Here is a 56,184-nt window from a genome sequence, read left to right as displayed (position 1 = left end):
CCTCGCGCACGCCGGCGAGTTCGGCGGGATCGAGCGCACGCTCGAGGCCAAGACCGAGATGGTCGCCGACCTCACCGCCGACGACGTCGCCGTGCTGAACGCCGACGACGGCCGGGTCGCCACGATGGCGGGCCGCACCGCCGCCCGGGTCCTCTGGTTCGGCCGCGGCGAGAGCGCGGACGTCCGCGCCGTCGACATCGACGCGACCGCCGACGGCACCCGCTTCGCGATCGAGGTCTCGGCGGGGGAGGGCCGCGAGGCCGCTCGCGCCGAGCTCCTGCTGCGCGTCCTCGGCGAGCACCACGTGATGAACGCCCTCGCGGCGACCGCCGCCGCGCTCTCGGTCGGAGTGGCGCTGCCCGCGATCGTCGCGGCGCTCGCGACCGTCACCCTCGCCGAGCGCGGCCGCATGGAGGTCCTGGGCGGCGAGGACGTCCGCGTCATCAACGACGCGTACAACGCGAGCCCCGACTCCACCGCGGCCGCCCTGCGCACCCTCGCCCAGATCGCGAAGCCCGGGGGGCGCACCGTCGCCGTCCTGGGCGAGATGAGCGAGCTCGGAGAGTGGGCCGACGAGGAGCACGAGCGCGTGGGCCTGCTGGCGGTCCGTCTCAACATCTCCCAGATCGTGGTGGTGGGCCGAGGCGCCCGCCGGATCCACGTCGCGGCCGAGCGCGAGGGGTCCTGGAGCGGCGAGTCCGTCTTCGCGGAGACCTCCGACGAGGCGTTCGACCTCCTCGAGGACTACGTCCGACCCGGCGACACCGTGCTGGTCAAGTCGTCCAACTCCGCGGGGCTGCGCTTCCTCGCCGACCGTCTCGGGGAGCGTCACCGATGAGGGCACTCCTCCTGTCCGGCGCGTTCTCCGGAGCCTTCACGCTCCTGATGACGCCCCTGTTCATCCGCCTCTTCCACCGCCTGCAGTGGGGCCAGTTCATCCGCGAGGACGGACCGAAGTCGCACCACGTCAAACACGGCACGGCGACGATGGGCGGCATCGTCATCATCATCGGCACCGTGGTCGGCTACTTCCTCGGGATGCTGTTCGGCAACCGGGCGATCGCGCCCTCGGCCCTGCTGGTGCTCTTCATGATGGTCGGGCTCGGACTCGTCGGCTTCGTCGACGACTTCCTGAAGACCCGCAACCAGCGCAGCCTCGGCCTCGGCGGCTGGGCGAAGATCGCCGGGCAGGTCATCGTCGCCGCGGCCTTCGCCGTGATCGCGATCATGGTCCGCGACTCCAACGGGCTCACCCCCGCCTCGACCTCGATCTCGTTCATCCGCGACCTGCCGTTCGACTTCGCCTCCCTCGGCTGGATCGGCATCGGCCTGTTCGTGCTGTGGATCTGCGTCATCGTCACCAGCACGTCGAACGGCGTGAACGTCGCGGACGGGCTCGACGGGCTCGCGACCGGGTCCTCGATCCTCGCGATCGGCTCCTACGTCATCATCGGGTTCTGGCAGTCGAACCAGTGGTGCTTCGACCAGCACCTCAACCCCGAGGTCGTCGACAAGTGCTACCAGGTGAGCGACCCGTTCGACCTGGCGATCATCGCGGCCGCCGTCTCCGGCGCCCTCGTGGGCTTCCTCTGGTGGAACACCTCGCCGGCGCAGATCTTCATGGGCGACACCGGTTCGCTCGGCCTCGGCGGCGCGCTCGCGGCCCTGGCGATCCTCACCCGCACCGAGCTGCTCGTCATCCTCATCGGCGGCCTGTTCGTCATCGTGACCGGCTCGGTCATCCTCCAGCGGATCTACTTCAAGCTGACCCGGGGCAAGCGCATCTTCCTGATGAGCCCGCTCCACCACCACTTCGAGCTCAAGGGCTGGGCCGAGATCACCGTCGTGGTCAGGTTCTGGATCATCGCCGGCATCTTCGTCGCCGCCGGCGTCGGGCTCTTCTACCTGGAATGGCTGTCGCTGGCATGACCGATCCCGCCCGTCCCGACTCCCTCCGCAGCTGGCACTCGGACTGGCGGGGCCTGCGCGTCGCCGTGCTGGGCCTGGGCGTCACCGGGTTCTCGGTGGCCGACACGCTGACCGAGCTCGGCTCCGAGGTGCTGGTCCTCGCCGACCGCGCCGACGAGGAGCGCGAGCGCCTGCTCGAGGTGATCGGCGCCCGCCTGCACCGGGCCGACCGCCTCGACTCCGCTCCGGAGGAGCTGCGCGCGTTCGCTCCGGAGCTGGTCGTGGTGTCGCCCGGCTTCCGGCCGACGCACCCGATCCTCGTGTGGGCGGCGGAGTCCGGTATCCCCGTGTGGGGCGACGTCGAGCTCGCCTGGCGTGTCCGCGACAAGGTCGTGCGCGCCGACGGCACTCCGGCCGACTGGGTGGCCGTCACCGGCACCAACGGGAAGACCACGACCGTCCAGCTCACGGCGACGATGCTCGTGGCAGGCGGTCTCCGCGCCGCCCCCTGCGGCAACATCGGCGTTCCCGTGCTCGACGCGGTCCGCGACCCGCAGGGCTTCGACGTCCTGGTCGTGGAGCTCTCGAGCTACCAGCTGCACTACCTGGGCGCGATCGAGCCGATCGCGAGCGCGTGCCTCAACATCGCCGACGACCACCTCGACTGGCACGGCTCGTTCGACGCCTACCGTGCGGCCAAGGGCAAGGTCTACGCCGGCACCCGCGTCGCCTGCGTGTACAACCGCGCCGACGCGGCGACCGAGCAGATGGTGCTCGACGCCGAGGTGGTGGAGGGCGCCCGCGCGATCGGGTTCGGCCTCGGCGTCCCCGGCCCGAGCGACTTCGGGATCGTCGACGGCATCCTCTGCGACCGCGCCTTCCTCGAGGACCGCCGCACCAGCGCCCTCGAGATCACCACCGTGGACGAGCTCGCCGCGCGCCACCTCGCCGCTCCGCACATCGTCCAGAACGTGCTCGCCGCGGCGGCGCTCTCCCGAGCGTGCGGGATCGAGGTCGCGGCCGTCCGCACCGCGCTGGCGGCGTTCGAGCTCGACGCCCACCGCATCCAGGTGGTCGCCGAGCACGACGGGGTGACCTGGGTGAACGACTCCAAGGCCACGAACCCGCACGCCGCCGACGCCTCGCTGCGCGCGTACCCGTCGGTCGTCTGGGTCGTCGGCGGGCTGCTCAAGGGAGTCGACGTGGACGCCCTCGTGGCCGCGCACGTCGGCCGCCTGCGGGGCGCCGTGGTGATCGGCGCCGACCGCTCGGCGCTGCTCGGGGCATTCCGACGACACGCGCCCGCCCTCCCCGTGAGCGAGGTGGTGCCGGACGACACTGGTGCGGTGATGCAGGCGGCCGTCGAGGCCGCCGCGACGCTCGCCCGCTCGGGGGACGTCGTCCTGCTCGCACCCGCCGCGGCCTCGATGGACCAGTTCCTCGACTACGCGGCTCGGGGCCGCTCCTTCGCGGCCGCCGTGGCGACACACCTGGGAGGGGGAGCCGATGACCGCTCCGACGACGAGCCGCCCCGCGGGCCGTTCGCGCACTGAGCCGCGCGGGAAGGACCGGAGCGGGGCCCGCTCCGCGCGGATCGTCCTGTCGAAGGTCTTCGCCTCCCACTCGCCGAACTTCTACCTCCTCTTCGGCACCACGCTCTTCCTGGTGCTGTTCGGGCTGACGATGGTGCTCTCCTCCTCCTCGGTCACCTCCTACGTGTCGAGCGACGACTCCTTCGGCGGCTTCCTGCGCCAGGGCGGGTTCGCCCTCCTCGGGATCCCGATGATGCTGGTGGTCTCGCGGCTGCCCCTCGGCGTGTGGAAGCGCGTGACGCCGATCCTGCTCATCGCCGGCTGCGTCCTCCAGTGCCTCGTGCTCTTCACGCCGCTCGGCGACTCCGTCGGCGGGAACCGCAACTGGATCCGCCTCGGCGCCTTCAGCATGCAGCCCTCCGAGATCATCAAGCTCGCCCTCGCCCTCTGGCTGGGGCTCCTGCTCGCCCGCCGCTACCGGTCGCCGAAGGACTGGAAGGACGCGCTCATTCCCGTCCTGATCGTCGGCGGCGCCGCGATCGGACTGGTCCTCATCGGCGGCGACCTGGGCACGGTCGTGATCATGGCGGGCATCGTCCTCGCCGCCCTCTTCTACGCGAACGTCCAGATGAAGGTCCTCGTGCCGATCGTGGTGGTCGGCGCGATCGGAGCGGTGCTGTTCGCCGTCTCCAGCGACAACCGCCTCACCCGGATCATGTCCTTCCTCGGCGACTGCTCCAACGTCGAGGAGTACCAGAACTCGTGCTGGCAGCCGGTGCACGGCACCTGGGCGATGGCCTCCGGCGGGATCTTCGGCGTGGGTCTCGGCAACTCCAAGGCCAAGTGGTCCTGGCTGCCCGCCGCGGACAACGACTACATCTTCGCCATCATCGGCGAGGAGCTCGGGCTGATCGGAGCGATCGTCGTCCTGGCGCTGTTCGTGGTCCTCGCGGTCGCCTTCTTCCGCGTCATCCACGCGTCCTCCGATCCGTTCGTGCGGATCAGCACCGGCGCGATCATGGTCTGGCTGATCGGCCAGGCGTTCGTCAACATCGGCGTGGTCCTGGGGGTGCTCCCGGTGCTGGGGGTCCCGCTGCCCCTGATCTCCTCCGGAGGCACCGCCCTGCTCAGCTCCCTCCTCGCCATCGGCGTCGTCCTCTCCTTCGCCCGCACCCAGACCGCGCCCCTGCCCGGCGCGGGCGTGCTGCGCCGCCGGAAGGCGGCGGCGGAGTGACCCGCTACCTCCTCGCCGGCGGCGGCACCGCCGGCCACGTCAATCCGCTGCTCGCGACGGCCGACGAGATCCGCAGGCGGAACCCGGACGACGACGTGCTCGTCCTCGGCACCGCGGAGGGGCTCGAGGCCCGCCTCGTCCCCCTCCGCGGCTACGAGCTCTCGGTGATCCCGAAGCTGCCGTTCCCGCGGCGCCCGGACGCGGCGGCGCTGCGGTTCCCCGGAGCCCTCCGCGCGGCCATCGCGGGCATCGTCCGGACGATCCGGGACCGGCGGATCGACGCGGTGGTCGGCTTCGGCGGCTACGCCGCTGCACCCGCCTACCTGGCGGCCCGCCGCGCCGGCGTCCCCTTCACCGTCCACGAGGCCAACGCGCGTCCCGGGCTCGCGAACCGCCTCGGAGCGCGCGCGACCCGCTCCGTCGGCGTGGCCTTCGAGGGCACGCCCCTGCCGCACGCGCGGGTCGTCGGCATGCCGCTGCGCCGCGAGATCGCCGAGCTCGACCGGGCCGCGCGCCGCGACGAGGCGATGGCGGCGCTGGGCCTCGACCCGTCCCGGCAGACCCTCCTGGTCACCGGCGGCTCGCTCGGCGCTCGGCGGATCAACGCGACGGTGCACGCCGCCGCCCGGGATCTCGTCGCCACCGGCTTCCAGGTCCTCCACATCACGGGCGACCGCGCCGAGATCACGGACCCGGGCGTGGCCGGCTACCACCTCCTCGCCTACTGCGACCGGATGGACCTCGCGCTGTCCGCCGCGGACGTGGCCGTCTCCCGCGCGGGGGCGGCGACCGTCAGTGAGCTGACGGCCCTCGGCCTGCCCGCGGTCTACGTCCCGTACCCGGTGGGCAACGGCGAGCAGCGCGTCAACGCGCGCGGCGTCGTCGACGCCGGGGGAGCGGTCCTCGTCGAGGACGCCGCCTTCCTGCCCGGGTGGGTCGAGCGGGAGCTCGTACCGCTCCTGGGCGACACCGCCCGTCGCGACGAGATGGCGTGCCGGGCCGCCCGCGTCGGCGTCCGCGACGGCTCCGGACGGCTCGTCGACCTGATCGAGTCGAGCCTCTCCGCTCCGCACTGAGCCCGCTCCGCGCGGCTCGGGAGAGCACTCCCGCCCACCGTCTACACTGATCCGGCGCACCGCGGGAGGCCCCTCCCGCCCGCCGCGACCCACCCGAAAGCGAGAGCCCCGTGATCAAGCCCGACCTCGGCATCACCGTCCCCGACGAGCTCGGCTCGGTCCACTTCATCGGCATCGGCGGCTCCGGGATGAGCGGGATCGCGCGGCTGTTCCACCACGCCGGGCACCGCGTCACCGGGTCCGACGTCCGCGAGTCCCACCCCGTCGAGCAGCTGCGGGAGCTCGGCGTCCCGGTCGCCATCGGGCACGACGCGGCGAACCTCGGGGACGCCGAGGCGGTCGTCGTCACTTCCGCCCTGTGGCCCGACAACCCGGAGTACCTGCTGGCGAAGGAGCGCGGTCTGCCCGTGCTGCACCGCTCGCAGGCCCTCGCCTGGCTGGTGCGCGGCAAGCGCCTGGTCGCGGTGGCCGGAGCGCACGGCAAGACCACGTCGACCGGCATGATCGTCACCGGCCTGCTCGGCGTCGACGCCGACCCCAGTTTCGTCAACGGCGGCATCATCGAGAGCCTCGGCACCTCGTCCGCCGCCGGCTCCGGCGAGGTCTTCGTCGTCGAGGCCGACGAGTCCGACGGCAGCTTCCTGCTCTACGACACCTCGGTCGCCCTCATCACCAACGTCGACCCGGACCACCTCGACCACTACGGATCGCTGGAGGCGTTCGAGGAGGCCTTCGTCACTTTCGCCTCCTCCGCGAGCGAGCTCGTCGTCATCTCCTCGGACGACCCCGGCGCGGTGCGCGTCACCGAGCGGCTGGACGGCGGCCGGGTGCTGACCTTCGGCGAGGCCGAGGGAGCGGACGTCCGCGTCGTCGACCTCGACCTCGTCGGCCCCGTCGGCTTCTCGGTCGAGTACGAGGGCAGGCGCTACTCGGCCCGCCTCCGCATCCCCGGCCGGCACAACGCGATCAACGCGGCCGGCGCGTTCGCGGTGCTGGTGGGCCTGGGCTTCGATCCGGCCGCCTCGCTCGAGGCCGTGTCGGCGTTCGGAGGCACGGAGCGCCGCTTCGAGCTGCACGGAGCGGTCCGCGGCGTCAGCGTCTACGACGACTACGCCCACCACCCCACCGAGGTGGCCGCCGCCCTCTCCGCTGCGCGCACGGTGGTCGGCGAGGGCCGCATCATCGCCGTGCACCAGCCGCACCTCTACAGCCGCACCCGCCTCTTCGCCCGCGAGTTCGCCGAGACGCTCGAGCGCTACGCCGACGAGACGGTCGTCCTCGACGTCTACGGGGCGCGCGAGGATCCGGAGCCCGGAGTGACCGGAGCGCTGGTCAGCGAGAAGTTCGCCGACCCGTCGCACGTCTCGTTCGTCCCGGACTGGGCGGAGGCGGCCCGCCTCACGGCCAGCATCGCGCGCGAGGGCGACTTCGTCATCACTCTCGGCTGCGGTGACGTGTACCGGATCATCCCGCAGGTGCTCGAGTCGCTCGGTGCGAGCGAGGCCGCGTCGGTCGCACGATGACCGCGGTCCTCGCGCCCGCAGCGGGGGAGCGGCCGTGAAGCGGCCCGACGGCGGACGCCCTCCGGCACCCGGCCGGAGCGTCCCGACGGGCAGCGGCGAGCCGGAGCCGGACACCGAGCCGATCCGGATCGTCTCCGCGATCCGCGTGCAGCCCGAGCCGGCCGAGCGCACTCCGTCGCGCGCGGGCGCCGTCCGCCGCACCCTCTCGGGCCTGCGCCTGCCCGGAGCCGAGAACCGGGCCGTCTCCCGGGCCGCCCGCGAGCGGAGGCGCTACGAGCGGGGGGAGGTCCGCCGCTTCACGAAGCGCGCGCGTCGACGCCGCCAGATCGCACTGGTCGTGGCCGGGTCGCTCGTCGCCCTCGCCCTGCTCGTCGGCGTCGCGGCCTTCTCGCCGCTCATGGCCGTGCGCACGATCGAGATCTCGGGCACTCAGCGCGTCGACGCCGCCGCCCTGCAGAGCGAGCTCGACGACCAGCTCGGCGTCCCGCTCACCCTCGTGGACCGGGACGAGGTCGGCCGCGTGCTGGGCGGGTCCCCGCTCATCCAGAGCTACTCGGTGCAGACCCGCCCGCCGAGCACCCTCGTGGTGTCGATCGTCGAGCGCACGCCCCTCGGCGTGATCTCGACGGGGGGCCGCTTCGAGCTGGTGGACGCGGCCGGAGTCGTCATCGAGACGGCGGACTCGGCGCAGCCCGGCTACCCGGTCCTCACCACGGCGTCCGGCGACGCCTCCGGAGCCGGCTTCCGCGCGACCGCGCGGGTGCTGCGCTCCCTGCCCGCGTCGCTCGCTCCGCAAGTGACGGCCGCCACGGCCACGACCGGCGACGACGTCTCGCTCACCCTGCAGAACGGCACGACCGTCGTCTGGGGCGGGTCGGACGAGTCGGCGCTCAAGGCCGTCGTGCTCGAGAAGCTGATGGCCGCGACCGATCCTGCCGTCGTCGGCACCTACGACGTGTCCTCGCCCCAGGCCGCCGTCGTGGCGCCCCGCCCGTGACCGGCGGCGGATCCGCGCGTTCTTTCGAGCGTTGCGGGCGTGTCTGCTGGGAGCGCGCCCCGACTCCGCCTACCGTCGGAGCCGAACCCCAAATGCATACTCAGCATAACTTTAAGCCTCAACTACAGGTTTAGAGTTCAGCCCGGAGGCCGGAGACGTGACTTCAAACCAGAACTACCTCGCCGTGATCAAGGTCGTCGGCATCGGCGGTGGCGGCGTCAACGCCGTCAACCGCATGATCGAGCTCGGCCTGCGCGGTGTCGAATTCATCGCGATCAACACGGACGCCCAGGCGCTCCTGCTCAGCGACGCCGACGTCAAGCTCGACGTGGGCCGCGAGCTGACCCGCGGACTCGGCGCCGGCGCCGACCCCGAGGTCGGCCGCCGCGCCGCCGAGGACCACGCCGAGGAGATCGAGGAGGTCCTCGCGGGGGCGGACATGGTCTTCGTCACCGCGGGCGAGGGCGGCGGCACCGGCACCGGTGGCGCGCCCGTCGTCGCGCGCATCGCCAAGTCGATCGGCGCCCTCACCATCGGTGTCGTGACCAAGCCCTTCGGATTCGAGGGACGCCGTCGCCAGACGCAGGCCGAGGCCGGCGTCGCGACGCTGAAGAACGAGGTCGACACCCTCATCGTCGTCCCGAACGACCGCCTGCTCGAGATCAGCGACCGCGGCATCTCGATGCTCGAGGCCTTCGCGACCGCCGACCAGGTGCTCCTCGCCGGCGTCCAGGGCATCACCGACCTGATCACCACCCCCGGCCTGATCAACCTCGACTTCGCCGATGTGAAGTCGGTCATGCAGGGCGCGGGCTCGGCGCTGATGGGCATCGGCTCGTCGCGCGGCGCCGACCGCGCGATCAAGGCGGCCGAGCTGGCGGTCGCCTCGCCGCTGCTCGAGGCCAGCATCGACGGCGCGCACGGCGTGCTCCTCTCGATCCAGGGCGGCTCGAACCTGGGCATCTTCGAGATCAACGACGCGGCGCGCCTCGTCCAGGAGGCGGTGCACGCCGAGGCGAACATCATCTTCGGTGCCGTGATCGACGACACGCTCGGCGACGAGGTGCGCGTCACCGTCATCGCCGCGGGCTTCGACGGCGGAGAGCCGGGCGGGACGGCTCAGGCCGCGATCGCCCAGCCGCGCCAGCAGCAGAGCTCGGCGAGCGAGTCGGCCGCCGAGCCCGTCCCGGCTCCCGCCGCCGCCCCCGCGGCCGGCTCGATCTGGTCGAGCACCCCCGTCGCCGCCCCGGCCCCTGTCGCCGACCCGTCGTTCGACGACGACGACAGCGACCTGGATATCCCCGACTTCCTCAAGTAGTTGTGCCGGATCCGGAGCTGGCCGAGCGCTGGGCCGAGGTCTCCGAGCGGGTCGCCGACGCGACCCGCTCGGCCGGTCGCGAGACGTCCTCGGTCACGACGATCGTGGTGACCAAGTTCCACCCCGTGTCACTGCTCCGCGACCTCCTCGAGCTGGGCGTCGTCGACTTCGGCGAGAACCGGCACCAGGAGGCGCAGGAGAAGTCGGCCGAGATGGCCGGGACGGCTGCGCGCTGGCACTTCATCGGGCAGCTCCAGAGCAAGAAGGCGCGCCAGGTGCGCCGCTACGCCGACGCGATCCACTCCGTCGACAGGCTCGCGCTCGTCCCACTGCTGGAGGCGGGGGAGGAGCCGCTCGACGTGTTCCTGCAGGTCAACCTCACGGAGGACCCCGAGCGCGGGGGAGCGTCGCCCGCCGACGTCGAGCGCCTCGCCGAGGCCCTCGCCGGAGCGCCCGGCCTGACGCTGCGCGGCGTGATGGCGGTCGCCCCGCTGGACGAGGAGCCCCGTCCGGCGTTCGCCCGGCTCCGGTCGATCTCCGACCTGGTGCGCGCCGTCGAGCCCTCCGCCACGGCGATCTCGGCGGGCATGTCGAACGACTTCGCCGAGGCGATCGAGGAGGGTGCGACACACCTGCGAATCGGGTCGGCAATCACCGGAGAACGCCCCGCCCGCACCTAACCTCGTGGTGACCCACCTGTGGGAGCACACACGACACGGAGGACACCCCATGGCCAACCCGCTGAAGAAGACGATGGTCTACCTCGGACTCGCCGACGAAGAGGTCGAGTACGAGCGCGCAGAGCCCGTCGAGGCGGCCCCGGCGACGGCCCACCGCGCACCGGTCTCCCCGGTGCAGCCCGTCCCTCCCGTCGAGCCGGTGCAGCAGCCCCGCGCGACGGTCACCCCGCTCCGCAAGCCCACCCCCCAGACCCCGAAGGCGACGGCACCCGCCGAGATGAACGAGATCCTCACCGTCCACCCGAAGCAGTACCGCGACGCGCAGGTCATCGCGGAGAACTTCCGCGACGGCATCCCCGTGATCATCAACCTCTCGCAGATGAGCGATGCGGACGCCCGCCGCCTCATCGACTTCGCGAGCGGACTCTCGCAGGGTCTCTACGGCCGCATCGAGCGCGTGACGAGCAAGGTCTTCCTGCTCTCGCCGTCGCACATCACCGTCGCCGGCGACTCCGCCTCCGCCGAGAGCGACGCCGACGCGTCGTTCTTCGCGAAGTCCTGATCCCGGGGAGCCCTGGCCCCCGGTGACCTCCGTCGTCTCGCTCCTCGGGAGCGTCCTGTACTTCGTGCTGCTGCTCTACTTCTTCGCGATGTGGGCGCGGTTCGTGCTCGACCTCGTCCGCGTGATCCGACGCGACTGGCGCCCCCGCGGCGCCGGCCTCGTCGCCGCGGAGGGCGTCTACACCGTCACGGACCCGCCGATCGGCTTCTTCCGACGGCTGATCAAGCCGGTCTCGATCGGCCCGATCGCGCTCGATTTCGGCTGGAGCCTCACCATGCTCTGCGTCATCGTGGGCATGTACATCGCCACGTGGCTGCAGCGCGCCTGACCGTCCCTGTATCGTTGACACGTCCGGACGTTCCCCGCGGTGTCAGCACTGCGCCGTGCGCCTGAAGTTGCTAGCTTTAGTCGCGCGTTGTTAAACGTGTACCTACTTGAAATCGAAGGTGGAAAGCCATGGCGCTCACTCCCGAAGACGTTGTCAACAAGCGGTTCCAGCCGACCAAGTTCCGCGAGGGATACGACCAGGACGAGGTCGACGACTTCCTCGACGAGGTCGTCGTGGAGCTCCGCCGCCTGAACCAGGAGAACGAGGAGCTGCGTCAGCGCCTCTCCTCCGGCGACAGCCGCCCCTCGGACGCCCGAGTCTCCGACGCTCCCCGCGAGAGCACTCCTGCTCCCGCCCCGGTGGTCGACGAGGCACCCGAGCCGGAGCCCGAGCCCGAGCCCACCCCGGCTCCCGCACCGGTCGTCGCTCCCGTCAGCTCCTCGCAGTCGGCTCCGGTCGACGAGGCCGAGAGCTCCAGCGGACTCCTGCAGCTCGCCCGCCGCCTCCACGAGGAGCACGTGCGCGAGGGTGCCGAGAAGCGCGACGCGCTCGTCGCCGAGGGTCGTGCCACGGCAGCCCGCATCGTCGCCGAGGCCGAGGCCAAGCAGCGCCAGCAGGTCGCGAAGCTCGAGGAGGAGCGCGCGACTGTCGAGCACCGCATCGACGAGCTCCGCACCTTCGAGCGCGAGTACCGCCAGAAGCTGAAGAGCTACATCGAGGGCCAGCTCCGCGACCTCGACACCCAGCCGGCGTCGACGGAGTCCTCGCTGTCGGGCTTTGGGGCGTAGTCCCGCCGCAGCGGACGTCAGGCCGAGGGTGCTCGTCACCCTCGGCCTCGTCGCGCTCGCGGTCTTCGCGATCGATCAGACCGCGAAGCTCCTGGTCACGACGAACCTGACCCTGGGCGAGGACGTCCACGTCCTCGGTGACGTCCTGATCCTGCACTACGTGAAGAACCCGGGCGCCGCCTTCTCCCTCGCGAGCGGGTCGACGTGGATCTTCTCGATCATCGCGGCGTGCGTCGTCGTCGCCGTGATCTGGTTCGCGCGCCGGATCCGCTCCACCGCGTGGGCCGTCTTCTTCGGGCTGCTGCTCGGCGGCACCCTCGGCAACCTCTTCGACCGGCTGTTCCGCGAGCCCTCCTTCGGGCTCGGACACGTCGTCGACTTCCTCTTCACGCCGTGGCTGCTCCCGGCGATCTACAACGTCGCCGACATCGCGATCTGCACGGCGATGGCGATCTTCGTCCTCCTGAGCGTGCGGGGCGTCGGCCTCGACGGCACCCGCGAGCGCGCGGGCCGCGACGAGCCGCTGCACGACTCGTCCGAGGACGACGCGACCGCCGCCACCGCCGCGGACGCCCCCGCCGCGGCCCCCTCCGTCGAGGAGGCGGCCCGCGACGCCGACCGCCCCGGCGGACGCTGATGGCGCAGTCCCGAGAGCTTCCGGTCCCGGACGGGCTCGACGGCCTCCGCGTGGACGCGGCCGTCGCGAAGCTGCTCGGCTTCTCGCGCACCTTCGCAGCCGAGGTCGCCGAGGCGGGCGGAGTGAGCGCCGACGGACGCGTCCTCGATAAGAGCGACCGCGTGCACGCCGGCACCTGGCTGAGCGTGGAGTGGAGCCCGCGCGAGGAGCCGAGGATCGTGCCGATGGCGGTCCCCGGCCTCGGCATCGTGCACGACGACGACGACATCGTGGTGATCGACAAGCCGGTCGGAGTGGCCGCGCACCCCGCCGTGGGCTGGGAGGGACCGACGGTGCTCGGTGCCCTCGCCGCCGCGGGCTTCACCGTGTCGACCTCCGGTGCGGCCGAACGCGCGGGCATCGTGCACCGGCTCGACGCCGGCACGAGCGGTCTCATGGTCGTCGCGAAGTCCGAACGCGCCTACACCCACCTCAAGAGGGCGTTCCACGACCGCACGGTCGAGAAGGTCTACCACGCCGTCGTGCAGGGCCACCCCGACCCGCTCGCCGGCACGATCGACGCCCCGCTCGGCCGCCACCCGTCCTCGGACTGGAAGTTCGCGGTCCGCGCGGACGGCAAGCCCTCCGTGACCCACTACGAGACCATCGAGGCCTTCCCGTTCGCCTCCCTCCTCGAGGTCCACCTCGAGACCGGCCGCACGCACCAGATCCGCGTGCACATGGCCGCGCAGCGCCACCCGTGCGTCGGCGACGCGATGTACGGCGCCGATCCGACCCTCTCGAAGCGGCTCGGCCTCACCCGCCAGTGGCTCGATGCGGTCCGGCTCGGCTTCACCCACCCGGGCTCGGGGGAGTGGGTGCAGTTCGAGGCGTCCTACCCCGACGACCTGGCGCACGCCCTCGAGGTGCTGCGCGGGGAGTGATCCGCGCTCTTCCGGCCGGACCCGCGTCCGGCGCGGTTAGACTTCTTCCCGCCGTGTCCACGGGCCCTCCCGGGCCGCCGGCCATCCCTCCCCTGCCCGCAGTCCGCCGGAGGCGCATCCTTGCCGAGTAACGATTCCTTCGTCCACCTCCACGTGCACAGCGAGTACTCGATGCTCGACGGTGCAGCGCGGGTGAAGCCGCTGATCGACGCGGCGGTCGAGGAGGGCATGCCGGCCATCGCCGTGACCGACCACGGGAACGTGTTCGGCGCCTTCGACTTCTGGCGCACCGCGACGGCGGCGGGGATCAAGCCGATCATCGGCACCGAGGCCTACCTCACTCCGGGGACGCACCGCTCCGACAAGACCCGCATCCGCTGGGGCGACGGCGGAGGGGACGACGTGTCCGGCTCCGGCGCCTACACCCACATGACGCTGCTCAGCTCGACCACGACGGGCATGCACAACCTCTTCCGGCTCTCCTCGCGCGCATCGATCGAGGGGTACTACTTCAAGCCGCGCATGGACCGCGAGATCCTCTCGCAGTACTCCGAGGGCCTGATCGGGACGACGGGCTGCCCGAGCGGCGAGGTCCAGACCCGCCTGCGCCTGGGCCAGTACAAGGAGGCCCGCCAGGCGGCCGCCGACTACCGCGACATCTTCGGCAAGGAGAACTTCTTCGCCGAGATCATGGATCACGGCCTCGACATCGAGCGCCGCGTCATCGGGGACGTCATCCGGCTCGCGAAGGACCTCGACCTGCCGCTGGTCGCCACCAACGACCTCCACTACACGCACGCGCACGACGCGACCTCGCACGCGGCACTGCTCTGCGTGCAGTCCGGCACCACCCTCGACGACCCCAAGCGCTTCAAGTTCGACGCGGACGAGTTCTACCTCAAGTCGCCCCGCGAGATGCGCCAGGTCTTCCGCGACCACCCCGAGGCCTGCGACAACACGCTGCTCATCGCCGAGCGCTGCGACGTTCAGTTCGACACGTCGGCGAACTACATGCCCCGCTTCCCCGTCCCCGAGGGCGAGACCGAGGACACCTGGTTCGTGAAGGAGGTCGAGGCCGGACTGCGCGAGCGCTACCCGGACGGCGTCTCCCCGGAGGTGCGCGATCGGGCGGACTACGAGACCCGCGTCATCCTGCAGATGGGCTTCCCCGGCTACTTCCTCGTCGTCGCCGACTTCATCAACTGGTCCAAGCGCAACGGCATCCGCGTCGGTCCGGGCCGCGGCTCCGGCGCCGGCTCGATGGCGGCCTACGCGATGAAGATCACCGATCTCGATCCTCTGCGCCACGGCCTGATCTTCGAGCGCTTCCTCAACCCCGACCGCGTGTCCATGCCCGACTTCGACGTCGACTTCGACGACCGTCGCCGCGGCGAGGTCATCCGCTACGTGACCGAGAAGTACGGCGACGAGCGCGTCGCGCAGATCGTCACCTACGGCACCATCAAGGCGAAGCAGGCGCTCAAGGACGCCTCGCGCGTCCTCGGCTTCCCGTTCGGGATGGGCGAGAAGCTGACGAAGGCGATGCCGCCCGCGATCATGGGCAAGGACATCCCGCTCAGCGGCATCAACGACCCCGCCCACGCGCGCTACAAGGAAGCGCTCGACGTGCGCAACGTCATCGCCGAGGACCCGCAGGCGAAGCTGGTCTTCGACACCGCGCTCGGTCTCGAGAACCTCAAGCGCCAGTGGGGCGTGCACGCGGCCGGCGTCATCATGTCCAGCGACCCGCTCCTGGACATCATCCCGATCATGAAGCGGGAGCAGGACGGCCAGATCGTCACGCAGTTCGACTATCCCGCGTGCGAGTCGCTCGGGCTGATCAAGATGGACTTCCTGGGGCTCCGGAACCTCACGATCATCGACGACGCCCTCGACAACATCCGCGCCAACCGTGGGCAGGACCTCGTGCTCGAGGACCTCGAGCTCGACGATCAGGCCGCCTACGACCTCCTCGCCCGCGGCGACACGCTCGGCGTCTTCCAGCTCGACGGCGGCCCGATGCGCGGCCTGCTCCGCCTGATGAAGCCCGACAACTTCGAGGACATCTCCGCGGTCCTCGCGCTCTACCGGCCGGGCCCGATGGGCGCCGACTCCCACACCAACTACGCGCTGCGCAAGAACGGCGTGCAGCAGATCACGCCGATCCACCCGGAGCTCGAGGAGCCGCTCTCGGAAGTGCTCGGCGGGACCTACGGCCTGATCGTGTACCAGGAGCAGGTCATGTCGATCGCGCAGAAGCTCGCCGGCTTCACCCTCGCGCAGGCCGACCTGCTGCGGCGCGCGATGGGCAAGAAGAAGAAGTCCGAGCTGGACAAGCAGTTCGAGGGCTTCTCGGGAGGCATGATCGCCAACGGGTACTCGATGGAGGCCGTCAAGACCCTCTGGGACATCCTGCTGCCCTTCTCCGACTACGCCTTCAACAAGGCGCACTCGGCGGCTTACGGCGTCGTCTCCTACTGGACGGCGTACCTCAAGGCGCACTACCCCGCGGAGTACATGGCCGCGCTGCTCACCAGCGTCGGCGACTCCAAGGACAAGATGGCCGCCTACCTCAACGAGTGCCGGCGGATGGGGATCAAGGTGCTCCCGCCGGACGTGAACGAGTCGATCGGATTCTTCACCGCGGTCGGCACCGACATCCGCTTCGGCCTCGGCGCCGTGCGCAACGTCGGCACGAACGTCGTCGAGGGCATCCGCGCGGCCCGTGAGGAGAAGGGGCGCTTCGAGACGTTCCACGACTTCCTCCGCAAGGTGCCGCTGCAGGTGACCAACAAGCGCACCATCGAGTCGCTGATCAAGGCCGGCGCCTTCGACTCGCTCGGCTCGACACGCCGCGCACTGGTCGAGGTGCATGAGGACGCCGTCGAGGCGGCGGTGGGGGAGAAGCGCAACGAGGCGAACGGCCAGGTCGGCTTCGACTTCGACAGCCTCTGGGACGAGCCGCAGGCCGCGATCCAGGTCCCCGAGCGGCCGGAATGGGCCAAGCGCGACAAGCTCGCCTTCGAGCGCGACATGCTCGGGCTCTACGTGTCCGACCACCCGCTCGCCGGGCTCGAGACCGAGCTCGCCAAGCACTACAGCACCACGATCGCCGATCTGCTGATCTCGGAGACGATCGCCGACGGCGAGACCGTGGTCGTCGCGGGCCTCGTGACGAGTGTCCAGCACCGCATGGCCAAGGCCTCCGGCAACCAGTACGGGATGATCCAGGTCGAGGACTTCGGCGGCGAGATCACCTGCATGTTCATGGGGAAGGCGTACCAGGAGTTTGCCCCGGCGCTCACGAACGACTCCATCGTCGTCGTCAGAGGCCGCGTCAGCATGCGCGACGACGGGATGAACCTGCACGCGTTCAGCCTGTTCGCCCCCGAGATGAGCCAGGACGGCGACTCGGGCCCGCTCACCGTCTCGATGCCCGAGTCGCGCGCGACCACCGACACGGTCTCGCAGCTCAGCGACGTTCTCATCCGCCACTCCGGGCAGACCGAGGTGCGGCTGAAGCTGATCAAGGGCGACACGGCCCGCGTGTTCGAGGTGCCGTTCCCCGTGCGCATCACTCCCGACCTCTTCGGCGAGCTGAAGAGCCTGCTGGGGCCCAACTGTCTGTATTGAATTCCGAGCCGGTCTGCGCCCGGATCTTCGCGGTCGGCCGGGAGGGGTGGCGGTGCCCGCTGCTCGATCAGCAAGGATCGGCGCTGCTCGGTGGTCGAGTAGCCGCGCAGCGGCGTATCGAGACCTCGGTGCCCTAGTGGGGCCGGATCGGCGCTCTTGGTGGTCGAGTAGCCGCGGAGCGGCGTATCGAGACCCGTGGTCGGGGATCTCGATACGCGGGCGGTGCCCGCTACTCGATCAGCAAGATGGGGCGCTGCTTGTTGGTCGAGTAGCCGCGGAGCGGCGTATCGAGACCCGTGGGTCGGGGATCTCGATACGCGGGCGGTGCCCGCTACTCGATCAGCAAGGATCGGCGCTCTTGGTGGTCGAGTAGCCGCGGAGCGGCGTATCGAGGCCTCGGTGCCCTGCGGGGCCGGATCGGCGCTGCTTGGTGGTCGAGTGTCCGCGCAGCGGCGTATCGAGACCCGTGGGTCGGGGATCTCGATACGCGGGCGGTGCCCGCTACTCGATCAGCAAGGTGGGGCGCTGCTTGGTGGTCGAGTAGCCGCGCAGCGGCGTATCGAGACCTCGGTGCCCTGCGGGGCCGGGGGCGGCGACGGCTCCGCTCCGTCCTCACGGGGCGAGCAGCCGCCCGGCGCCGCGGTGGGCGGCGAGGGAGCGGGGGAGGGCGGCGCGTAGACTGGGGCGGCCATGATCCAGACTCTCGACCTCCGCGGCCGTCGTCCCTCCTCCGCCGAGCTCCTCGCCCTCGTGCCCCGCAATCCGGGCACGTCGGCCGCCGTCGGGCCCGTCGTCGCCGAGCTGATCGCCGACGTCCGCGAACGCGGCGCGGAGGCGCTCCTCGACCAGGCGGAGCGGCTGGACGGCGTGCGCCCCCCGCACCTCCGAGTGCCCGCCGAGCAGATCGCCGAGGCTCTCGACCGCCTCGACCCGGCCATCCGCGGCGCACTCGAGGAGGCGATCGCGCGCGTCCGCCTCGCCAGCGCCGCGCAGATCCCCCCGCCCCGCACCACCGAACTCGACGACGGCGCCACGGTCACCCAGCGCTGGCAGCCCGTCGCCCGCGCCGGCCTCTACGTCCCGGGCGGCAAGGCGGTCTACCCGTCGAGCGTCGTCATGAACGCCGTGCCCGCGCAGGCCGCCGGCGTCGCCTCCATCGCCCTGGTCTCGCCTCCTCAGAAGGCGTTCGGCGGCTCCGTGCACCCCACGATCCTCGCGGCCGCCGCGCTGCTCGGCATCGACGAGGTCTACGCGGTCGGAGGCGCCGGAGCCGTCGCCGCACTGGCCTACGGCGTCGACTCGATCGGGCTGGACCCCGTCAGCATCATCACCGGACCGGGAAACGTCTGGGTCACCACCGCGAAGCGCCAGGTGCTCGGCCAGGTCGGCATCGACTCGGAGGCGGGCCCGACCGAGATCCTCGTGATCGCCGACGACTCCGCCGACCCGCGCCTGGTCGCCGCAGACCTGGTCAGCCAGGCCGAGCACGACGAGGCCGCCTCCGCGGTCCTGGTCACCGACAGCGCCGAGCTCGCCGCCGCGGTCGAGCGCGAGGTCGCGGTGCAGGCCGCCGCCACCCACCACGCGGAGCGCGTGGCGATCGCGCTCGACGGCCCGCAGTCCGCGCTCGTGATCGTCGACGACCTCGAGCTCGCCTGCGCGTTCAGCGACGCCTACGGCCCCGAGCACCTCGAGCTGCACACGGCCGACCCCGTCGCGACGGCCGAGCGGATCCACGACGCCGGCGCGATCTTCCTCGGCCCGACCACCCCGGTGAGCCTGGGCGACTACCTCGCCGGCTCCAACCACGTGCTCCCGACGCTGGGGCAGGCGCGCTTCTCCTCCGGGCTCGGCGCCTACACCTTCCTCCGGCCGCAGCAGCTGATCTCGTACGACCGCGGTGCGCTCGAGCGCGTCGCCCCGCACATCCGCGCTCTCAGCGACGCCGAGGCGCTGCCCGCCCACGGCGACGCCGTCGACGCCCGCTTCGCCTGAGACCGAGAGGCCCTCGATGTTCTGCCCCTTCTGCCGGCACCCCGACTCCCGAGTGATCGACTCGCGCACGAGCGACGACGGCCTCTCGATCCGCCGCCGCCGACAGTGCCCGTCGTGCGGCCGGCGCTTCTCGACGACCGAGACGGCGAGCCTCGTCGTGATCAAGCGCAGCGGAGTCGTGGAGCCCTTCAGCCGCGAGAAGATCGTCAGCGGCGTCCGGAAGGCCTGCCAGGGCCGGCCCGTCACCGACACCGATCTGGCCGTGCTCGCGCAGCGGGTGGAGGAGAGCATCCGCTCCACGGGCGCCTCGCAGATCGACGCGAACGACATCGGGCTCGCCATCCTGCCGCCGCTGCGCGAGCTCGACGAGGTCGCCTACCTCCGCTTCGCGAGCGTCTACCAGGCGTTCGACTCGCTGGACGACTTCGAGTCGGCGATCACCCTGCTCCGCGCCGAGCGCACCTCCGTGCCCCACAGCGCCGACGAGATCTGAGGCCCGGGTGTACCCGCTCCTGTTCCGCACCGTCCTGCGCCGCCTCGACCCGGAGCGGGCGCACCACCTGAGCTTCCCGGTGATCCGGGCCCTCGGCGCCCTCGCGCCGGTCCTGCGCCGGGCCACCGTTCCGCGCGGAACGCCTGCGGTCGAGACGCTCGGGCTCCGCTTCGAGACCCCGTTCGGCGTCGCGGCCGGCTTCGACAAGGACGCCACCGCGGTCCTGGGCTTCGGCGCGCTCGGCTTCGGACACGTCGAGATCGGGACTCTGACCGCTCGGGCGCAGCCGGGCAACGACCGGCCGCGCCTCTTCCGGCTGATCGCGGACCGCGCCGTCGTCAACAGGATGGGCTTCAACAACCACGGTGCCGAGGCCGCGGCGCAGCGGCTGATCCGGCTGCGCAGCGCGCGCCACCGCCCCGTGATCGGCGTGAACATCGGCAAGAGCCGGGTGGTCGAGGTGGACGACGCGATCGAGGACTACCTGATCAGCACGCGCCTGCTCGCGCCGCTCGCCGACTACCTCGTCGTGAACGTCAGCTCGCCGAACACCCCCGGGCTCCGCGGCCTGCAGGAGATCGACCGCCTCGAGCCGCTCCTCGCGGCCGTCAAGGACGCGGCCGACACGACGCCCCTGCTGGTGAAGATCGCCCCCGACCTCTCCGACGACGAGGTCGGCCGCGTCGCCGAGCTCGCCGTCCGCCTGGGGCTGGACGGGATCATCGCGACCAACACGACGCTCTCGCGGGAGGGCCTCTCGACCGGTCGTGCCGTGGTCGAGGCGGCCGGAGCCGGCGGCCTCTCCGGAGCTCCGCTGGCCGCGCGCTCGCTCGAGGTGCTCCGCGTGATCCGGGGCGTCGTCCCCGCGGCCTTCTGCGTGGTCTCCGTCGGAGGAGTGGAGACGGCGGACGACGTGCGCGAGCGCCTCGACGCGGGTGCCACCCTCGTGCAGGGCTACACCGCCTTCATCTACCGCGGGCCTCTGTGGGCTCGGGCGATCAACCGGGGACTGGCCCGCGCCTCCTGACCGGCCGCGCACGACGAAGGGCCCCCGGAGCCGCGCGAGGCGCGGCCACAGGGGCCCTTCGTGGTCCGCCGTCCGACTACTCGGGGAAGGCGCGGCGCTTGACCTGGGGCTTCGGCAGGCGCATGACGCGCAGCTGGAGGGCGCGCATCGCGGCGTACCAGCGGATGCCCTTCTCGACCTTGTCGGCGCCGTAGCGCTCGGCGAGCTTCCGGCGCATGCGCATGCCGAGGAGGATGCAGTCGATCACCGCGAGGAGGAAGAACACCCAGAGGATGACGAGCGTCGCGTACTGCAGCTCCGGCTGCGGGAAGAAGCTCAGCAGCAGGACGACGACCATCACCGGGATGAGGAACTCGCCGAGGCTGAATCGCGCGTCGACCCAGTCGCGCACGAACTTGCGCTGGGGACCCTTGTCGCGCAGGGGCAGGTAGCGCTGGTCGCCGGCGGCGAGGCCGATGCGGGCCTGCTCGCGCGACACGGCGGCCTTCTCGCGGGCGTCGCGGGCGGCCTGCTTGCGGTCGGTGACGACCAGCGGACGCTTGCGGGCCAGCTCCTGCTCGCGCCGGGTCGGCGTCGGCCGGCCCTTCCCGGAGCCGGGGGAGCCGGCGTCGTCGGGCGTGTCGGTTGCGATCGGGTGCTTGGCCACGGGGAACGTCCTTGGAATCGGGGGTCTCTTAAGATTACCTCCATGGCTCACGACGCTCCGACTCCGCCCGCACTCTCCTCCGACGAGGAGGCCGTCCTCGCCGCCGTCCGCGACGATCTGCCGCGCTCGCTCGCCCAGCTCGGGCAGCTCGTGCGGATCCCGTCCGTCTCGTGGGACGGCTTCGACGCCACCCGCGTGGCCGCGAGTGCCGAGGCCATCGCCGAGCTCGCCCGCGAGACGGGCGTCTTCGACGACGTCGCGATCCACAGCGCCACGATCGACGGGACCGACGTGCTCGGCCAGCCGGCCGTCCTGGCCACCCGCGCCGCCCGGAACGGAGCGCCGACCGTCCTCCTCTACGCCCACCACGACGTGCAGCCGCAGGGCGCGGAGTCGGCGTGGGAGACGCCTCCGTTCGAGCCGACCGTGCGCGGCGACCGCCTCTACGGGCGCGGCGCCGCCGACGACAAGGCCGGAGTCGTCTCCCACCTCGCCGCGGTGCGCGCACTGCGCGAGATCGCGGGCGAGGACCACGACCTCGGGCTGGTCCTCTTCATCGAGGGGGAGGAGGAGTTCGGGTCGCGCTCGTTCCCCACCTTCCTCCGCGAGCACCACGACGAGCTCCGGGCGGACGCGATCATCGTCGCCGACAGCGACAACTGGGACGTCGACACGCCCGCGCTGACGGTAGGCCTGCGCGGCAACGTCACCTTCACCCTCACCGTCAGCACCCTCGCGCACGCCTCGCACTCGGGCATGCTGGGCGGGGCGGTCCCGGACGCGATGCTCGCGGCGGTCCGCCTCCTCGCGACGCTCTGGAACGAGGACGGCTCGGTCGCCGTCGCCGGCCTCACGGAGCACGACGGGGCGGTCCCCGAGACGACCGAGGAGGACCTCCGCCGCGACTCCGGGCTGCTCGACGGGGTCTCGCCGATCGGCACCGGCGCGATCCTCTCGCGCCTGTGGTCGAAGCCGGCCGTCACGGTCACCGGGATCGACGCGCCCAGCGTCGTCGACGCCTCCAACACCCTCGTCCCGTCCGTTCGCGTGAAGATCAGCGCCCGCATCGCCCCCGGCCAGGACGCGGAGGAGGCCTTCGCCGCGATCGAGAGCCACCTGCGCGCGAACTCCCCGTTCGGCGCTCACCTCGCGATCGAGGACGTCGACACCGGCAGCCCCTTCCTGGTCGACGCGACCGGCTGGGCCGTGGACCTGGTGAAGGGCGCGATGGCGGACGCCTGGGGACGCGAGCCCCTCGAGACCGGGATCGGCGGGAGCATCCCGTTCATCGCCGACCTCGTGCGCGAGTTCCCCGAGGCGCAGATCCTCGTCACCGGTGTCGAGGACCCCGACTCGCGCGCGCACAGCCCCAACGAGTCGCTGCACCTGGGCGTCTTCAAGCGCGCCGCGCAGACCGAGGCCCTCTTCCTGCTCCGCGCCGCCGCTCACCGCGACTGACCACGGGTCGTGGAATACCCCGGTGACCATCCGGGTTGCAGCCGTAGAATCCCGGTAGGCACGACGACCGTTCCGCCCGTCCCCTGAGGAGTGACATGTCAGACACACTGACCGACCAGACGGCGACCCCCCTCGCCACCCCGTCCAGCGCGGCCCACGGCGTCTCGATGACCCCGACCGCTGCCGCCAAGGTCAAGAGCCTGCTCGAGCAGGAGGGCCGCGACGACCTGCGCCTGCGCGTCGCCGTGCAGCCCGGCGGCTGCTCCGGCCTCATCTACCAGCTCTACTTCGACGAGCGCACCCTCGACGGCGACGCCGCGGTGGAGTTCGAGGGCGTCGGCCTGGTCGTCGACAAGATGAGCGTCCCCTACCTCGACGGCGCCTCGATCGACTTCGAGGACACCATCCAGAAGCAGGGCTTCACCATCGACAACCCCAACGCGGGCGGCAGCTGCGCCTGCGGCGACAGCTTCCACTGACACCGCGCGGTCCCGGGCCGCAGCGCGTCCGAACGGCGTCCGACAGTCCACTCCGGTGGCCCGTCGGGCGCCGTTCGTCGTGACTGCACCACTCGGCCGGGACGTCAAGAGCGGGTCGTCGTGCACCGGGCCGCCGGAGCGGAAGGGTAGGCTGGAGCCGGTCTAATACAGTTTCGTGTGAACTGGTCCCCAGTCTTCCGAAAGGTCACCGGTGCGCTTCAATCGCCGAATCCGCAGATGGGTCGCTGCCCCCGTCGCAGGAGCCCTCGCCCTCGTCCTCGCGGGCTGCACGCAAGAGCAGCTCCAGGGCTGGCTCCCCACCGAACCCGGCACGACGAACCACGTCGACCGCGTCATCGGACTCTGGGTCACCTCCTGGATCGTCCTGCTCGCCGTCGGCGTCGTCACGTGGGGTCTCACCATCTGGGCGGTGGTCGTCTACCGCCGTCGCAAGGGGCAGACCGGCCTGCCGGTCCAGCTGCGCTACAACATGCCGATCGAGATCTTCTACACGATCGTTCCGCTGATCCTCGTGATCGGCTTCTTCGCCTTCACCGCGCGCGACCAGGCCGCCATCGAGCAGCCCTACGACGACCCGGACGAGACCATCCAGGTGTACGGCAAGCAGTGGGCGTGGGACTTCAACTACGTCGACGAGGACGTCTACTCCGCCGGCATCCAGGGCCAGTACCAGGAGGGCGGAGACGCGGCCGGCTCACTCGTCGAGTCCGAGATCCCCACGCTCTACCTGCCCGTCGGACAGAAGATCAAGATCCAGCTCGACGCGCGCGACGTGATCCACTCCTTCTGGGTCGTCGACTTCCTCTACAAGAAGGACATGATCCCCGGCAAGACGAACTACATGTACGTCACGCCGCTCAAGGAGGGGACCTACGCCGGCAAGTGCGCCGAGCTCTGCGGCGAGTACCACTCCGCGATGCTCTTCAACGTCAAGGTCGTCTCGCAGGGCGAGTACGACGACTACATCCAGTCGCTGCGCGACGCGGGCCAGACCGGTCAGCTCGGCGCGGAGTACAACCGCAATTCGAACCTTCCCGGAACCGGCGCGCCGGCCCGCGAGAACGAGGAGTAAGGGAGCATGAGCACCGCCACGGCACCCCGCCCGACGCGCACCGCCGGCATTCCGCCGGTCCAGCGCAAGGCGAACGTCCTCGTCCGCTGGATGACGTCGACCGACCACAAGGTCATCGGGTACATGTACCTGATCACGTCCTTCATCTACTTCTGCATCGCCGGCGTGATGGCCCTGGTCATCCGCGCCCAGCTGTTCGAGCCCGGCCTGAACGTGGTCGAGACCCGCGAGCAGTACAACCAGCTGTTCACGATGCACGGCACGATCATGCTGCTGATGTTCGCGACGCCGCTCTTCGCGGGGTTCGCGAACGTCCTGATGCCGCTGCAGATCGGCGCTCCCGACGTCGCGTTCCCCCGCCTCAACGCCTTCGCGTACTGGCTCTACAGCTTCGGCTCGCTCATCGCGGTCGCCGGATTCGTCACCCCGCAGGGCGCGGCGTCGTTCGGCTGGTTCGCGTACGCGCCACTGTCGAGCACGACCTTCTCACCAGGGCTCGGCGGCAATCTCTGGGTCTTCGGCCTCGCGCTCTCGGGCTTCGGCACGATCCTCGGCGCGGTGAACTTCATCACGACGATCATCACGATGCGCGCCCCCGGCATGACGATGTTCCGCATGCCGATCTTCACCTGGAACATCCTGGTGACGTCGATCCTCGTGCTGCTCGCGTTCCCGGTGCTCGCCGCCGCGATGTTCGCCCTCGGCGCCGACCGCGTGTTCGACGCCCACATCTACGACGCGGCCAACGGCGGCGTCCTGCTCTGGCAGCACCTGTTCTGGTTCTTCGGCCACCCCGAGGTGTACATCATCGCGCTGCCGTTCTTCGGCATCGTGTCCGAGGTCTTCCCGGTCTTCAGCCGCAAGCCGATCTTCGGCTACAAGACGCTGATCTACGCGACCATCGCGATCGCCGCCCTGTCCGTGACGGTGTGGGCCCACCACATGTACGTCACGGGATCGGTCCTGCTGCCGTTCTTCTCGCTGATGACGATGCTCATCGCGGTCCCGACCGGCGTGAAGATCTTCAACTGGGTCGGCACCATGTGGCGCGGATCGGTGACCTTCGAGACCCCGATGATCTGGGCGATCGGCTTCCTGATCACCTTCACGTTCGGCGGACTCACCGGCGTCATCCTCGCGTCGCCCCCGCTCGACTTCCACGTCTCCGACTCGTACTTCGTGGTCGCGCACTTCCACTACGTCGTCTTCGGGACCGTCGTCTTCGCGATGTTCTCGGGCTTCTACTTCTGGTGGCCCAAGTGGACCGGCAAGATGCTGAACGAGACGCTGGGCAAGTGGCACTTCTGGCTGCTGTTCATCGGCTTCCACACCACCTTCCTCATCCAGCACTGGCTGGGCGTCGTCGGCATGCCGCGCCGCTACGCCAGCTACCTGCCCGAGGACGGCTTCACCTGGATGAACCAGGTGTCGACGGTCGGAGCGATGATCCTCGCGGTGTCGCTGATCCCGTTCTTCCTGAACGTGTACATCACGGCCCGCAAGGCGCCCAAGGTGACGGTGAACGATCCGTGGGGCTTCTCCCGGTCGCTCGAGTGGGCCACCTCGTGCCCGCCGCCCCGCCACAACTTCACCTCGATCCCGCGCATCCGCAGCGAGGCCCCGGCGTTCGACCTCAACCACCCCGAGGCCGGCATCCCCGTCGGAATCGGTCCGGCGAAGGACGCTCCGGACGCCCCCACGTACGACAAGTCCGAAGGCACGGTGAAGTAGGGCCATGCGCGCCAACGTCAATCTCTTCTGGCTCCTCGCGGGCTTCTTCCTCCTCGCCGACATCACGTACATCGTGTGGTCGCTGCTCGACACGGGCCAGGTGGAATGGGTCGGCACCGTCGGCATCGGCCTGTCGTCCGTCCTGGGCGCGTTCATCGCGTTCTACGTCGGCCGCGTCCACAAGGCGCAGGGTGCCGAGCTCCCCGAGGACCGCCTCGACGCGGACATCGACGACGGAGACCCCGAGCTCGGCTTCTTCAGCCCCTGGAGCTGGTGGCCGCTCATCCTGGGCGGTTCCGCCGCCCTGGGGTTCCTCGGCCTGGCCGTCGGGTTCTGGATCACCTACATCGCCGTCGGGCTCTTCCTGGTCGCCATCGCCGGCTGGGTGTACGAGTACTACCGCGGATACTTCGCCCGCTAGGGCGTACCGCACGGCCGAGGGCCGGGTGCACGAGGGCGGACGCTCCGGGCACCCGGCCCTCTCGTGTGCCCGGGGGAGGGCGAGGTGCCGGCTCGGAGGTGGAGGGGGGCCGCCTCGGTGTCTCGACCGGCGGAGGAGCATCCGTCGGGCCGACGCATGCGTCACCATGCCTCCTCCCGATCCAGCGTCCGGGGAGGGCCAGGGATCGGATCCGACCGGGCAGGCGCTGAGGCCGTCGTCGGGTGTCGGGCGGTCCGGCGCTCGGAGGACGACGCCGGAGTCGCACGAGCCCGCACGGATCGTCCTCGGTGCCCGGGTGGGACCTGTCGGTGGCGGCCGGAACCTGCTCGCGCGCGTCCGTGAGGGCCGCCTCGGTCGGAGGGTCTGGTCTTGGCGGCGGCATGGCGTCTCCTGTGCGAGACCAGCCCACCACGCGGCACGAGGCCTCATGCACAGGACGAGACCCTCTGACGCATCAACGAGGCCCTCGGCGGGGGTACGTGGCCGTCCTCGGTGTCATAGCGGTGCACGTGTCACAGCGGTGTACGTGTCACCACGAGCTCTCTTCAGGGGCGACGAGCCCTCCGATGTGGGGAGGGCCCTTCAGCGCGACTCCGGGCCCCTCCGCAGCACGAGCGCGTCCTGAGAGGCTGGAGGCGCTCCGTCGACCGCTGGTGACGCCCCTGTTATGGCAGGAGGTCCGCTCGAGCGGCACGACTGGTTCCTGCGTGACGTCCGGTGTGCGTGCACTCGTCACCTGCCCCTTCCGCGTGAATGCCGTGTCCGGTCGTCAGGGGATGTGCGAGTCGCTGTGCCACGGACGACTCCGGGCGCAGAGCTCCCGTGCGTCGACAGGGCCGCGGGCCTCGAGCGCGGGATCGTCGTCGGCGGCCGAGCACGGCGGGACGGGACCGGTTCGACTGTCCAGAAGTTGTCGCACTCGACGCCGAGTGCGACAACTTCTGGAGGGTCGAACGGGCGGGCGGCGTCGAGGCGCCGGCGCGACCTCCCGCGGGAACGACGAAGGGCCCGGACGAATGAACGTCCGGGCCCTTCGGGGGAGGGTCAGTGCTCGCTGTGCGAGCTCTCGAGCTCCTTCTGGGTGACGGGGGTGATCCGGTCCTCGAAGAACCAGCGGGAGAGGCCGGCGCGGACGCGCTGCGGGGCGGTGATGCGGCCACGCGAGTCCGGACGGATCATCAGCGGCTCGTACTCGTCCTGACCGACGAGCTTCCAGCGCTCGTACTCGTCGAGCTGCTGGTGCACCTCGATGAACTCGCCGCCGGGGAGGCGGACGATGCGGCCCGACTCGAAGCCGTGCAGCGCGATCTCGCGGTCCTTCTTCTGCAGCGCCAGGCAGATGCGCTTGGTGATGAAGTACGCGATGAACGGACCCGCGATGAGCAGGAACTGCAGGCCGTGGATCACACCCTCCATCGTGAGGTGGAAGTGCGTCGCGATGAGGTCGGACGACGCGGCAGCCCAGAGGACGGCGTAGAAGCTGACTCCGGCGGCGCCGATCGCGGTGCGGGTCGCGGCGTTGCGCGGGCGGTCGAGCAGGTGGTGCTCGCGCTTGTCACCGGTGATCCACGCCTCGAGGAACGGGTAGAGCATGACCACGGCGATGAACAGACCGAGACCGACGAGCGGGATCAGGATGTTGAACGACAGGGTTCCGATGCCCGGGATGGCCCACTCGAGTCCCGGCGGGACGAGGCGCAGGGCGCCGTCGGCGAAGCCGATGTACCAGTCGGGCTGGGTTCCCGCGGAGACGGGCGAGGGGTCGTACGGGCCGTAGTTCCAGATCGGGTTGATCGTGAACAGCGAGGCGATGAGGACGACGACGCCGAAGACGATGAAGAAGAATCCACCGGCCTTCGCGGCGTAGACCGGCAGCACCGGGTAGCCGACGACGTTCTGCTCGGTCTTGCCCGCACCGGGGAACTGGGTGTGCTTGTGGACGACCACGAACACGAGGTGCAGGGCGATGAACGCGAGCACCAGCGCCGGCAGCAGCAGGATGTGCAGCGTGTAGAGGCGGCCGACGATGTCGGTTCCCGGGAACTCGCCGCCGAAGAGCAGGAACGAGATCCAGGTGCCGACGATCGGGATGCCCTTGACCATGCCGTCGATGATGCGGAGGCCGTTGCCCGAGAGCAGGTCGTCGGGGAGGGAGTAGCCGGTGAAGCCCTCGGCCATCGCGAGGATGAAGAGGACGAAGCCGATGACCCAGTTGAGCTCGCGGGGCTTGCGGAACGCGCCGGTGAAGAAGATGCGCAGCATGTGCAGGCCGATCGAGGCCACGAACAGCAGCGCCGCCCAGTGGTGGATCTGCCGCATCAGCAGGCCGCCGCGGATGTCGAAGGAGATGTCGAGCGAGGACGACATCGCCGCCGACATCTCGATGCCCTTGAGGGGGAGGTAGCTGCCCTCGTAATGGGTCTCGACCATCGAGGCCTGGAAGAAGAAGGTGAGGAAGGTGCCCGACAGCAGGATGATGACGAAGCTGTAGAGCGCGACCTCGCCGAGCAGGAAGGACCAGTGGTCGGGGAAGATCTTGCGACCGAACTCCTTGACGACCGCGGAGATGCTCGTGCGCTCGTCGATGTAGTTCGACGCCGCTCCGACGTACCCCTTCTGGAACTTGCCGGATCCGAGGATGACGCCGTCCTCGGGCTCCGCGGGGGAGCTGGAGGGGCGTGAGGGGGTGGTGGTGGACATGTGAGTCATCGCTCCCAGAAGGACGGTCCGACGGGCTCCGTGAAGTCGCTTCTGGCGACCAGGTAACCCTCGGCGTCGACGGTGATGGGGAGCTGCGGAAGCGGACGCTTCGCCGGGCCGAAGATGACGGCGGCCTCGCGCGTGATGTCGAATTGCGACTGGTGGCACGGGCACAGCAGGTGGTGGGTCTGCTGCTCGTACAGCGCCACAGGGCAGCCGACGTGCGTGCAGATCTTGGAGTAGGCGACGATTCCGTCGTAGTTCCAGGTCTCGCGACCCTCACTGACGATGAGGTCCTCGGGCTTCAGGCGCATCAGGAGGACGGCGGCCTTGGCCTTCTCCTCCAGCTTGCCCTCGGCGTCGTTGAGGCCCTCGGGGATGACGTGGAAGGCGGATCCGAGGGTGACGTCCGATGCGAGGATCGGCGCTCCCGACGGGTCCAGGGTGAGCCTCGTGCCCTCTTCCCACAGCGTGGTCTTGAGGAGGGCGACGGGGTTCTGGTCCTGCGGGCCGAGGCCCCGGAACAGGATCACGGCGGGCAGGGGGAACACGACGAGGGAGGCGATCAGGCTGTTCCGGACGAGGGAGCGGCGGCCGAAGCCGGACTCCTTGTCGGACTGGTCGAAGATCTCGAGCGCACGGGCGCGGGTGGGCTCCGCGCTGCGGACGGGGTGGCGGATGTCGATGCCCTCGTGGTCCGACATCAGCTGCTTGCCCCAGTGGACGGCGGCGATGCCGATGCCCAGGAGCGCGAGGGACATGCCCAGGCCGATGAACAGCGTGTTCAGCCGGACCGACGCGACGTCCTCGGTGATCGGGAACGCCATGTAGGCGGCGACCGCGAAGATCGAGCCCGCGAAGGAGAGGTAGAAGAGCGTGTACACCGTGCGCTCGGCACGCTTCTCGACCTTGGGGTCGAGGTCGGTCATCCGGGGGCGGTGCGGCGGGAGGCCCGGGTCCTGGACGCGGTCCCGCGTCACGACCGCGGTGCCGGCCGGAGCCGTTCCGTGCCCGGTGGCCGACGAGGTGGCGAGGTCCGTGCCACCCTCATCGTGCTCTGCCATGGTTCTCCTTTTCACGCCGTGTCGGCACCAGTCGGTGCCGTGGGTCAGTCGCGCCCGTCAGGGCGCTGCAGTCGTCTAGTTGGATCGGGCGGTGATCCACACCGTCAGGGCCACGATCGCGCCGAGGCCGAAGATCCAGAGGAACAGGCCCTCCGCGACCGGTCCGAGGGAGCCGAGCGCGAATCCGCCTGGGGACGGGTTGGCCTCGATGTACTTGAGGTACGAGATGATGTCGCGCTTGTCCTCGGGCGAGATGTTCAGGTCGTTGAAGACCGGCATGTTCTGCGGGCCGGTGACCATCGCCTCGTAGATGTGAGCCTCGGTCACGCCGCCCAGCGGGGGAGCGAACTTCCCCTCGGTGAGCGCGCCGCCGGCTCCGGCGACGTTGTGGCACATGGCGCAGTTGATGCGGAACAGCTCGGCGCCGTTCGCGGCGTCGCCCTGTCCGTCGAGGACCTCGCCCTCGGGGATCGCGGGGCCGGGGGCCAGCGACGCGACGTAGGCGGCGAGCTCGCCGACCTGCTCGTCGGTGAACTGGACCGGCTTCTCGAGCGCCTGGGGGCCGTGCATCTGCATCGGCATGCGGCCGGTGCCGACCTGGAAGTCGACCGACGCCGCGCCCACTCCGATGAGGGAGGGAGCGTTGTCGGTGCCCGCGGCGTCGAGTCCGTGGCAGGTGGCGCAGTTCGCGGCGAAGAGCTTCGAGCCCTCGTCGATCGTCTGCTGGCTGGTGGACGACGTCTCCGCGGAGGCGGACGTCGCGACGCCGACCGCGGCGTAGGTCCCGCCGGTGAGCCCGAGGCCGATGGCGATCAGGGCCAGGGTGGCGAGCGGGTGGCGGCGACCCTTCTTGGCTCGGCTCTTCGTCTTCGGGGAGGCCATCGAGGCGTCCTTCCTGCGGGGGTCGGGAGTGGAGTGGGGCATCGGCGGGCGCGTCACTTGAGGAAGTAGATGACGGCGAACAGGCCGACCCAGACGACGTCGACGAAGTGCCAGTAGTACGAGACGACGATGGCGCTCGTCGCCTCCTTGTGGCCGAAGTTCTTGACCGCGAAGCCGCGGCCGATGACGAGGAGGAACGCGATGAGGCCGCCGGTGACGTGCAGGGCGTGGAAGCCGGTCGTCAGGTAGAAGGCGGAGCCGTAGGCGTTGCTGGAGAGCGTGACGCCCTCGGAGACGAGGGTCGCGTACTCGAGCACCTGGCCGGAGACGAAGACCGCGCCCAGGGCGTAGGTGAGGAAGAACCACTCGACCATCCCCCACTTGAACGGGCTGAGGCCCGTCGCGCGCGGCTGCAGGCGCTCGGCGGCGAACACGCCGAACTGGCAGCTGAACGACGAGGCCACGAGGATCACCGTGTTCACGCCCGCGTAGGGGACGTTGAGGATCTGGGTCTCGGCGCCCCAGAGCTCGGGGGAGGTGCTGCGCAGGGTGAAGTAGATCGCGAAGAGGCCCGCGAAGAACATGACCTCGCTGCCCAGCCAGACGATCGTTCCGACCGCGACCGGGTTGGGTCGGTTCACTACGGGCGCGGTGGCCGTGGGGGAGAGAGAGGTGCTCGTCACACAGACCATTATGGCCGATGGCAGGGGAGGGAAGTCGCACTAGCCGGGAGGCGATCCTCGTCGCATAATCTGGGAGCCATGTCGGAAACCCTGTCCTGGCCGCACGTTCTCAGCGCACTCCTCGAGTCCTCCGATCTGAGCGTCTCCGACGCGACGTGGGCCATGGAGCAGGTGATGGAGGGCGCGGCGACTCCGGCGCAGCTCGCGGGACTGCTGGTGGCCCTCCGGGCGAAGGGCGAGACGGTCGACGAGATCGTCGGCTTCCGCGACGCGATCCTCGACCACGCGGTGCCGCTGGACGTGGATCCGATGGCCCTGGACATCGTCGGGACGGGCGGGGACCGCTTCGGGACCGTCAACATCTCCTCCACCGCCTCGATCATCGCGGCCGCCGCCGGCACGCCCGTCGTGAAGCACGGGAACAAGGCCGCGTCCTCCTCCTCCGGCTCGTCCGACGTGCTCGCGGCACTCGGGGTCGACCTCTCCCTCTCTCCCGAGAGGGTGGCCGAGGTGTTCCGGCGGACGGGGATCGCCTTCGTCTTCGCGTCCCTCTTCCACCCCGGGTTCCGGCACGCCGGCCCGGTGCGCGCCGAGCTGGGCGTGCCGACGGTGTTCAACTTCCTCGGCCCGCTCTGCAACCCGGCGCGTCCCGAGGCGTCGGCGGTCGGTGTGGCGCACCTCGACCGGGTGCCGCTGGTCGTCGGCGTGTTCCAGACGCGCGGGGCGACGGCTCTGGTGTTCCGCGGGGACGACGGCCTCGACGAGCTCACGACCACGGGTCACAGCCACATCTGGGAGGTGTCGCGCGGCTCCGTGGTCGAGCACGACCTCGACCCGCGCGACCTGGGTCTGCCCCGGGCGCGCATCGACGAGCTGCGCGGCCGCGACGCCGCCTACAACGCGAGCGTGGTGCGCTCGGTGCTCGCGGGGGACGGTGGCCCCGTCCGCGACATCGTCCTCCTGAACGCGGCCGCGGGCCTCGCGGCGTTCGACCTGGCGCGCGACCCGGACCTGGTGCGCACGCCCATCCTGGAGCGCCTGCGGACGTCGATGGACCGCGCGGCGGAGGCCGTCGACTCCGGGGCCGCCACGGCCAAGCTCGAGGAGTGGGTCCGCGAGACGCAGCGCGCCGTCGTCCCGCTGCCGTAGGCGCGAGCGCAGGGCGTAACGTGGGGCTGCTGTCCGCGACGGTGCGGGCGGCGATCCACCACGCGCCGGATCGCCCGCAGGTCACGGGACGCCCGAGTGGTGGCCCGATCCTGGAGGAGACCTCGATGAAGAAGCTCATCAACGACCCGAAGAACGTCGTCATGGAGTCGGTGGCCGGTTTCGGCCTGGCGCACGCCGACCTGGTGCGGGTGGTGTCCGATCCCCTGTTCGTGGTGCGGGCCGATGCGCCCCGCTCGGGCAAGGTGGGCATCGTCAGCGGAGGCGGCAGCGGGCACGAGCCGCTGCACGCGGGCTTCGTCGGGTTCGGGATGCTGGACGCCGCCGTCCCCGGTCCCGTCTTCACCTCGCCCACGCCCGACCCGATCGTCGCGGCCACGCAGGCCGTCGACGGCGGCGCAGGGGTGCTGCACATCGTGAAGAACTACACGGGCGACGTCCTGAACTTCGAGACCGCGGCCGACCTCGCCGGCGCCGAGGGGATCGAGGTGCGCAGCGTGATCGTCGACGACGACGTCGCGGTGAAGGACTCGCTCTACACCGCGGGCCGTCGCGGCGTGGCCGGCACCGTGCTGGTCGAGCGGATCGCGGGCGCCGCTGCCGAGCGGGGCGACTCCCTCGACGAGGTCGCGACGATCGCAGAGACGGTGATCGCGAACGTGCGCTCGATGGGCGTCGCGCTCACGCCGTGCATCGTCCCGCACGCGGGCGAGCCGAGCTTCGAGCTGGGCGAGGACGAGATCGAGATCGGCATCGGCATCCACGGCGAGCCCGGCCGGGAGAAGATCGCGCTGGAGCCGGCCGACCGCATCGTCGACCGGATCCTGGGCCCGATCCTGGAGGACCTGCCGTTCTCCTCCGGGGACGACGTGCTCCTCCTCGTGAACGGCATGGGGGGCACGCCGCAGATCGAGCTGTACCTCGCCTACCGCCGCGCAGCCGAAGCGCTGGCCGAGAAGGGGATCACCGTCACGCGCAGCCTCGTCGGCAACTACACGACGTCGCTCGAGATGCAGGGCTTCTCGCTCACCGTCCTCAAGCTCGACGACGCCCTGACCGAGCTGTGGGACTCCCCGGTGCAGACCGCGGCGCTGCGGTGGGGACGCTGAGCGCCCGCGCGCACACCATGACCGGGACGACGGCCGCAGGAGCGGCGCACGAGGAGGAGACGACGATGCAGGACGCACAGGGAGCCGGGCTCGACGCGGCGTGGGCGACGGCGTGGATCCGCCGCGCCGCCGAGGCGATCGCGGAGCACCGGGTCGAGCTGATCACGCTCGACCGGGCGATCGGCGACGGGGACCACGGCGAGAACATGGACCGCGGCTTCCGGGCCGTGGTCGCGAAGCTGGACGCCGCGCCGGAGCAGGGGGTCCCGGCGGACGTGCTCAAGCTGGTCGCGACGACGCTCATCTCGACCGTCGGCGGCGCCTCGGGCCCGCTGTTCGGCACGGCGTTCCTGAAGGCCTCCGCCGCGGTCGCGGGCAGGGACGCGCTCGAGGGCGCGGACGTCGCAGCGCTCCTGGCCGCGGCGAGGGACGGCATCGTGCTCCGCGGCAAGGCCGAGGTGGGCGACAAGACGATGGTGGACGCGTGGACGCCGGCGGTCGACGCGGCGACGGCCGCCGCCGAGGAGGGAGCGGCACCGGCCGACGTCCTCGCTGCGGCGGCGGAGGCGGCGCAGAGCGGAGCGGAGTCGACGGACCCGCTGGTCGCCCGCAAGGGACGCGCCAGCTACCTCGGAGAGCGCGCCATCGGGCACCGCGACCCCGGAAGCGTGTCGACCGTGCTCCTGCTCCGCGCGGCGGCCGAGGCGGCGGCGTGAGCGTCGGGCTGGTCCTGGTCTCGCACAGCGCGCGACTGGCGGAGGGGCTGGTCGAGCTCGCGGAGCAGATGGCGGCCTCGGTCGCGCTGGTCGCCGCGGGCGGGACGGACGACGGCGGCATCGGCACCAGCTTCGACCGCATCACGGCGGCCCTGACGGAGGCCGACTCCGGCGAGGGCGTCGTCGTCCTCTGCGACCTCGGCTCGGCGATCATGACGGCGGAGACCGCGGTGGAGTTCCTGGACGACGACGCGCGCGCCCGGGTCCGGATCGCCGACGCCCCGCTGGTGGAGGGGGCCGTCGCTGCCGCTGTCGCCGCGGGCACGGGGGCGTCGCTGGACGAGGTGCTCGCCGCCGCGGAGTCGGCCCGGGGCGAGGCGCCCGCTGCTCCCGACGAGGAGACCGCGCCCGATGACGAGCGCGTGCAGCGCCGTGTCCGCTTGATCAACCCGAACGGCCTGCACGCGCGTCCCGCGGCCGACTTCGTGACGCTCGCCGCCACCTTCGACGCCCGGATCGACGCGAACGGCAAGGACGCCACGAGCCTGCTCGGCGTGATGTCCCTGGGGCTCGACCGCGGGGACGAGGTCGTCCTCTCGGCGACGGGGCCGCAGGCCCGGGAGGCGGTCGGCCGCCTCGGCGATCTGGTCGAGTCGGGCTTCGGAGAGGTCTAGCGCGACGTCGACCGGTCCAGGGACCGCGGAGGCGCCTCCTCCTACGCTGAGCGCATGGCACTCCGCGGAACCCGACCCCCGTCCGTCCTGCTCCGCCGACTCGTCACCGTCCCGCGCGTCGTGCGCCGGGCGGACGCGCGCGCGGCCCGGCGGCTGAACGCCCGTCGCCCGTCGCCCGTCGTCGACGGGGCGCTCGTGGGGCTCTCCCGGGCCGCGGACCACGGAGTCCTCTGGGCCGGCGTCGGCGTTCTGCTGCTCCTGGCGGGCCGTCCCCGCGAGGCTCTGCGGGGGACCGCCTCGCTCGCCGCGGCCAGCGCGCTCGCGAACCTGGTCGGCAAGCGCGTGTTCGGCGGCGACCGGCCGCTCCTCGTCGACGTCCCGGTCGGCCGGCGCCTGGCGACGGTGCCGACGTCCGCGTCCTTCCCCTCGGGGCACGCGGCGAGCGCCGCCGCCTTCGCCGCCGGGGTCGCGCTCGAGTCGCCCCGAGTGGGGGCGGCGGTCGCCCCGCTCGCCGCGGCTGTGGCCTTCTCCCGCTTGCACGTCGGCGTCCACTGGCTCTCGGACGTCCTCGGCGGCGCGGCGCTCGGCGCGGCGGTCGCGGTCATAGGCCGAGCCGTCCTGCCGGCCGAGCCGCGCCACGTGCCCGTCTCGGAGCGCGCGACCCGGCCCCCCGTCGACCGCAGCCCGCTGGGGGACGGTGCCGCACTCCTCGTGGTCCTCAACCCCGGCGCGGGCCGGGACTCGCACCGCCCCGATCCCGAGCCGCTGGTCCGAGCCCGGTTCCCGAAGGCGCGCGTGCACCGGCTGACCGAGGGCGAGGACCTCGCCGACGTGGTGCGCGAGGCGCGCTCGGGGGACTCTCCGCCCCGGGTGCTCGGGATCTACGGCGGGGACGGCACCATGTCGGTCGGTGCCGCTCTCGCCCGAGCCGAGGGGATGACGCTGCTCGTGCTGCCGGGCGGGACCATGAACCACTTCGCGAAGGCGCTGGGGCTGCTGACCGTCCAGGACGCGCTCGACGCGGCGACGATCGGCGAGCGCCGCGACGTCGACGTGGCCGAGGTCGTCGCGGACGGAGGAGACCCGGTGACGGTGCTCAACACGGTCTCGATCGGCGTCTACCCGGAGTTCGTCGCGGCCCGGGAGAAGCGCGAGAAGCGGATCGGCAAGCCGCTCGCCGCCGTGATCGCGGCCCTCTCGGTCGTCCGGCGCACCGACCCCTTCGAGCTCCGGCGCGACGGGAGCACGCAGCTCGTCTGGTCGTACTTCGTCGGGGTGAACCAGGAGCACCCGCGCACGGCCGCCCCGCTGGCCCGGCGACGTCTCGACGACGGACACCTCGACGTGCGCATCCTGCACTCGGGGCGCACTCCGCGCACCCGGGGCGCGCTCTCGCTCCTGCTCGGGCGGACCGCGACACCGGTGGTCGGCCGTGTGCCCGGCTGGCGGGCGCCCGTGGTCGAGTCGTTCTCGACGCCGGAGATCACCGTCGGCGCGCGCCGGCCCGCGGGAGACGACCCCGAGTGGGCGCACGACGGCGAGACCGAGTGCTTCGACGGCTCCCGCGACGGCTTCGACGAGGCCGTGGTGCGGATCGTGCCGCTGGGCCTGCGCGTCTACGCGACCGCCGACTAGGGGGCGGTACCGGCCCGGTCCCCGCCGTCCGCATCCGCCAGCAGCTCGGCCAGCGCGTCGAGGGCGGCGACCTGCCCGGCCACCACCAGCGCGCGGGCCTCGTCGATCGGGTGCCACCGGGCGTCCTCCAGCTCGGGGAAGCTGCGCAGCACGCCGGAGCCCCGCGGCCACTCCAGCTGGAAGGTGTTGCTCGCGACGAAGACCGTGTCCGCGTCTCCGCGCCCGGCGAAGACCGTGACCGTCTTGGCCGCGCTCTGCCGGAACGCGCCGAGGAGGGTCAGCTCCCCGACGGGCGGAGGAGCACCGATCTCCTCCTCGAACTCCCTTCGCGCGGCGTCGAGCGGCGTCTCGTCGCCCGTGTGCACGCCCTTCGGGATCGACCACGCCCGTGGGCGCCGGGTCCAGAAGGGGCCGCCCATCCGCCCGAGGAACACCTCGGTGCCGGAGGGGCCCTCGCGGTGCAGCAGGATCCCCGCGCTCGTCACCGCGGCCATCGCGTCTCTCCGGTCATCCCGCCATCCTGCCTCCCGCCCGTGGAAGGATCGGGAGGACCCGCCCGCGACCGCACGGAGTGAACCATGCACGACCACGAGATCCTCCGACAGCTGCGGGACGCGCTCGGAGACGCGGTCCTGACCGAGGGCTCCGAGTTCGACGCCGTGCACACCGACAAGTCGGGCTTCGCCGCACCGGGTCGCGCGCTCGCGCTCGTCGCGGCCCGCTCGGTCGAGGACGTGCAGGCGGCGCTGCGCATCGCGACCGAGCACCGGCTCCCGGTCGTGCCGCGGGGAGCGGGAACGGGCCTCGCTGCCGGGGGAGTGGCGAGCGAGGGAGCGCTCGTCCTCTCGACCGCCGCGATGGACCGCATCCTCGAGGTGTCGCTCGAGGACGAGCTGGCGGTCGTCGAGCCCGGGGTCGTCAATCAGGCGCTGTCGGACGCCGTCGCGCCTCACGGCCTCGTCTTCTCGCCCGACCCCGCGAGCCGAGCGATCTCGAGCATCGGCGGCAACATCGCGACGAACGCCGGGGGACTGCTCTGCGCCAAGTACGGCGTGACCCGGGAGGCGGTGCTCGGGCTCGCCGTCGTCCTCCCCGACGGACGCCTGCTCCGCACCGGCCGTCGCAGCGTGAAGGGAGTCACCGGGTACGACCTCACCGCGCTCCTGACCGGCTCCGAGGGAACTCTGGGCGTCATCGTCGAGGCCACCGTGAAGCTCCGCCCGATCCCGAGCGGGCGCGTGGTCACCGTCGGCGCGTACTTCCCGAGCGTCGTCGCCGCGGCCGCCGCCTCCGCCGCGATCACCGCCGCGTGGCTCCGTCCCGCCGTGATGGAGCTGATGGACGAAGCGGCGCTCACCGCGATCTCGCGCTACACCGGAGCTGCACTGGACCGTGGCGCCGCGTACCTCCTCGTCCAGACGGACGGCGGAGGAGCGGTGGCGGAGTCGCAGCGCGTCCTCGAGATCCTGACCGCCTCCGGGGGCGCCGCCGAGGCGACCGAGGACCCGGCCGAGGGCGAGGCTCTGCTGGCCGTCCGCCGGGCCTTCCACCCGGCGCTCGAGGCGGAGGGCCGCGTGCTGATCGAGGACGTCTGCGTGCCCCGCTCCGCGCTGCCGGCGATGTTCGCGGCGATCCGCGGCATCGAGGAGCGGACGGGGCTCAGCATCCCCACCGTCGCCCACGCGGGGGACGGGAACCTGCACCCGAACTTCGTGCTGCCCGCGGGGGACGGACCCGTGGGGGAGGACGTCTGGGAGGCCGCCGCGGAGCTCTTCCGCACGGCCCTGGCCCTCGGCGGCACGCTCACGGGCGAGCACGGCGTGGGACTGCTCAAGCGGCGCTGGCTGGCGGAGGAGCTGGGCGAGGACTCGCTGGCGCTCCAGCGCGGGATCAAGGCCGTGTTCGACCCGCTGGGGATCATGAACCCGGGGAAGGTCTTCTGAGGGGAGCGCCCGGGGCTACAGCAGCTCGGCCGTGATCATCGAGGCGGTGAGCACGACCGTCGCCGCGGACATCAGCCAGTAGAGGACCGTCTCGCGCCAGGAGCCGGCGGAGCCGAGGACGGGCAGCGCGGCGTAGCCGCCGGTGGTCCACACGTGGCGCAGCGGCGTCCGGCGCAGGCGCCGCGGCAGGCGCACGCGCAGCGGCCACAGCCAGTTGATCCCGCCGGTCGTGAGGGCGTCGCCGGCCACGTGCACGAGGTAGCCCAGCGTCGCGGCGACCCGGAGCCACGCCCAGGTGCCGTCGGCGAGCGCGACGAGGAGGACCGTGACGACGGTCGCCCCGGCCCACGCGATGCGCCAGGAGGGGGCGGCCCGGACGGCCTTCGCGGCGAAGGCGAGGGCGGGCAGAGTGAGGACGGCGGCCACGGCGACGGGGCCGACGACCGGCACCGGGAAGCGCAGCGCCGTGAGCACCGGCACCAGGTACCAGACGACGGCGACCGCGAGCAGCGAGTGCATGCCGTGCCGGTGCCCTCCGCTGATCCGGCCCGCGGTCGCCGTGAGCAGGGAGGCACCTGGCGCCGATCGGGAGACCGTCGCGCTCGCGTGGTCCGCGTCGGGCACCAGGGCCCAGCCTGCGGCGACTCCGAGGCCGACCAGCCGGAGGTCCAGCGGGAGACCCGCGAGGCCGAGGGGCCCGGCGACGGTGGGCACGGAGGCGGCGACGGCCCAGGCGAGCGCACCGGAGACGGCGTGCGAGCGGCCCATCATCGCGGGTCGGCTCCTTCGACTGGGCGCGGCGACGACGGAGGACGGCCGCGGCGGGACGAGAGAACCCCCGGCCGCGTGCGTGAGCACGGACCGGGGGTGAGGGTGGGCGATACCGGACTCGAACCGATGACCTCTTCCGTGTGAAGGAAGCGCGCTACCAACTGCGCCAATCGCCCAGGGGGACGTGCTGGACGACCCGAGAGACGATCGTAGCGGATCCGCGGGGTCCGGATGCACCGCCGACGCCCGCCACGCCCGGGTGAACGGACGGCGTCGAGCCGGTTTCGCGCGGAAAGACGCGGATCGGACTCCGAGTGACGGGATCGGCGCAGGCTCGATTTGGATTCCGGCGCCGCTGTCGTATACATTCTTCTAGGTCGAGCCGGGCAGCGAAAGCGCCGGACAGGCAGAACGACAGCACGACACGTAAGAAGGCAACACCAGTACGACCTACATGCGGATGTGGCGCAGCGGTAGCGCATCACCTTGCCAAGGTGAGGGTCGCGAGTTCGAATCTCGTCATCCGCTCGAACACCGGTCCTCGGACCGGCGTCATCGGGACGGCACCTTCGGGTGCCTCCCACCTGGTCGGCCCTCGGGCCGCCGACACCGAATCCCGTACACGGTGGATTGGCCGAGAGGCGAGGCAGCGGCCTGCAAAGCCGTATACACGGGTTCGAATCCCGTATCCACCTCGATCGTTCACCGAACGAGGCGCTCCGCACGGAGCAACGGGCGATTGGCGCAGCGGTAGCGCGCTTCCCTGACACGGAAGAGGTCACTGGTTCGATCCCAGTATCGCCCACCACGAGAACCCCCGGCCTCCGGCCGGGGGTTCTGTCGTTCCCGGCACCGGCGCTACCCTCGCAGGATGCCCGCCCCGATCCCCGTCGACGACCAGGGCACCCTCCTCCGCCTCGTCTCGCGGGACGACGGACCGGCCCTCGCCGCGGCGTACCGGCGCAACCGCCGGCACCTCGCGCCCTGGGAGCCGACGCGCTCGTCGCGCTTCTTCGAGGCGGGGGGCCAGACCGACGCCGTCGCGGACGCGCTCGCCGCGCACCGGGCCGGCAGCGTGCTCCCGCTCGTCCTCGACGCGGGCGGCGTGATCGTCGGTCGGCTGACTCTCGCGAACATCGTCCGCGGCGCCTTCGACAGCGCCGATCTCGGCTACTGGCTCGACAGCGGTCGGCAGGGCCGCGGCGTGATGACCAGCGCAGTCGGAGCCGTCCTGCGGACCGCGCGGGAGGATCTGGGGCTGCACCGCGTGCAGGCCGGGACGCTCCTCCACAACGTCGGCTCGCAGACCGTGCTGCAGCGCAACGGCTTCGAGCGGATCGGCGTCGCGAGGCGCTACCTGCGGATCGCCGGGGAGTGGCAGGACCACGTCCTCTTCCAGGCGCTGCTCGAGGGCGGACCGCTCCAGCCTCCGCCGACCCCGCTCGTCTAGGGTGAGCGGCGCCGGCCTTCTCCCGGCGCTCCGAGCGGGAGGGACGCGCCCATGACCACGCGGCACATCGGCGGACGAGAGTTCGACTTCGAGCGGCAGGTGGCCGTGATGGCGGTCGTGAACCGCACGCCCGACTCCTTCTACGACAAGGGCTCCACCTTCGCCCTGGACAGCGCCATCGCGGCCGCCGTGCGCGCCGCGGAGCTCGGCGCCGACTGGGTCGACATCGGCGGTGTGCCGTTCGGCCGCGGCCCCGCCGTCACGCTCCAGGAGGAGCTCGACCGTGTCGTCCCCGTCGTGGCGGGCATCGCGGAGCGGAGCGACGTGGTCGTCTCGGTGGACACGACGAGCGCCGAGGTGGCGCGCGCGAGCATCGCCGCAGGCGCCTCCGTCATCAACGACACGAGCGGGCTGCACGACCCCCGGATGCTCGAGGTCGTCGCCTCCTCCTCCGCCCAGCTCGTCATCACCCACAGCGTGGGCGCTCCCCGCAGCGAGCCGGAGAGGCCCGAGTACGACGACGTCGTGGCGACCGTGGTCGACCACCTGCGCGGCCGCGTCGATCGCGCGCTCTCGGGTGGGGTGCCTGCCGAGAGGATCGTCGTCGATCCGGGCCACGACCTGAACAAGAACACCCTGCACACGCTCGAGCTCACCCGCCGGCTGGGCGAGGTGGCCGCGCTCGGCTTCCCGGTGCTCGCCGCGGTGTCCAACAAGGACTTCATCGGGGAGGCGCTGGACCGGCCGCAGGGGGAGCGCCTCGAGGGCTCCCTCGCCGCCGCGGTGATCTGCATCCTGAACGGCGCGCGGATCGTGCGGATGCACGACGTGCGCCAGGCGGTCGACGCCGTGCGGATGACGGAGGCGGTGCTCGGCTGGCGAGCGCCCGCCTTCCTCCGCCACAACGTGGAGCCGGCGGCGTGAGCGCCCGCATCGACGGCCTGTCGCCGGCCGGACAGGACCTGTCCGACGAGGCTCTGCTGGCCCTCTACGCGGACGGTGCGGGCGAGCAGTGGCTCCGGGTCAACTTCGTCGCGAGCGTCGACGGAGCGGTCACCCGCGACGGCGTCTCGGGAGACCTCGGGGGCGCGGCGGACCTGCGCGTGTTCGACCTGCTCCGCCGGCTCGCCGACGTCGTGCTCGTCGCGGCCGGCACGGTGCGGACCGAGGGCTACGGCCCGATGGTGCTGAGCGACGAGTCCGTGCAGGCCCGGCTCGGCAGCGGGCTGGCCCCGCAGCCCGTCTTCGCGATCGTCTCGGGGTCGCTCGACCTCGATCCCGCCTCGCGGATCTTCACCGAGGCGCCGGTGCGCCCGATCGTCGTGACCACCGGCTCCTCACCGGTCCGCCGCCGCGCAGAGCTCGCCGAGGTCGCCGACGTGCTCGTCTGCGGCGACGCAGAGCTCGACGCGACGCGGATGCGGGCGCAGCTCGCGGAGCGAAGGCTCGGCCGGATCCACTGCGAGGGCGGTCCGTCGCTGCTGGGGACCCTCCTCGCCGCGGACGCCGTCGACGAGCTCTGCCTGACCGTCGCTCCGACGCTCGAGGCGGGGGACTCCGGGCGGCTCGCCCGTGGCGACGTCCCCGGACCGCGCCCGCAGCACCTGGCGCACGTGCTCAGCGCCGGCGACACGCTGCTCCTGCGCTACCTCCGCCGGCGCTGACCCGCCCTACTCGCGGCGCCGCTCGTTCTCGTCGCGCTTGGCCTCGGAGGCCGGGCGGGCGGCGATGACGGGGTGGGCGCCGGTGAAGCCGTCGCGGGCGGAGGCGATCGCCAGGATGCGCGGCTTCGCGACGTGCCAGCCCACGATCAGGGCGGGCACCCCGATCACCGCGACGATGCCCACGGTCCAGGTGCCGGTCGGGAAGTCGACGGCGATCAGGACCACGACGATCACCAGGAACGCCAGGGTGAGCCACGAGGTCACCGGGGCGCCGGGCATCCGGAAGGACGGGCGCTCCAGGCGCCCCTGGGCCGCCCAGCGCTGCAGCTGCATCTGGCAGAGGACGATCATGCCCCAGCCCGTGACGATCCCCAGCGCCGAGACGTTGAGGACGATCTCGAAGGCCTCGGACGGCACGAAGAGGTTGAGCACGATCCCGATCAGGGTGATGCTCGCCGTGAGCAGGATGCCGCCGTAGGGCACGCCCTGCTTGTTCATCCGGCCGGTGAAGGCGGGGGCGGAGCCGTTGAGCGCCATGGAGCGGAGGATGCGGCCGGTGGAGTAGAGCCCGGCGTTGATGCTGGAGAGCGCGGCCGTCAGGACGACGAAGTTCATGATCGATCCGGCGATCTCGCCCGAGGAGCCGTCGCCCAGCGAGCTGAAGAACGTGACGAACGGGCTCTCGCCCTTCGAGTAGGCCGTGTAGGGCAGCAGCAGCGTCAGCAGCAGCACCGAGCCGACGTAGAAGACGGCGATGCGCAGGATGACCGAGTTGATCGCGCGCGGGATGACCTTCGCCGGCTCCGCGGTCTCGCCCGCCGCCGTGCCGACCAGCTCGACTCCGGAGTAGGCGAACACCACGCCCTGGACGACCAGGACGCTGGCGATCAGGCCGCCGGGCAGGATGCCGCCGTTGTCGTTCCAGAGGCTGATCCCGGGGTCCACGGCGACGCCGCCGGACTGCAGCGGCCAGCCCGCGGCGAGCACGACGACGCCGATCACCAGGAAGACCACGAGCGCCGTGACCTTGATCAGCGCGAACCAGAACTCCAGCTCTCCGAAGACCTTGACCGAGACGAGGTTCAGCGAGAGCACGACGACCAGGGCGATGAGTGCGAGGAGCCACTGGGGCACGGAGGAGAAGAGCGACCAGTACTTCACGTACAGGGCCACCGCGGTGACGTCGGCGATCGCGGTCATCGCCCAGTTCAGGAAGTACATCCAGCCGGCGACGAAGGCGGCCTTCTCGCCCAGGAACTCGCGGGCGTAGGAGATGAAGGAGCCCGAGCTCGGCCGGTGCAGGACCAGCTCGCCGAGCGCGCGGAGGATCAGGTAAGCGAAGACGCCGCAGACCGCGTAGACGACGACCAGCGAGGGACCTGCGGTGGCGAGGCGGCCGCCGGCGCCGAGGAAGAGGCCGGTGCCGATCGCGCCGCCGATGGCGATCATCTGCAGCTGCCGGGGCTTGAGCCCGGGGCGGTAGCCCTCCTGCTCCTTCGAGAAGTCGGGCTGCGCGGGCCCGCGGTCGTCGTCGCTCTGCGTCACGGAGGCTCCCTCGTCACCGGATCGCGCCGGGCGGCTGCTCCGGCACGCCCGTCAGGGTACGGGCGCGCTGCTCGGAGGAGGCGGGTGGCGCGGTCCGCGGCATGCGGATCCTCTCAGGATCACGGCGCCTACCCTGGGGGCATGAGCGGACCGGATCTCGCACGGCAGTCCTCGCTCGACGGCGTCCGGATCCCGTCGCTGGCGAGGCGCCTGAACGGCGGCGCCGATCCGGCGCTCGTCTGGCGCAACGAGCTCGACGGGCTGACCTTCCGCGTGGACGCCGGGTACCTGAAGTGGAATCCCCGGTCCACGGGCGTCGACCTCCGGCGAGAGCTCGCGCGTCTGCGCTGGCTGGAGGGGCGGATCGACGCACCCCGGATCCTGGAGGCGGGCGAGGACGAGGAGGGGCAGTGGCTCCTCACCGCGCCGCTGCCCGGGCGGAGCGCCGTCGATCCGGAGTGGACGGCCCGGCCGGAGGAGGCCGTCCGCGCGATCGCGGCCGGCCTGCGGGCGGTCCACGCGCTCCCCGTCGACGCGATGCCCGAGGAGCTGCGCGGCGACTCCTGGTTCGCGCGCCGGCCGTCGGCGCTCGGCGCGGCACCGGAGCTCGTGGATCCGGTCGTGGTGCACGGCGACGCGTGCGCTCCGAACACGCTCGTCGACGACGACGGACGCTGGAGCGGCACGGTCGACGTCGGCGACCTGGGCGTGGGCGACCGCTGGGCGGATCTGGCGGTCGCCGCAGTCAGCCTCGGCTGGAACTACGGCCCCGGTCACACCCCGCTTCTCCTCGCGGAGTACGGAGCGGATCCGGACGACGAGCGCGCGGCCTACTACCGCGCGCTCTGGTCGTCCGAGTCCTGAGTCACTTCTTCTTCGCGGCCTCGTCGTCCTCGGCCGCGCCGTCGTCGCTGCGGTTCTCGCTCGCCAGGCGCAGCCAGCGCCCGTCGCGGACGTCCTTCTCGTGCACGGCCGCCTTCTTGTCGCTCGCGGCGGTGTCGCGCGGGGGGAGCTGGATGGTCTCCTCCGCCTCGATGCCCGCCTGCAGCTCGCGTCCGCGCTCGAGCTCGGCGTCGAACTCCGCGCCGAAGAGCAGGGCGATGTTGGTGATCCAGATCCAGAGGAGGAAGACGATCACGGCGCCGAGCGAGCCGTAGGTCTTGTTGTAGTTGGAGAAGTTGGCCACGTAGAACGCGAAGCCGGTCGAGGCGATGAGCCAGATCGCCAGGGCGACGATCGACCCGAGGCTGATCCAGCGGAACTTCGGCTGGCGGATGTTGGGCGCCCAGTAGTAGAGGATCGCGACGATCCCGATCGCGATGACCACGAGCACCGGCCACTTCGCGATGTTCCACACGGTGAGGGCGGCGGGACCCAGGCCCACGACGTCGCCGACGGCGGTCGCGACCGGTCCGCTGAGCACCAGGATGAGCGCCGCGATCACGATCAGGACGACCGTCACCACGGTCACGCCGAGCATCGTCGGGCGGAGCTTCCAGAAGGGGCGCCCCTCGTCGATCTGGTAGACGCGGTTCATCGCGCGGCCGAAGGCGCCGACGTAGCCGGAGGCGGACCAGATCGCTCCGACGACACCGGTCACGAAGGCCAGACCCGCGGCGGAGGAGCTGGTCAGCGCCTGGATCGGGTCGCGCAGCAGGTCGACGACCTCGCTCGACGCGAGGTTGCCGATCAGGTCGAGGACCAGATCGGTGGTGGCCTGGGCCTGGCCGAAGAGCCCCAGCACCGACACGATCGCGAGCAGGGCGGGGAAGAGCGCGAGCACGGCGTAGTAGGTGAGCGCGGCGGCGAGGTCGGTGCACTGGTCGGCGCCGAACTCGCGGGCCGTCTTCTTGAGGACGTAGAACCAGGAGCGCCTGGTGATGTCGGTGACGTCGTCGGGCTTCCGGGAATCGTCGGGATCGGGCGCTGTCTTCTCGCGGGTCGTGCTCTGCTCGGCCATGCGGACACGCTACGGGGCCGACAGTCGTCGGACGGCCCCCTTGACGGCGGGGCCGACCGTGTCGGGGTCAGGCTCGGCGCTGGCGCGCGGCGGCGAGGGTGCCGAAGAAGAGGAAGGAGCAGGTCGCGGCGAGGACGGTCAGCAGGGGCGCCTCCCAGCCGCCGCTCGCGTCGTGCGCGAATCCGATGACGGTCGGGGCGGTGGCGGCCACCGCGTAGCCGATGCCCTGCACCGTGGCCGAGAGCCGCGACGCGTGGGCGTCGGAGCGGGAGAGCCGCACGACGAGCACGAACACCACCGTGAAGCCTCCGCCCTGAGCCGCGCCGCCCAGCACGCACCAGAGCGCCCAGAGCTGCGGGGCGAGCAGCAGCCCCGCCGGCACCGTGCACCAGAGGAGGCCGACGAGAACGATGCTCCCCAGGGGGCCGAGCCTGCGGACCAGGAGCGGGACGCCGAGGGCCCCGGCGACCGCGGCGAGCTGGAACACCGAGGCGCTCGCGCCCGCGGTCGCGATCGAGAAGCCGTTGCGGTCGACGAGCAGCGAGGGGAGCCAGGCCGTCACTCCGTAGTACGAGAACGCCTGGCTCGAGAAGCAGAGCGCGAGCGCCAGCACGGTCGCGCTGCGGAAGATCCGCGGAGCCGGTGCGGCCGGTGCGCGGTCGGCGCGGGAGGGGCGGGGAGCCGGACGCAGGGCGGCTCGGGGACCCACCGCCAGGAGCCAGCCGGTCAGCGCGAGGGCGTTGAGGGCGAGCCAGACGAGCAGGGCGCCGCGCCAGCCGAGCGCCAGAGCGAGCGGAGCGGTGCCGAGCGAGGTGATCGTCGAGCCGATGTTGAGGGCCGCGGTGTAGACGCCCGTCGTGAGGTCGACGCGCGCGGGAGCGACGTCCCGCCGGATCACGACGGGGAGCACGACGTTGCCGATCGTGATGGAGACGCCGATCAGGATCGTGCCCGCGACGGCCGGCCCCACGTCGCCGATCGAGCGGACGATCGTGCCGAGCGCGACGCCGATCACCGTGACGGTGACCGCGGCGTCGGGGCCCGCGCGGCGGATCACCAGGAGGGCGAGCGGAGTCGCCAGGGCGAAGCAGAGGACGGGGATGCTGGTGAGGATCCCCGCCAGGCCCGCGGACAGCGCGAGGTCCTCGCGCACCGCGTCGATGATCGGTGCGACGGCGACGATCGGACCGCGCAGGACCAGGGCGACCAGGGCGACCGCCACGACGAGGAGCCAGGGAGCGCTCCGGCGCACGGTCATCGGGGCGTCGAGGGCCGCGGCACCCCGGTCAGCCGGCCAGGCCGGAGACCCCGGCCGAGAGGTTGCCCACGATGGTGAAGACGCCCGACACCAGGCCGAGGATCCCGGTGACGAGTCCGGCCGTCGCGAGCCCGCGACCGCCTCCGACGACCGGAGCGGCCGCCCGGCCCTTCGCCGAGAAGACGATGGCGAGGATCGAGGGGATCAGCAGCGGATTGATCAGCAGGCTCAGGACGCCGAGCACGAGGCTCGCGATCGCCATCGGGTTGCGGCCCGCCGCGGAGGACGGGGCGGACGGGTAGGCGTACAGCTCCTGCTCCGGAGCGCCCTCAGGCGTGCCGTAGGCGGGAGCGGGTGCCGAGGAGGACGGGCGGGACCGGTCGGTCCACGCCGCACCGTCCCAGTAGAGCTCCGAACCGAGGACGGCCGGGTGCGGATACCACCCGGGCGCGGGCAGCGGAGCGGAGTCGTCGGGCATGGGGCGAGTCTAGAGCGGCGCCGATCAGCTCTTCGGCTGCTCGATGCCGAGCGCGTTCCCGTCGGGATCGAGGATCCAGGCCGCCCAGACGCTGCCGCGGTCGGCCACGCCGTTCTCGGTGCGCAGCTCGTCGCTGTCGTAGTCCTCCGGAGCGACGCCCCGGGCCGCCAGCGCGTCCAGCTCGGCCCGCAGGTCGGCCACGCGCCAGGCCGCCTTGGTCTGCTCGTCCTTCGAGCCCGTGGTGCTGGCGGTGACAGTGAGCCGCGTGCCGCCGCAGGAGTAGGCGATCGCCGACTCGCTCTCCTCGAGGACCTCCAGTCCCAGGGAGCCGGCGTAGAAGGCGCGGGAGGCGGCGAGGTCGCGGGAGAGCAGAACGGGGCCGATGGGGGAGTCGGAGAGCACGGTGCGTCCTTTCGTCGGTGGTCCTCCAGTCGACGCCTGTCGCGGCCGGGCGCGGAAGGGGTTGCCACCGGGCGGACGAGAGGGAGAGGGCGCGGCAGAATGGCCTCGGCCGCGCCCGCCGCGCGACCGGGAGGAGCCGTCATGAGCTGGACCATCGACGAGGTGGCGTGGACCCACCCGGACGCCGAGCGTCTGCGCGACGCCCAGCGCCGCGAGCTCGACGAGCGCTACGGCAGCGACGACCACGAGCCCGGCACCCCGCCCTCGGCCGACGACGTGCCCGTCTTCCTCCTCGCCCGCGACGCGAGCGGCACGGCCGTGGCCTGCGGCGGGCTGCGACCTCTCGACGACGACGTCCTCGGACCGGGCGCCATCGAGGTGAAGCGGATGTTCGCCGACCGCGCCGCCCGCGGCACCGGAGCGGCCACGGCCGTCCTGCGCGCCCTCGAGGAGCGGGCCGCCGCCCTGGGCACGACGCGCCTGGTGCTGGAGACCGGGACGCTCCAGCCCGATGCGATGCGGTTCTACCTCCGGGAGGGCTACCACGCCATCCCGCCGTTCGGCGACTACATCGGGTCCGAGCACTCGGTCTGCTACGCCCGCGATCTCGCTCCCGGCGCCTGAGGATCAGCGGCGCAGGGTCTCCACCGGGTACTCGCCGAAACGGCGGTGGTACGCCCCCGAGAAGCGGCCCTGGTTGAGGAAGCCCCAGCGCGCGGAGACGGCGCGCACGGTCTCCGCGCCCGGAGCGCCCTCGCGCAGCTCGACGCGCGCCCGGTCGAGGCGCACACCGCGCAGGTAGCCGAGCGGAGTGTCGTCGAAGTGCCGCCGGAACGCGGCCTGCAGAGCGCGCGGGGTCAGTCCCGCCGCCGCAGCGATGTCGGCCACGGTGATCGGCGACGCGGCGAACGCGTGCAGGAACTCCGCCGCCCGCAGGAGGTGCTCGAGCCCCGGGCGCAGCACCTGCGCCGGCACCACGACCGGCCGGTGCGCGAAGGTCGCGAGCAGGTGCAGAGCGACACCGCGCTCGGCCGCCACGAGCTGCAGCGCGGTCGCCTCTCGGCCCGACCGCAGGACGCCCGCGAAGTCGTCGACCGCCCGCCACCAGCCCGGCAGCGCCGAGGCGGAGGCGATCGAGCGGTGGTCGAAGACGAGCGGCAGCGGCACGCCGTCGCCTGACTCGGACGCGACCTGCTCGAGGAGGCCGGCGGCCACGTGCACGAGCCGCTGCTGGAAGTCGCGGGAGACGAACTCGAACGGACGCGCGCTCGGGAACACGACCGGCCACCCCGGCCGGTGGACGATCCGATCGCCCTCCGGGTCCATAACGCTCGTGCCCGAGAGGAACCACGAGACGATGTACTCGCCCTCCGGCCGCAGCCCCCCGGACACGGAGCCGCGGAACACGGACGTCCGCAGGCTCACGCCCTCGCTCCCGGAGACGTCGTAGCGGAAGGAGAAGGGCCGCTCGACCGTCTCCGTCCGGAATCCCGACCCGCCGTAGCCGTCGCTGTAGAAGCGCCGCGCCTCCTCCAGGTCGGCCCCGGATCGCGTGAAGCGCTGCAGAGCAGGACCGGCACCCATCGGACCAGGATGTCACCTGGACGGATTGCGCACCGGTCGCCCCCGCGCCCCTGTCCGGGGCACGTGCTGTCGGCAGGGTGACGGGGTCGGACGACTCGGACGGAGACCATGGAGATCAGCGCACGCAGACTCGCGGCACGGGACGCGGTGGCCGTCGTCGCCGTCCTCGCCGCACTCGAGGGGGCGCTCGCCGTGGACTCCCTGCCGCCCGGCCTGGAGGAGGTCCTCCTGCACCAGCTGGAGCGCAGCTCGCTCGTGCTCCCCGGCGCCGACCGGGACGAGCTCGCCTCCGCTCTGCGCGCGCTCGACGCCCGCGTGCGCGACGCGCTCGGGTAGGGGCCGCCGCCGACTACAGTCGAGGGGTCAACCGAGCCCGAGGAGTGCCCGCACGTGTCTCACGAACCGTCGAATCCCGCAGAGAACGAGTCCCACCCGGTCGTCACCGAGGCGGGCACGGGATTCACGCACTTCACCGACCGGGCCGTGGTCGCGATCCGCGTCAACGGCGAGCTCAAGGACCTCGCCGCCGACGTCGTGCCGGGCGACCGCATCGAGCCGGTGCTCATCTCCTCGCCGGACGGGCTGAACATCCTCCGCCACTCCGCGGCTCACGTGCTCGCGCAGGCGGTGCAGCAGATCAACCCGGAGGCGAAGCTGGGCATCGGCCCGCCCGTCACCGACGGCTTCTACTACGACTTCGACGTCGAGGAGCCCTTCACGCCCGAGGCGATGAAGGCGCTCGAGAAGGCGATGGACCGCATCGTGCGCCAGGGCCAGCGGTTCGTGCGCCGCGTCGTGTCCGAGGAGGAGGCGCGTGCCGAGCTCGCCGGCGAGCCCTACAAGCTCGAGCTGATCGGGATCAAGGGCGGCGGCGCCGAGGACGAGAGCGTCGAGGTCGGCGGCGCCGAGCTCACCATCTACGACAACGTCGACCCGCGCTCCGGAGAGACGGTCTGGAAGGACCTCTGCCGCGGCCCGCACCTGCCCAACACCCGCATGATCGGCAACGGCTACGCCCTGACCCGGAACGCGGCCGCCTACTGGCGCGGCTCGGAGAAGAACCCGCAGCTGCAGCGCGTCTACGGGACCGCGTGGCCCACGAAGGACGAGCTGCGCGAGCACCAGGCCCGCCTCGAGGAGGCGGCGCGCCGCGACCACCGCAAGCTCGGCCACGAGCTCGACCTGTTCTCCTTCCCGGACGAGATCGGCTCCGGCCTCGCGGTCTTCCACCCCAAGGGCGGGATCATCCGCTACGAGATCGAGCAGTACATGCGCGAGCAGCTGCTCGCGCACGACTACGAGCTCGTCTACACGCCGCACATCACCAAGGGCGACCTGTTCCTCACGAGCGGGCACCTGCAGTGGTACTCCGAGGGGATGTTCCCCCCGATGCACCTCGACGAGCTGCAGGACGAGGACGGCAACGTCACCCGTCAGGGCCAGGACTACTACCTCAAGCCCATGAACTGCCCGTTCCACAACCTGATCTTCCGCTCGCGCGGCCGGAGCTACCGCGAGCTCCCGCTGCGCCTGGCCGAGTTCGGCACGGTGTACCGCTACGAGAAGAGCGGCACGCTGCAGGGCCTCACCCGCGTGCGCGGCCTCACCCAGGACGACGCCCACATCTACGTCGCGCAGGAGGACGTGTCGGCCGAGCTGACCCGCAACCTCGAGTTCGTGCTCCAGGTGCTGCGCGACTACGGCCTCGACGACTTCTACCTCGAGCTGTCCACGAACGAGGAGGGCAACCCGAAGTTCGTCGGTGCGCCCGAGCAGTGGGAGGAGGCGATCGAGTCGCTGCGCGCGGTCGCCGTCGCCTCCGGTCTCGAGCTGGTGCCGGATCCGGGTGGAGCGGCGTTCTACGGGCCGAAGATCTCGGTGCAGGCACGCGACGCGATCGGCCGCACCTGGCAGATGTCGACCATCCAGCTCGACTTCAACCAGCCCGAGCGGTTCGAGCTCGAGTACACGGCCTCGGACGGCTCGAAGAAGCGGCCCGTCATGATCCACCGCGCGCTCTTCGGCTCCATCGAGCGCTTCTTCGCCATCCTCACGGAGCACTACGCCGGGGCGTTCCCGGTCTGGCTGTCGCCGGTCCAGGTCGTGGGCATCCCGATCGCCGACGAGTACCTGCCCTACCTCGAGGAGGTCGTCGGCGAGCTCAAGCGCTCGGGCATCCGCGCCGAGATCGACTACTCCAGCGACCGGATGCAGAAGAAGATCCGCAACGCCACGCTGCAGAAGGTGCCGTTCCAGATGATCGTGGGGGAGAAGGACCGCGACGCCGGAGCCGTCAGCTTCCGCTTCCGCGACGGCACGCAGGAGAACGGGATCCCGGTCGCCGACGCCGTGGCACGCATCCGCGAGGCCGTCGCCTCGAAGGCGCAGGTCTGAGCGTGGGCGACGGCTCGGACGGCGTCGTGCCCGAGGGAGCGGAGGGCTCGGCGCACCTCGCCGGGGTGCCCGACGAGTTCCAGCGCCTGTGGACCCCGCACCGGATGGTCTACATCCAGAAGGGGCAGCCCGGAGCCGACGACTGCCCCTTCTGCGTGGCGCCGACGCTGAGCGACGAGGAGGCCCTCATCGTCGCGCGCGGGGAGCACGCCTACGTCCTGCTCAACCTGTTCCCGTACAACTCCGGCCACCTCCTGGTCTGCCCGTACCGGCACATCCCGCTCTACGACGAGGCCACTCCCGAGGAAGTGGCCGAGATCGGAGCGCTCACGCAGACGGCGATGCGCGTCGTCCGCTCGGTCTCCCGCAACGACGGCTTCAACCTCGGGATGAACCAGGGCGCGGTCGCGGGAGCGGGGATCGCCGCGCACCTGCACCAGCACGTGGTCCCGCGCTGGGCGACCGACGCGAACTTCTTCCCGATCATCGCCCGCACGAAGGCCCTTCCGCAGCTGCTCGGCGACGTGCGGGCGAGCCTCGCGGCGGCCTGGCCGAGCCTCTAGACCGCCGCCCGGCCCCCTGTCCAGCGCCGCGGGCGGCGGGCGCCGTCTCGTAGACTCGGAGCTGCCGTCGGCGGAAGTCGCCGCACAGAACAGGACTCGCGAACATGACCGACACCACCACTCCGTCCTCGTCCGCTCCCGAGCAGTTCGGCTCGAGCCGCGTCAAGCGCGGTCTCGCCGAGATGCTCAAGGGCGGCGTCATCATGGACGTCGTCAACGCCGAGCAGGCCCGCATCGCGGAGGACGCCGGTGCGGTCGCCGTGATGGCGCTCGAGCGCGTCCCCGCCGACATCCGCTCGCAGGGCGGCGTCGCGCGCATGAGCGACCCCGACCTGATCGACGGCATCGTCTCCGCCGTGTCGATCCCCGTCATGGCGAAGGCGCGCATCGGCCACTTCGTCGAGGCGCAGATCCTCCAGGAGCTCGGCGTCGACTACATCGACGAATCCGAGGTCCTGTCGCCCGCCGACTACGTGAACCACATCGACAAGTGGAACTTCACCGTCCCCTTCGTCTGCGGAGCGACCAACCTGGGCGAGGCGCTGCGCCGCATCACCGAGGGCGCCGCGATGATCCGCTCGAAGGGCGAGGCCGGCACCGGCGACGTCTCCGAGGCGACCAAGCACATCCGCACGATCTCCGGCGAGGTCAACCGCCTGAAGGCGATGACCAAGGACGAGCTCTACGTCGCGGCCAAGGAGCTGCAGGCCCCCTACGACCTGGTCGTCGAGATCGCCCGGACCGGCAAGCTCCCCGTCGTCCTCTTCACCGCCGGCGGGGTCGCGACCCCGGCCGACGCGGCGCTGATGATGCAGCTGGGCGCCGACGGCGTGTTCGTCGGCTCCGGCGTCTTCAAGTCGGGCGAGCCCGCCAAGCGCGCGGCCGCGATCGTGAAGGCGACCACCTTCTTCGACGACGCGAAGGTCGTCGCGGAGGCCTCGCGCGGTCTGGGCGAGGCGATGGTCGGCATCAACGTGGCCGACGTGCCCGCGCCGCACCGCCTCGCCGAGCGTGGCTGGTAGCGCCGACGCGCCGCTCGCCGGCGCTGGACTGACGCGGGAGTCGCTCGAGGGGCTCCGCGTCGGCGTCCTCGCGCTGCAGGGCGACTTCCGCGAGCACGCGCACGTCCTGCGCGAGCTGGGCGCGGAGGTGGTGCTGGTGCGCCGCCCGGAGGAGCTCGCCACCGTCGCGGGTCTGGTCATCCCGGGTGGCGAGTCCACGGTGATGGACAAGCTGTCGCGCCTCTTCGGGCTCGCGGGGCCGGTCGTCGAGGCGATCGGTGCGGGGATGCCCGTCTACGGCACCTGCGCCGGGCTGATCATGCTGGCCGACCGGGTCCTCGACCGCATCGACGGCCAGAGCAGCTTCGGCGGCCTGGACGTGTCGGTCCGGAGGAACGCGTTCGGCAACCAGCTCGACTCCTTCGAGACCGATCTCGACGTGCCGGCGATCGGCGATCCGCCGGTGCACGCGGTCTTCATCCGCGCACCGGTCGTGGAGGAGCTGGGAGAGCGGGCGACCGCTCTCGCCAGCGTCGCCGACGGGCGGGTCGTCGCGGTCGAGCAGGGCAACCTCCTCGGGACGGCGTTCCACCCCGAGATCACCGGCGACTACCGCTTCCACGAGCTGTTCCTGCGGAAGGTCGCGGCGACGCGCTTCGGCGACTGAGCCGTCGCCGTCCCGTCCGCCAGGGGTGGACGGTGCGGGAACCGCGGGCCAGGGTGGTCGCATGCCCGAACTCCCCGAGGTCCAGGCCCTCGCGCTCGATCTCGACGCCCGCCTGGGCGGACGAGTCCTGGAGCGGCTCGACGTGTTCGCGATCTCCGCCCTCAAGACCGTGGCCATCCCGCCGTCGGCTCTGTCCGGCGAGACCGTCCACGGAGTGTCGCGGCACGGCAAGTTCCTCGACATCGCCGTCGGCGAGGCCCACGTCCTCCTGCACCTCGCCCGCGCCGGCTGGGTCCGGTGGCGGCCCGAGCGGCCGACAGCCCCTGTGAAGCCCGGCCGGGGCCCGCTCGCCGCGCGACTGGTCCTCGACGACGGGTCGGGGTTCGACGTCACGGAGGCCGGCACCAAGAAGAGCCTCGCGCTGTCGATCGTCGCCGATCCGCTCGACGTCCCGGGCGTCGCCAGACTGGGCCCCGATCCGCTGGACCCGGAGTTCACCGAGGAGATCCTCGGCGCGATCCTCGCTACGGCGGGCCGGGCGCAGCTGAAGGGCGTCCTGCGCGACCAGTCCCGCATCGCGGGCATCGGCAACGCCTACTCCGACGAGATCCTCCACGTGGCGCGCATGTCGCCGTTCAAGCCCGCCGCGCTCACCGCCGACGAGCTGGACCGCCTCTCCGCGGCGCTGCGCTACACCCTCGAGGAGGCGCTCGCCCGCGCCGAGGGCCTGCACGCGGCCGACCTCAAGCGCGAGAAGAAGCTCGGCATGCGCGTCCACGGCCGTACAGGAGAGGCCTGCCCCGTCTGCGGCGACATGATCCGCCAGGTGATCTACCACGACTCCACGCTCCAGTACTGCCCCACCTGCCAGACCGGCGGCAAGGTCCTCGCCGATCGCGTCCTCTCGCGGCTGCTCAAATAGCGAGCCGGTCCCCGCCCGGCTCGCCGCGGTCGGCTTCCTGGGGTGGCGGGCTGGGTGGAGCGGGAAGCGTCCGCCTACAGCGATCCGCTGGCACGCGGATCGCCGGTTCGGCGGTGCTTGTGGCGAGCCGGTCCCCGCCCGGCTCGCCGCGGTCGGTTTCCTGGGTTGGCGGGCTGGGTGGAGCGGGTCGCGTCCGCCTACAGCGATCCGCTGGCACGCGGATCGCCGGTTCGGCGGTGCTTGTGGCGAGCCGGTCCCCGCCCGGCTCGCCGCGGTCGGCTTCCTGGGGTGGCGGGCTGGGTGGAGCGGGTCGCGTCCGCCTACAGCGATCCGCTGGCACGCGGATCGCCGGTTCGGCGGTGCTTGTGGCGAGCCGGTCCCCGCCGTCTCGCCGCGGTCGGCTTCCTGGGGTGGCGGGGCGGGTGGAGCGGGTCGCGGCCGCCTACAGC

General features: G+C 71.7%; 53 protein-coding genes and 4 tRNA genes (1 of these 57 only partly in view). 43 read left to right on the top strand and 14 right to left on the bottom strand.

Going from position 1 to position 56,184, the window contains the following annotated elements; genetic code table 11:
* From murF to C5D08_RS07115, 18 genes are all read left to right on the top strand, one after another.
* Positions 1-838, top strand: the 3' portion of a protein-coding gene (murF, locus tag C5D08_RS07200) for a UDP-N-acetylmuramoyl-tripeptide--D-alanyl-D-alanine ligase (protein WP_104276447.1). It extends 587 nt beyond the left edge of the window; the window shows 838 of its 1,425 coding nt (coding positions 588-1,425); its start codon lies off the left edge, out of view; it ends in the stop codon at positions 836-838.
* Positions 835-1,929, top strand: a complete 1,095-nt coding sequence (gene mraY, locus C5D08_RS07195; protein ID WP_104276446.1) for a phospho-N-acetylmuramoyl-pentapeptide-transferase — start codon at positions 835-837, stop codon at positions 1,927-1,929. Before murF ends, mraY begins: the two co-directional genes overlap by 4 nt.
* Positions 1,926-3,461: a UDP-N-acetylmuramoyl-L-alanine--D-glutamate ligase gene (gene murD / locus C5D08_RS07190; RefSeq protein WP_104276445.1), complete on the top strand. Its 1,536-nt coding sequence runs from the start codon at positions 1,926-1,928 to the stop codon at positions 3,459-3,461. Before mraY ends, murD begins: the two co-directional genes overlap by 4 nt.
* Complete coding sequence (ftsW, locus tag C5D08_RS07185; protein WP_104222593.1) at positions 3,415-4,674, top strand: putative lipid II flippase FtsW; 1,260 nt, start codon at positions 3,415-3,417, stop codon at positions 4,672-4,674. The genes murD and ftsW overlap by 47 nt, the downstream gene beginning before the upstream one ends.
* Complete coding sequence (locus tag C5D08_RS07180) at positions 4,671-5,750, top strand: glycosyltransferase (RefSeq protein ID WP_104276444.1); 1,080 nt, start codon at positions 4,671-4,673, stop codon at positions 5,748-5,750. Before ftsW ends, C5D08_RS07180 begins: the two co-directional genes overlap by 4 nt.
* Positions 5,751-5,860: 110 nt before the next feature.
* Complete coding sequence (gene murC / locus C5D08_RS07175; protein ID WP_104276443.1) at positions 5,861-7,273, top strand: UDP-N-acetylmuramate--L-alanine ligase; 1,413 nt, start codon at positions 5,861-5,863, stop codon at positions 7,271-7,273.
* Positions 7,274-7,307: 34 nt separating this feature from the next.
* Positions 7,308-8,270, top strand: a complete 963-nt coding sequence (locus C5D08_RS07170) for a cell division protein FtsQ/DivIB (protein ID WP_104276442.1) — start codon at positions 7,308-7,310, stop codon at positions 8,268-8,270.
* Between the two features lie 157 nt (positions 8,271-8,427).
* Positions 8,428-9,588, top strand: a complete 1,161-nt coding sequence (ftsZ, locus tag C5D08_RS07165; protein WP_104222597.1) for a cell division protein FtsZ — start codon at positions 8,428-8,430, stop codon at positions 9,586-9,588.
* 2 nt (positions 9,589-9,590) lie between these two features.
* Positions 9,591-10,268, top strand: a complete 678-nt coding sequence (locus C5D08_RS07160) for a YggS family pyridoxal phosphate-dependent enzyme (protein WP_104276441.1) — start codon at positions 9,591-9,593, stop codon at positions 10,266-10,268.
* 49 nt (positions 10,269-10,317) lie between these two features.
* Entirely contained in the window at positions 10,318-10,830 is a 513-nt protein-coding gene (locus C5D08_RS07155; RefSeq protein WP_104222599.1) for a cell division protein SepF, read from the top strand.
* A 22-nt stretch (positions 10,831-10,852) separates the two neighbouring features.
* Positions 10,853-11,158: a YggT family protein gene (locus C5D08_RS07150; RefSeq protein WP_258059242.1), complete on the top strand. Its 306-nt coding sequence runs from the start codon at positions 10,853-10,855 to the stop codon at positions 11,156-11,158.
* A gap of 128 nt (positions 11,159-11,286) precedes the next feature.
* Positions 11,287-11,946: a DivIVA domain-containing protein gene (locus tag C5D08_RS07145; protein WP_104276440.1), complete on the top strand. Its 660-nt coding sequence runs from the start codon at positions 11,287-11,289 to the stop codon at positions 11,944-11,946.
* A gap of 28 nt (positions 11,947-11,974) precedes the next feature.
* Positions 11,975-12,583 carry a signal peptidase II gene (lspA, locus tag C5D08_RS07140; RefSeq protein ID WP_104276439.1) on the top strand — a complete coding sequence of 203 codons (609 nt, stop codon included), beginning with the start codon at positions 11,975-11,977 and terminating at the stop codon, positions 12,581-12,583.
* Positions 12,583-13,506: an RluA family pseudouridine synthase gene (locus tag C5D08_RS07135; protein ID WP_104276438.1), complete on the top strand. Its 924-nt coding sequence runs from the start codon at positions 12,583-12,585 to the stop codon at positions 13,504-13,506. Before lspA ends, C5D08_RS07135 begins: the two co-directional genes overlap by 1 nt.
* Positions 13,507-13,677: 171 nt before the next feature.
* Complete coding sequence (gene dnaE, locus C5D08_RS07130) at positions 13,678-17,139, top strand: DNA polymerase III subunit alpha (RefSeq protein ID WP_374953936.1); 3,462 nt, start codon at positions 13,678-13,680, stop codon at positions 17,137-17,139.
* 690 nt (positions 17,140-17,829) lie between these two features.
* Positions 17,830-19,134 carry a histidinol dehydrogenase gene (hisD, locus tag C5D08_RS07125; RefSeq protein ID WP_104276436.1) on the top strand — a complete coding sequence of 435 codons (1,305 nt, stop codon included), beginning with the start codon at positions 17,830-17,832 and terminating at the stop codon, positions 19,132-19,134.
* 16 nt (positions 19,135-19,150) lie between these two features.
* The gene (gene nrdR, locus C5D08_RS07120; RefSeq protein ID WP_104224657.1) at positions 19,151-19,627 is read left to right on the top strand and encodes a transcriptional regulator NrdR; all 477 of its coding nucleotides are present in this window, start codon (positions 19,151-19,153) and stop codon (positions 19,625-19,627) included.
* Between the two features lie 7 nt (positions 19,628-19,634).
* The gene (locus C5D08_RS07115) at positions 19,635-20,654 is read left to right on the top strand and encodes a quinone-dependent dihydroorotate dehydrogenase (RefSeq protein WP_104276435.1); all 1,020 of its coding nucleotides are present in this window, start codon (positions 19,635-19,637) and stop codon (positions 20,652-20,654) included.
* A 76-nt stretch (positions 20,655-20,730) separates the two neighbouring features.
* On the opposite strand, the gene C5D08_RS07110 is transcribed toward C5D08_RS07115, so the two are convergent.
* Positions 20,731-21,300, bottom strand: a complete 570-nt coding sequence (locus C5D08_RS07110; RefSeq protein ID WP_181027102.1) for a DUF3043 domain-containing protein — start codon at positions 21,298-21,300, stop codon at positions 20,731-20,733.
* Positions 21,301-21,342: 42 nt separating this feature from the next.
* Here C5D08_RS07110 and C5D08_RS07105 point away from each other — a divergent pair, with 42 nt between their 5' ends.
* From C5D08_RS07105 to C5D08_RS07085, 5 genes are all read left to right on the top strand, one after another.
* Positions 21,343-22,758, top strand: a complete 1,416-nt coding sequence (locus tag C5D08_RS07105; RefSeq protein ID WP_104276434.1) for a dipeptidase — start codon at positions 21,343-21,345, stop codon at positions 22,756-22,758.
* 95 nt (positions 22,759-22,853) lie between these two features.
* Positions 22,854-23,237, top strand: a complete 384-nt coding sequence (gene erpA / locus C5D08_RS07100; protein ID WP_104276433.1) for an iron-sulfur cluster insertion protein ErpA — start codon at positions 22,854-22,856, stop codon at positions 23,235-23,237.
* A 211-nt stretch (positions 23,238-23,448) separates the two neighbouring features.
* Positions 23,449-24,330 (top strand): cytochrome c oxidase subunit II, encoded by an 882-nt coding sequence (gene coxB / locus C5D08_RS07095; RefSeq protein ID WP_104224653.1) that lies wholly within the window; start codon positions 23,449-23,451, stop codon positions 24,328-24,330.
* Positions 24,331-24,336: 6 nt separating this feature from the next.
* A complete protein-coding gene (gene ctaD, locus C5D08_RS07090; RefSeq protein WP_104276432.1) occupies positions 24,337-26,061 on the top strand; it encodes a cytochrome c oxidase subunit I in 1,725 nt (574 codons plus the stop codon).
* A gap of 4 nt (positions 26,062-26,065) precedes the next feature.
* Positions 26,066-26,482, top strand: coding sequence for a cytochrome c oxidase subunit 4 (locus tag C5D08_RS07085; RefSeq protein ID WP_104276431.1), 417 nt, complete (start codon positions 26,066-26,068; stop codon positions 26,480-26,482).
* Between the two features lie 1,065 nt (positions 26,483-27,547).
* On the opposite strand, the gene C5D08_RS07080 is transcribed toward C5D08_RS07085, so the two are convergent.
* From C5D08_RS07080 to C5D08_RS07065, 4 genes are all read right to left on the bottom strand, one after another.
* Positions 27,548-29,203, bottom strand: coding sequence for a ubiquinol-cytochrome c reductase cytochrome b subunit (locus C5D08_RS07080; protein ID WP_104276430.1), 1,656 nt, complete (start codon positions 29,201-29,203; stop codon positions 27,548-27,550).
* A 5-nt stretch (positions 29,204-29,208) separates the two neighbouring features.
* Positions 29,209-30,267, bottom strand: a complete 1,059-nt coding sequence (locus tag C5D08_RS07075; protein ID WP_104225358.1) for a ubiquinol-cytochrome c reductase iron-sulfur subunit — start codon at positions 30,265-30,267, stop codon at positions 29,209-29,211.
* A 75-nt stretch (positions 30,268-30,342) separates the two neighbouring features.
* Positions 30,343-31,149 carry a c-type cytochrome gene (locus tag C5D08_RS07070; RefSeq protein ID WP_104224648.1) on the bottom strand — a complete coding sequence of 269 codons (807 nt, stop codon included), beginning with the start codon at positions 31,147-31,149 and terminating at the stop codon, positions 30,343-30,345.
* Positions 31,150-31,202: 53 nt separating this feature from the next.
* The gene (locus C5D08_RS07065; protein WP_104224647.1) at positions 31,203-31,841 is read right to left on the bottom strand and encodes a heme-copper oxidase subunit III; all 639 of its coding nucleotides are present in this window, start codon (positions 31,839-31,841) and stop codon (positions 31,203-31,205) included.
* 69 nt (positions 31,842-31,910) lie between these two features.
* Here C5D08_RS07065 and trpD point away from each other — a divergent pair, with 69 nt between their 5' ends.
* From trpD to C5D08_RS07040, 5 genes are all read left to right on the top strand, one after another.
* Entirely contained in the window at positions 31,911-32,981 is a 1,071-nt protein-coding gene (trpD, locus tag C5D08_RS07060) for an anthranilate phosphoribosyltransferase (protein WP_104276429.1), read from the top strand.
* A 125-nt stretch (positions 32,982-33,106) separates the two neighbouring features.
* On the top strand, positions 33,107-34,108 hold the full coding sequence (gene dhaK / locus C5D08_RS07055; protein WP_104276428.1) for a dihydroxyacetone kinase subunit DhaK: 1,002 nt from the start codon (positions 33,107-33,109) through the stop codon (positions 34,106-34,108).
* A gap of 65 nt (positions 34,109-34,173) precedes the next feature.
* Positions 34,174-34,824: a dihydroxyacetone kinase subunit DhaL gene (gene dhaL, locus C5D08_RS07050; protein ID WP_104276495.1), complete on the top strand. Its 651-nt coding sequence runs from the start codon at positions 34,174-34,176 to the stop codon at positions 34,822-34,824.
* Positions 34,821-35,498, top strand: coding sequence for a dihydroxyacetone kinase phosphoryl donor subunit DhaM (gene dhaM, locus C5D08_RS07045; RefSeq protein WP_104276427.1), 678 nt, complete (start codon positions 34,821-34,823; stop codon positions 35,496-35,498). Before dhaL ends, dhaM begins: the two co-directional genes overlap by 4 nt.
* Before the next feature lie 54 nt (positions 35,499-35,552).
* Positions 35,553-37,133, top strand: a complete 1,581-nt coding sequence (locus C5D08_RS07040; RefSeq protein WP_104276426.1) for a bifunctional phosphatase PAP2/diacylglycerol kinase family protein — start codon at positions 35,553-35,555, stop codon at positions 37,131-37,133.
* On the opposite strand, the gene C5D08_RS07035 is transcribed toward C5D08_RS07040, so the two are convergent.
* Positions 37,130-37,627 carry an NUDIX domain-containing protein gene (locus C5D08_RS07035; RefSeq protein WP_104276425.1) on the bottom strand — a complete coding sequence of 166 codons (498 nt, stop codon included), beginning with the start codon at positions 37,625-37,627 and terminating at the stop codon, positions 37,130-37,132. The two genes, C5D08_RS07040 and C5D08_RS07035, sit on opposite strands and share 4 nt — an antisense overlap.
* Before the next feature lie 84 nt (positions 37,628-37,711).
* Here C5D08_RS07035 and C5D08_RS07030 point away from each other — a divergent pair, with 84 nt between their 5' ends.
* Positions 37,712-39,076 carry an FAD-binding oxidoreductase gene (locus C5D08_RS07030; protein ID WP_104276424.1) on the top strand — a complete coding sequence of 455 codons (1,365 nt, stop codon included), beginning with the start codon at positions 37,712-37,714 and terminating at the stop codon, positions 39,074-39,076.
* Positions 39,077-39,091: 15 nt separating this feature from the next.
* Here the strand turns inward: C5D08_RS07030 and C5D08_RS07025 are convergent, their stop codons facing one another.
* The gene (locus tag C5D08_RS07025; protein ID WP_104276423.1) at positions 39,092-39,847 is read right to left on the bottom strand and encodes a metal-dependent hydrolase; all 756 of its coding nucleotides are present in this window, start codon (positions 39,845-39,847) and stop codon (positions 39,092-39,094) included.
* A 103-nt stretch (positions 39,848-39,950) separates the two neighbouring features.
* A tRNA-Val gene (locus C5D08_RS07020) sits at positions 39,951-40,023 on the bottom strand.
* A 280-nt stretch (positions 40,024-40,303) separates the two neighbouring features.
* On the opposite strand from C5D08_RS07020, the gene C5D08_RS07015 reads away from it, so the two are divergent.
* The 6 genes from C5D08_RS07015 (at position 40,304) to C5D08_RS06990 (ending at position 42,961) form a co-directional block, all read left to right on the top strand.
* Positions 40,304-40,375 (top strand) — tRNA-Gly (locus C5D08_RS07015).
* Between the two features lie 96 nt (positions 40,376-40,471).
* A tRNA-Cys gene (locus C5D08_RS07010) sits at positions 40,472-40,542 on the top strand.
* Between the two features lie 38 nt (positions 40,543-40,580).
* Positions 40,581-40,655 (top strand) — tRNA-Val (locus C5D08_RS07005).
* 63 nt (positions 40,656-40,718) lie between these two features.
* Positions 40,719-41,297 (top strand): GNAT family N-acetyltransferase, encoded by a 579-nt coding sequence (locus tag C5D08_RS07000; protein ID WP_104276422.1) that lies wholly within the window; start codon positions 40,719-40,721, stop codon positions 41,295-41,297.
* 51 nt (positions 41,298-41,348) lie between these two features.
* On the top strand, positions 41,349-42,221 hold the full coding sequence (gene folP, locus C5D08_RS06995) for a dihydropteroate synthase (RefSeq protein ID WP_104276421.1): 873 nt from the start codon (positions 41,349-41,351) through the stop codon (positions 42,219-42,221).
* Positions 42,218-42,961: a pyrimidine reductase family protein gene (locus C5D08_RS06990; RefSeq protein ID WP_104276420.1), complete on the top strand. Its 744-nt coding sequence runs from the start codon at positions 42,218-42,220 to the stop codon at positions 42,959-42,961. Before folP ends, C5D08_RS06990 begins: the two co-directional genes overlap by 4 nt.
* Before the next feature lie 6 nt (positions 42,962-42,967).
* Here C5D08_RS06990 and C5D08_RS06985 read toward each other — a convergent pair whose 3' ends face one another.
* Positions 42,968-44,506: an amino acid permease gene (locus tag C5D08_RS06985; RefSeq protein ID WP_258067344.1), complete on the bottom strand. Its 1,539-nt coding sequence runs from the start codon at positions 44,504-44,506 to the stop codon at positions 42,968-42,970.
* A 141-nt stretch (positions 44,507-44,647) separates the two neighbouring features.
* Between C5D08_RS06985 and C5D08_RS06980 the strand changes: the two genes are divergently transcribed.
* Positions 44,648-45,370 carry an aminoglycoside 3'-phosphotransferase gene (locus C5D08_RS06980; RefSeq protein ID WP_104276419.1) on the top strand — a complete coding sequence of 241 codons (723 nt, stop codon included), beginning with the start codon at positions 44,648-44,650 and terminating at the stop codon, positions 45,368-45,370.
* Position 45,371: 1 nt separating this feature from the next.
* On the opposite strand, the gene C5D08_RS06975 is transcribed toward C5D08_RS06980, so the two are convergent.
* The 4 genes from C5D08_RS06975 to C5D08_RS16960 form a co-directional block, all read right to left on the bottom strand.
* On the bottom strand, positions 45,372-46,466 hold the full coding sequence (locus tag C5D08_RS06975; protein ID WP_104276418.1) for a YihY/virulence factor BrkB family protein: 1,095 nt from the start codon (positions 46,464-46,466) through the stop codon (positions 45,372-45,374).
* Between the two features lie 67 nt (positions 46,467-46,533).
* Positions 46,534-47,724 carry a CynX/NimT family MFS transporter gene (locus C5D08_RS06970; RefSeq protein WP_104276417.1) on the bottom strand — a complete coding sequence of 397 codons (1,191 nt, stop codon included), beginning with the start codon at positions 47,722-47,724 and terminating at the stop codon, positions 46,534-46,536.
* A gap of 28 nt (positions 47,725-47,752) precedes the next feature.
* Positions 47,753-48,202 (bottom strand): DUF2510 domain-containing protein, encoded by a 450-nt coding sequence (locus C5D08_RS06965; protein WP_104276416.1) that lies wholly within the window; start codon positions 48,200-48,202, stop codon positions 47,753-47,755.
* A gap of 24 nt (positions 48,203-48,226) precedes the next feature.
* Positions 48,227-48,604 (bottom strand): VOC family protein, encoded by a 378-nt coding sequence (locus tag C5D08_RS16960; RefSeq protein WP_104256165.1) that lies wholly within the window; start codon positions 48,602-48,604, stop codon positions 48,227-48,229.
* A 141-nt stretch (positions 48,605-48,745) separates the two neighbouring features.
* Here C5D08_RS16960 and C5D08_RS06955 point away from each other — a divergent pair, with 141 nt between their 5' ends.
* Positions 48,746-49,228, top strand: coding sequence for a GNAT family N-acetyltransferase (locus C5D08_RS06955; protein WP_104276415.1), 483 nt, complete (start codon positions 48,746-48,748; stop codon positions 49,226-49,228).
* Positions 49,229-49,231: 3 nt separating this feature from the next.
* On the opposite strand, the gene C5D08_RS17190 is transcribed toward C5D08_RS06955, so the two are convergent.
* Entirely contained in the window at positions 49,232-50,188 is a 957-nt protein-coding gene (locus tag C5D08_RS17190; RefSeq protein ID WP_104276414.1) for an AraC family transcriptional regulator, read from the bottom strand.
* Between the two features lie 108 nt (positions 50,189-50,296).
* Between C5D08_RS17190 and C5D08_RS06945 the strand changes: the two genes are divergently transcribed.
* The 6 genes from C5D08_RS06945 to C5D08_RS06920 all read left to right on the top strand — a co-directional run bounded on the left by C5D08_RS06945 (position 50,297) and on the right by C5D08_RS06920 (position 55,735).
* Positions 50,297-50,524 (top strand): hypothetical protein, encoded by a 228-nt coding sequence (locus C5D08_RS06945; RefSeq protein WP_104261680.1) that lies wholly within the window; start codon positions 50,297-50,299, stop codon positions 50,522-50,524.
* Between the two features lie 147 nt (positions 50,525-50,671).
* On the top strand, positions 50,672-52,582 hold the full coding sequence (thrS, locus tag C5D08_RS06940) for a threonine--tRNA ligase (protein WP_244230674.1): 1,911 nt from the start codon (positions 50,672-50,674) through the stop codon (positions 52,580-52,582).
* 2 nt (positions 52,583-52,584) lie between these two features.
* Positions 52,585-53,145 carry an HIT domain-containing protein gene (locus C5D08_RS06935; RefSeq protein WP_308471628.1) on the top strand — a complete coding sequence of 187 codons (561 nt, stop codon included), beginning with the start codon at positions 52,585-52,587 and terminating at the stop codon, positions 53,143-53,145.
* Positions 53,146-53,249: 104 nt separating this feature from the next.
* A complete protein-coding gene (gene pdxS, locus C5D08_RS06930) occupies positions 53,250-54,167 on the top strand; it encodes a pyridoxal 5'-phosphate synthase lyase subunit PdxS (RefSeq protein ID WP_104276412.1) in 918 nt (305 codons plus the stop codon).
* A 28-nt stretch (positions 54,168-54,195) separates the two neighbouring features.
* Positions 54,196-54,813 (top strand): pyridoxal 5'-phosphate synthase glutaminase subunit PdxT, encoded by a 618-nt coding sequence (gene pdxT / locus C5D08_RS06925; protein ID WP_104276492.1) that lies wholly within the window; start codon positions 54,196-54,198, stop codon positions 54,811-54,813.
* 61 nt (positions 54,814-54,874) lie between these two features.
* Positions 54,875-55,735 (top strand): DNA-formamidopyrimidine glycosylase family protein, encoded by an 861-nt coding sequence (locus C5D08_RS06920; RefSeq protein WP_104276411.1) that lies wholly within the window; start codon positions 54,875-54,877, stop codon positions 55,733-55,735.
* Positions 55,736-56,184 lie beyond the last annotated feature (449 nt).

This window comes from Rathayibacter sp. AY1B6 (genome assembly GCF_002932755.1).
Lineage (GTDB): Bacteria > Actinomycetota > Actinomycetes > Actinomycetales > Microbacteriaceae > Rathayibacter.
The sequence above is the reverse complement of the archived record's forward strand: the minus strand, read 5'-3'. Positions and strand labels throughout refer to the sequence as shown.

Bases quoted from the DNA above. Each gene is read 5' to 3' on its own strand.
- C5D08_RS06945 (WP_104261680.1), top strand. From the start codon at position 50,297: ATGGAGATCAGCGCACGCAGACTCGCGGCACGGGACGCGGTGGCCGTC.
- murD (WP_104276445.1), top strand. From the start codon at position 1,926: ATGACCGATCCCGCCCGTCCCGACTCCCTCCGCAGCTGGCACTCGGAC.
- C5D08_RS07085 (WP_104276431.1), top strand. From the start codon at position 26,066: ATGCGCGCCAACGTCAATCTCTTCTGGCTCCTCGCGGGCTTCTTCCTC.
- ftsW (WP_104222593.1), top strand. From the start codon at position 3,415: ATGACCGCTCCGACGACGAGCCGCCCCGCGGGCCGTTCGCGCACTGAG.
- C5D08_RS07080 (WP_104276430.1), bottom strand. From the start codon at position 29,203: ATGTCCACCACCACCCCCTCACGCCCCTCCAGCTCCCCCGCGGAGCCC.
- C5D08_RS06955 (WP_104276415.1), top strand. From the start codon at position 48,746: ATGAGCTGGACCATCGACGAGGTGGCGTGGACCCACCCGGACGCCGAG.
- mraY (WP_104276446.1), top strand. From the start codon at position 835: ATGAGGGCACTCCTCCTGTCCGGCGCGTTCTCCGGAGCCTTCACGCTC.
- nrdR (WP_104224657.1), top strand. From the start codon at position 19,151: ATGTTCTGCCCCTTCTGCCGGCACCCCGACTCCCGAGTGATCGACTCG.
- C5D08_RS07035 (WP_104276425.1), bottom strand. From the start codon at position 37,627: ATGGCCGCGGTGACGAGCGCGGGGATCCTGCTGCACCGCGAGGGCCCC.
- erpA (WP_104276433.1), top strand. From the start codon at position 22,854: ATGTCAGACACACTGACCGACCAGACGGCGACCCCCCTCGCCACCCCG.
- C5D08_RS07075 (WP_104225358.1), bottom strand. From the start codon at position 30,267: ATGGCAGAGCACGATGAGGGTGGCACGGACCTCGCCACCTCGTCGGCC.
- C5D08_RS17190 (WP_104276414.1), bottom strand. From the start codon at position 50,188: ATGGGTGCCGGTCCTGCTCTGCAGCGCTTCACGCGATCCGGGGCCGAC.
- C5D08_RS06980 (WP_104276419.1), top strand. From the start codon at position 44,648: ATGAGCGGACCGGATCTCGCACGGCAGTCCTCGCTCGACGGCGTCCGG.
- ctaD (WP_104276432.1), top strand. From the start codon at position 24,337: ATGAGCACCGCCACGGCACCCCGCCCGACGCGCACCGCCGGCATTCCG.
- dnaE (WP_374953936.1), top strand. From the start codon at position 13,678: ATGCTCGACGGTGCAGCGCGGGTGAAGCCGCTGATCGACGCGGCGGTC.
- C5D08_RS06920 (WP_104276411.1), top strand. From the start codon at position 54,875: ATGCCCGAACTCCCCGAGGTCCAGGCCCTCGCGCTCGATCTCGACGCC.
- dhaL (WP_104276495.1), top strand. From the start codon at position 34,174: ATGCAGGACGCACAGGGAGCCGGGCTCGACGCGGCGTGGGCGACGGCG.
- folP (WP_104276421.1), top strand. From the start codon at position 41,349: ATGACCACGCGGCACATCGGCGGACGAGAGTTCGACTTCGAGCGGCAG.
- C5D08_RS07135 (WP_104276438.1), top strand. From the start codon at position 12,583: ATGGCGCAGTCCCGAGAGCTTCCGGTCCCGGACGGGCTCGACGGCCTC.
- C5D08_RS06970 (WP_104276417.1), bottom strand. From the start codon at position 47,724: ATGACCGTGCGCCGGAGCGCTCCCTGGCTCCTCGTCGTGGCGGTCGCC.
- C5D08_RS06975 (WP_104276418.1), bottom strand. From the start codon at position 46,466: ATGGCCGAGCAGAGCACGACCCGCGAGAAGACAGCGCCCGATCCCGAC.
- C5D08_RS07040 (WP_104276426.1), top strand. From the start codon at position 35,553: ATGGCACTCCGCGGAACCCGACCCCCGTCCGTCCTGCTCCGCCGACTC.
- hisD (WP_104276436.1), top strand. From the start codon at position 17,830: ATGATCCAGACTCTCGACCTCCGCGGCCGTCGTCCCTCCTCCGCCGAG.
- C5D08_RS07145 (WP_104276440.1), top strand. From the start codon at position 11,287: ATGGCGCTCACTCCCGAAGACGTTGTCAACAAGCGGTTCCAGCCGACC.
- C5D08_RS06965 (WP_104276416.1), bottom strand. From the start codon at position 48,202: ATGCCCGACGACTCCGCTCCGCTGCCCGCGCCCGGGTGGTATCCGCAC.
- C5D08_RS07030 (WP_104276424.1), top strand. From the start codon at position 37,712: ATGCACGACCACGAGATCCTCCGACAGCTGCGGGACGCGCTCGGAGAC.
- C5D08_RS07105 (WP_104276434.1), top strand. From the start codon at position 21,343: ATGGCTCACGACGCTCCGACTCCGCCCGCACTCTCCTCCGACGAGGAG.
- C5D08_RS07070 (WP_104224648.1), bottom strand. From the start codon at position 31,149: ATGGCCTCCCCGAAGACGAAGAGCCGAGCCAAGAAGGGTCGCCGCCAC.
- C5D08_RS07155 (WP_104222599.1), top strand. From the start codon at position 10,318: ATGGCCAACCCGCTGAAGAAGACGATGGTCTACCTCGGACTCGCCGAC.
- dhaK (WP_104276428.1), top strand. From the start codon at position 33,107: ATGAAGAAGCTCATCAACGACCCGAAGAACGTCGTCATGGAGTCGGTG.
- pdxS (WP_104276412.1), top strand. From the start codon at position 53,250: ATGACCGACACCACCACTCCGTCCTCGTCCGCTCCCGAGCAGTTCGGC.
- C5D08_RS07000 (WP_104276422.1), top strand. From the start codon at position 40,719: ATGCCCGCCCCGATCCCCGTCGACGACCAGGGCACCCTCCTCCGCCTC.
- C5D08_RS07065 (WP_104224647.1), bottom strand. From the start codon at position 31,841: ATGGTCTGTGTGACGAGCACCTCTCTCTCCCCCACGGCCACCGCGCCC.
- trpD (WP_104276429.1), top strand. From the start codon at position 31,911: ATGTCGGAAACCCTGTCCTGGCCGCACGTTCTCAGCGCACTCCTCGAG.
- C5D08_RS07025 (WP_104276423.1), bottom strand. From the start codon at position 39,847: ATGATGGGCCGCTCGCACGCCGTCTCCGGTGCGCTCGCCTGGGCCGTC.